Here is a 57,671-nt window from a genome sequence, read left to right as displayed (position 1 = left end):
TGGGCATCTCCGCTGCAATTTTGATTGACGGAATTACGTTCACCCTTGCGGCCGGCTTCATCCTGCTGATCCGTAACACCAGCCCAAACGCCAACCCAACTTCGCCCGCACCTCACCTCAAAGCTGCACAACCAGATAACTCCTTTGTTCAAGAACTTAAAGCAGGGTTAAAATATCTCGTATCCAATAAGCTACTGATAACCATCGTGATGGCTGCGGCATTCGTGAACTTCTGCTTATCCCCGTTTAACGTCCTAAACGCCGTCTATGTTGATGAAATTTTAGGTTCAGGTCCTGCCGGCCTAAGCTTGATGGGGTTTAGCTTAATCTGCGGGACTATTGTCAGCGGATTATGGATTGGCAAGAAAGGCTCCGCCTACAAAAAAAGCCGGCTCATCCTCACCGGTTACCTGCTGCTTGGAGCCAACTATGCGCTGATGTACCTGCCTGCAGTCATTCCGGTTCAACCGCTTGTTTTGGCTGCGTTATTTTCCTTTGGCATGGGACTTTCCGTCTCATTGTGCAACACCCCATCCACGACCTACTTTATGGAAAGTGTCCCCAAGGAACTGCTTGGCCGCGTCGGAGCGTTATACTCCATGGTCTGCACCTGCGCGATCCCTGCGGGCAGTGCGCTGGCCGGGGTGATAGGGGAATGGATGCCCGTCCATCTCCTGTATGTGAGCTTTGGGTGCCTCCTGCTCATCCCGATACTGCTCTTGTTGAAGCAGCGAAGCTTTATGGAAATTTGACGCCTTCCTCTGCTTTGCGCATTTGATAGACCCAGGCTATACTAAAAACAATGACGACAACCGTTTAAGGTTCGGGTGGGGGGCTTACTGGTGGACAATGTGAAGGAATTAAAAACCCTGGAGGACATTCGGATCTATTCTGACCCGTATCGCCTTCAAATCCTGGATACATTTAAGCAATTAAATCGTCCGGCAACGATGAAGGAAGTGGCAGATAAGATGGGGGAAGTTCCAGCCAAGGTCTATTATCACGCCAAAAAACTGGAGAGCATCGGCCTGCTGCAGCTCGTGGACACGAAGATCATCAACGGCATTACGGCGAAGTACTATGAGCCCTATGAGGGGGCTATTCAGATTAAGAAGAGTTATTTTGATGATTCCATGAGGCAGGTTGCTTTGACAGAAACCGAGAAGCTGCTAAGCAATTTATATGATGAAAGCAAAAAGCGGTTTTTGAAAGCATCCCGCTCGCAAACGTCTTCCGGGCAATTGACCACCGATCACGTGTATCTGACCCCGCAGGAGGCGAAGGAATTTCAGGACTGGGTCACGGCGTTTCTCAAGCAGCACCAGACCAAAACGTCGGAGGAAAGTACGATGTACGAGATCTTTTTAACCGTATCGAAAAGCATAGATTCCGAGGATTAAAATAATAAGAACCATCGTCTCCATACATGGAAGCGTGGTTCTTATATTTTTGCCGATGAAGTTGTTCCTGCTTTGTTTTCGTCTTGCGGGTTCGCAGATCTTGGAACGCAAATGGACTGCGGCTGAGCTCTGGGCTACGTTTGCCTTCTCGGATGAGCTTTTGCCGATGCTTCTTGGCTTGAGATTGGGCCATCTGACATCACTCCTTAGGTTGTTTGATTTAAGTATAGCACACCTTAACCGCCGGATAATGCATAGAGCCGCAGCTTCCCCGCACATCGGCCGCAGCGGTAGCGGCTTGGGTCTACTCGACGTTTACGCAGATACGTCATCCCGCAATCGGCGCATACCAGCTTATAGCGTTGCGGCAAGGTTTTGCGCTGTTTTGCCCCGGGCAAGGCGTTGCAATAGCGGCTGCCGCCAACTTTTTGGAGCAGGGCCTTAAAGTCCGCGTCGCGATGCCGGTATCCTCGTCCCGCCAGATGAAGATGATAGTGACACAATTCATGTTTGATGATACGCTCGACTTCCTCTTCCCCATAGGCGGCCAGTTGGGCGGGATTGATCTCGATATGATGGGTTTTCATAAAATAACGCCCTCCGGTTGTTCTTAACCTGCTGTTAAAACGGGCCCTATGCCGGAAAGGCACGCCGAAGGAACGCAGCGAGATTTGCTCGATCCAGGCTTGCAGCTGCTCATCCGTCATCGTCTCTCCCCTTCCTGTTCGTAGAAGCGCATGAAAATCTGCTAGATTCGTTACTTGAATTTTAACTTCTCCTTACGCTACACTGTCAAGTAGGATGGATAGAAAAGGAGAATCGTTAAGCATGTCCCTAATGAGATACGTCATTTTACAGCAGGACCAGGATCTGATCTTCGTTGAAATGCCCCGTGACTACGCCTACCAGCTTAGCGCTTTGAATTTGCGGCTGAACAAGGAAATCGATAAACTGACGGCTGCCGAGGTTCCGACCTTGCCGCGTGCGATTGCCGAATGCGACCAGCTCGAGCTCTTGCAGGAATCGCTGCAGATCACGAGCGGGCTGGATTATATTAACGGACTGGAGTCCGCTTTCTCCGCGATCCGTGAGGAAAATTATCCCCTGATTTCACTGCTCACCGAAATCCGTGCCCTCCAGGCTCAGCTGGAGCAATGGTACGAAGAAGAAGGCGCGTAACTCTAAGGCTGCTGCCAAGGAAGCAATGAAGCCGGCCAGGATTATCCCTTTCCGTAAGGTAGAGGGAATTGGTCGGCTTTTTCACTTTGGTCGGAGGAGCCTAGTACACCCCGCAGCGGCGCTCTTCCGGGTATAGCTCGTCGTCACACCCCCGCCGTGCTGCTCTAACGGAACGTAGAGACCTTATTTGCCTATTTCCCGGCTATTTCCCGCTGTAACGGAACTGAAAGACCTTATTGCACGGTTTTTGCGGCCATTTCGCTGTCCACGCTCCAAATAAGGTCTCCTGGTTCCGTTAGAAACGGATCATGCCCGTTTTCGAGCAAATAACGTCTCTGAGTTCCGTTAGAATAGACCCAACAGCGCAGAGGCGGCACCAACCTTTTCTGACTTCCATTGGAGTGGCGTCAGCCCCGGCAGACCCCACCCGGTCAGTTAAGGCCAAACCGCACCCCTGCCTCTCCATTCCCCCACCGTGTTCAAAAGCCAGAATTTACCGGCGATTTGCAGGGGACTTGCACGGATTGGGTGAATTCCCCATACCCTAACCATACCAATGGGTTTCCGGAGGAGGGGATACGCTTGCCAAACTGGCTTAGCAATCAGATCATGCATGCCTTTAACAAGAGAGATCGCCGTCAAATTCGGCTGTTAAACGATTGTTGGTTTTTTTATTATAGCCGCCAAAAAAAACAGACCGAAACCACCAACCACATGCAATAGCACTTGATCAAAAAAAGGGGCCGGCTCCACAGCAGCAAATCTGCTTGGAGAACGGCCCTCGCTCTCGTAAAAAAGAGCCGGGTTACACGGCCCACCCGTATCACCGGCTCTCTATGAGTTTTACTGTGCCTTTACCTCAGAAGGCCCCCGCATCGTCAAACCAACCCGGCCTTTCTTCACGTCCACGTTCAGCACCCAGACGGTGACATTGTCGCCGACCGAGACGACGTCCATCGGATGCTTGACGTACCCGTTGCTCAGTTGGGAGATGTGTACGAGCCCGTCGTTTTTGATGCCAATATCAACAAAAGCCCCAAAATCGATGACGTTGCGCACCGTCCCCTGCAGTTCCATGCCGGGCACCAAGTCCTCGATCTTCAGTACATCGGTGCGGAAGATTGGCGGCGGCAGCTCCTCGCGAGGGTCACGCCCCGGGCGCTGCAGACTTTCGAGAATGTCGCGCAGCGTTGGAACGCCCACCTCGAGGCGAGGCGCCAGTTCGTCCGGATTCAACGCAGCCAGCTTCTCATTCAGCTCTTTGGAGCCCAGCTGATCCATCGATACCCCCAGCTCGGCAAACAATCGGTGCACCACGTCATAAGATTCCGGGTGGATCGGCGTCTTGTCCAGCGGATTCTCGCCGCCGTCGATCCGCAGGAAGCCTACGCACTGCTCGAAAGTTTTGGCGCCAAGTCGCGGTACTTTTTGCAGCTGCTTGCGGCTCTTGAAGCGTCCGTTCTCCTCGCGGAACTTAACGATATTCTTCGCAATCGTCGTATTAACCCCAGATACGTAGGACAAGAGCGCCGGCGAAGCGGTATTGACGTCCACACCAACATGGTTTACCGCCGACTCTACCACGTTCTTTAAACTTTCGTCGAGATGCTTCTGCGACACGTCGTGCTGGTATTGACCAACGCCAATCGCCTTCGGCTCGATTTTAACCAGCTCCGCCAACGGGTCCTGCACCCGCCGTGCAATGGATACGGCGCTTCGCTCCGCCACGTCCAAATCCGGAAATTCCTCCTGCGCCAGCTTGGAGGCCGAATACACGCTGGCGCCCGCCTCGTTGACGATCAGATACGCCAGCTCGCGGTCCTTGCCCTTGCGCTCGGCGATGACCTCGGCGACAAATTGCTCCGTCTCCCGCGAGGCCGTACCGTTGCCGATCACGATCAGCTCGATCCCGTATTTGTCGATCAGCTCGTGGAACTTGATTGCCGCTTCCTTTTTCTTGTTGTTTGGCGGCGTCGGGTAGGTGACCGCCACCTCCAGCAGCTTGCCGGTGTCGTCAACAACGGCGAGCTTGCAGCCGGTGCGGTAGGCCGGGTCAACGCCAAGCACCGTTTTGCCGCGTACCGGCGGCTGCAGCAGCAAGCTGCGCAAATTGCCGGCGAAGATCGAAATCGCCTGGGCTTCGGCTTTTTCCGTCAACTCGCCGCGCACCTCCCGCTCGATCGACGGGGCGATCAAGCGTTTATAAGCATCCTCGATCGCCGCGCGCAGCACGTCCTCCGTTGCGGAACGTCCGCGGATCACCTGGCCGGCGATGTGGCGGCAGATCGCCTCGGCGTCCACCTCCAGCGACACCTTCAGCACGTTCTCCCGCTCGCCGCGGTTCATGGCGAGGATGCGGTGGGGCGGCATTTTTTTGGCCGGTTCCCGATAGTTGTAGTACATTTCGTAGACGGATTCCTCTTCCGGTGACTTCGCTTCGGACACCATCATTCCGTGGTCCATCGTATATTTCCGGACCCAAGCCCGGGTCGGCGCTTCATCCGCCACCTGCTCGGCGACGATATCCATCGCCCCTTGCAGCGCCTCCTCGGCCGTTTCTACGCCTCCTTCCATCCCGGCAGCCTGGGTGAACTTCGCGGCTTCCGTGAGTGGATCGCCTTGCTTCGGCTGCGACAACAGCCACTCCGCCAGCGGCTCCAGACCCTTTTCCTTCGCTACGCTCGCGCGGGTTTTGCGTTTTTGCCGGAAGGGTCGATACAAGTCCTCTACTTCCTGCAGCTTCACCGCCTTCGCGATCGCGGCCGCCAACTCGTCCGTCAGCTTGCCCTGCTCGTCGATGATCCGGACGACTTCCCGTTTCCGTTCCTCCAGGTTGCGGAGGTATTGCGTCCGCTCTTCAATATTGCGCAGCTGGTTTTCATCCAGCTCCCCGGTCATTTCCTTCCGGTAACGGGCGATAAACGGAATTGTATTGCCCTCATCCAGCAGCCCGATCGTTGTTCGCACCTGCTTCAGGGAGAGTCCCAGCTCCTTCGCGATCTGGGCGAAGATCCGCTCCTGTTCCCCCGCATCGGCCATACTTTGCACCTCTGTTCCGTTCGTCTCCGTTTGCGTCATGGCCAAATCCCTCTTTCATTCTAAAAATTGCGATTGTTTCTATTATCACAAACTTTGCGCGCCTTTTCCAGCATGTCCAAACCCATCGAAGTCAGAGTTGACGAAAAAAAAACACCGCGCCCAAGGCAACGGTGCTTTCATTCAGTTCTTTAAAACGTGCCGTAGATGTCTGGCGATGAAGCAAAGACCAATACCGCAATAATGGCAATCACAATAATGATACCGTACAGTGCCGTACCGATGATACCGCAAACGAGACCCGCGATGCTAAGTCCCTTGCCCTGCTCGCCCTTCCGTTTGATCTCCTTAAACGACAAGCTGGCGAACACAATCGCAACGATCCCCAAAATAAAGCCGACATACGGAATGACGATCGAGAGAATGCCCAGCACCAACGATGCGATGGATTTGCCGTTTGTTTTGGGCGGCGTCGGCGGTGGTGGCGGCGGAAATTGGTTAAACGTGGAATACGAATAAGATGTTTCAGACGGACGTTGATCCATGAAAAAAAAGTCCTCCCCAAAATATGTTACATCCATTGTACTTGATCGTTGTGAATGGCGCCATGGCTATTTCCCGTGAATTGGTCTTTTTATGAAAAATCATTCAGAAAACTTTCAGCTTCACTTAAGGTTCGCCTCATCTTCATCTTCTAAAATGGTTTTGATTTGCAGAGAACCGGTACAAGCACTGCCGTCTGCCGGTAGAATACATCATCGTTGGAGGGATTCGATGAAGAAGAAATGGTTGTGGATTGGGGGCGGAGCCTTGGTTCTGATCGCCATTGCCCTCATCCTTGTTCTAAAGCTGCCGGACAAGCAGAATCAGACGGCGGCGCCCGTTCAGAATACGACCCGGGTCAGCAAGGGCGACATTACCGTTAGCGTGTCCGGATCAGGTACGATCGTCTCAACCGAGAGCGAAAGCGTACGTACGAAGGACGAGGGGAAAGTAAGCGAAGTTCTTGTAAAGACGGGAGACGTCGTGGAAGAAGGCCAGGTGCTGCTGACATTTGAGGGCACGGATAATACCGACAACATCAAGGAACAGCAATCCTCCCTGGAAATGCAGAAACTGGACCTGGTTGATTTGCAAAATCAGTTTAAACGTCAAGTGCAAGAAGGCGCCGACGAGCAAACACTAAACGCCACGAAAAAATCAATTGCCAAGCAAGAGCTAAACATCAGCAATACGGAAGCGGAAATCGCTAAGCTGCAGGAGGCAATGGTTCCTCCCGATCCGTTAACCTCCCCGATTGACGGCACGGTCACCGCAGTCAACATCACCGCCGGGGAACAGGCCAAAAGCGGTAGCGAGCTGTTTGTCATTAACGATTACCAGAAGCTCAGCGTCAAAATTCAGGTTGACGAGCTGGATATCCCCAGCGTCACAGAGGGCATGAAGGCGAACGTTCAAGTTGACGCTTTTCCGGATCAGACTTTTGAAGGTGTTGTCTCTGACATCGCGAATGAAGGGGTTGCCTCGGGCGGTGTGTCGTTATTTGATGTCACGATCGCCCTGAACAATTCTGAAGGCGTGCGGGTAGGTATGTCAGCGGAAGCAACGATCATCACCGAGGAGAAAAAGGATATCTTAACCCTGCCGATCGAGGCGGTTCAGCAGCGGGCCGGCCGGTATTTCGTCATGCTGCCCGAAACGGGGAGCGACGGAACAAGTGCGGCAGGTGGCGCAGCCAGTCCGCAAGGGTCGGGCAGCGGGCCGGCTACAGGCAGCGCACCGGCCGCTGACAGTGCGCCGACCACGGGCAGCGCACCGGCCGCTGACAGTGCGCCGACCACGGGCAGCGCACCGGCCGCTGACAGTGCGCCGACCACGGGCAGCGCACCGGCCGAAGGCAGCACGCCCAGCACAGGCCGCACTGCACAGCCCGATGCCGCAGCTGGTGCTGCCGGAGGCACCAGCGGCATGAACGGCCGTATCCAGGTCGTTGAGGTTGGCGTGCATAACGAATCATATATCGAGATTGTCAGCGGACTAACCGAAGGCCAGGAGGTTGTGATCCCGACGATCATCAGCAACTCTTCGAGTTCCTCCACCCAACAGCAAATGAGAATGCAGGGAGGGTTCGGCGGAGGCAGTGCCGGATTTGGCGGAGCCGGAGGCGCCGCTCCTGGCGGGGGCGGTGCGGCTCCATCCGGAAGAGGCGGGTTCAGCGGCGGAGGTGGCCGATAATGGCGGCAATATCTCCCCCACTGATCGACGTGCAGAACCTCGGACACGGCTACCGTATGGCCGGAGAGATGATGACCGTGCTCAGCGATATCAGCTTTCAGGTCCGGCATGGCGAATTCGTCGCCATCATCGGCCCGTCCGGCTCCGGGAAGTCGACGCTGATGAACATGCTGGGCTGTCTGGACGTCGCCAACGAAGGGACGTATTTGCTTGCCGGGCAGGACATACGCAAGCTGTCCGATAACAAGCTGGCCACGATTCGCAATGAGAAGATTGGGTTTATTTTTCAACAGTTTAATCTGTTGCCCAAATTAACCGCCTACGAAAATGTTGAGCTGCCGCTCATCTACCGCAACGTCCCGCACAAGGAGCGAAAAAAATCAGTCGAAGAGTCGCTCCGTCTCGTTGGTTTGGAAGACCGGATGCACCATCGTCCTTCCGAGTTGTCAGGCGGGCAGCAGCAGCGGGTGGCCATCGCCCGTGCAATCGCCGGCTCCCCGCCGCTCCTGCTCGCGGACGAACCGACCGGCGCGCTGGACAGCAAGACCGGCATCGAAGTGATGGATAAGATGAAGGAACTGAATGCACTCGGCCACACGATCATTATTATCACCCACGATCTGTCCATCGCTGAGCAAGCCAAACGGGTCATCCGAATCCAGGACGGACGAATTGTTGAAGATCGGGGGAACCGGGCATGAATCTTCTGCAAAGCATCAAAATGGCCTGGAAAAGCATCGCCGGAGCGAAGATCCGCTCTTTTCTTACGATGCTAGGCATCATTATCGGCGTCTCCTCGGTGATTACGCTCGTATCTGTGGGGCAAGGCACCACATCGCAGATTACGGACCAACTCGAAGGCTTGGGAACCGACCTGCTTACGGTGAACATCATGGGCCGGGGCAGCTCCACCTCACTCTCCTTTGAGGAAGCGATGGCTCTGGGGAAGATCGAAGGGGTGAAGGCCGTATCCCCCGTGATCAACGGCTCTGTAACGGCCAAGAAAGGAACGGTAAATGACAGTCTTTCGGTAGAAGGCATCGCGCCTTCCTACGAGGAGGTCCAGGATTTCCACGTCCAAGCCGGACGTTACATCATCGACATGGACAATGAGTTCCGCATGAAGGTGGCGTTGATCGGGACCGAAGCTGCCGAGACTTTTTTTGGCACAGATAACCCGATTGGACAAACGATTCAGCTTAACGGCAGCAGCTTCAAAATCGTTGGCTTGTTGGAATCGAAAGGTTCCAGCCTGACCGCCTCCAACGATAATAAGCTGCTGATCCCAATCGCTACGGCCGAGCGCTTTCTGCAAAGCCGCGGCGTGCGTTCGATTACGGTACAGGTTGAGGACACCAAGCAGATTGAAACCGTCAAAGCGTTGCTGGAAGCTACCTTGGATAAAAAGTTCCAAAATGCCGACAACGCCTACAGTATCTTTAACTCCCAGGAGATGCTGGACACGCTAAATTCGACAACCCAAATACTGTCGCTGGCGCTCGGCGGCATTGCCGGCATTTCGCTGCTCGTCGGCGGCATTGGGATCATGAACATCATGCTCGTCTCCGTCAGCGAGCGCACCCGGGAAATCGGCGTTCGCAAAGCGATCGGGGCCAAAAAGCGTGACATCCTGATGCAATTCATGGTCGAATCGACGGCACTTAGCGGCTTCGGCGGCTTGATTGGCATCGGGCTGGGCTACGGCGCCAGCGCGTTGATCGGCCACTATTCGTCGCTAACGACCACCGTATCGCTCCTGATCGTCCTGATCGCCTTTGGCTTCTCCTTGTTCATCGGCATCATCTTTGGGATGATTCCAGCGAACAAGGCAGCCAAGCTACGCCCGATTTACGCGCTGCGGACCGATTAAGTCAACCATTGTGTTCGAAAAATCGAATACAATTCACCAGATTCACCGGTTTTAGCGAATTATATATGAAATTTCATACAGAATGTGCCCTGCGGGTGCCGGAATCCGTTTTTTTATATGAAAAATCGAATAGAATCCGCCCTAATCCCCAAAATCAACACAATTCTATATGAAAAATCGAATACATTCCGCCGAGCCGAGCCGCACCACCGTACCAGACTGCCCCCTACCACCCAACCGTCCAAGCAACAATAAAAAAGTGCAAGCCGCCAAGGAACTCCCTTGCGCTTGCACTTTTGCTCGTTTCGCTAGCCTAGCTCACTCCGTAAACCGATGCCATGCAATCGACGAACATCCGGTTGTATTCCTGGCGGGTCAGATCCTTATTGCAATGGATATCGCGTCCAAGGAACTGGTACCAGGTGATCTCGACCTGATCTTTTTTGTACAGGAACCGGCCGTTCGTCAGTGAAAATTTGTCGTTCTCGAAGGGCACGATGTTCTCGTAATCCAGCTCGCTGCCTTGCTGCTCGGCCACGAACGTCGCCAGCAAAATCAACATTTTGAAGGGATCGTCATAGATTTCATATTGAGCGCTCAAACGGCAACCTCTCCTTTATCCGTGATTACTCTCATCGTACTCGAATTGCCCTCGCGACAAATAGGAAAATTATAAGATCCTTTATGAATTTTATCGCATAATAAACAACGCCCCGGAACAACGTCCGGAGCGTAAAAAGTCATTCTAAAAACGCACACATGAGTGATAAATGTTCAAAAATCAATTAAACCGAGACTGATGAGCAGCGAATCGTTCACTTTCTTCATCGTCTCCTCATCCAAATGCGTAATTTTATCCGTTAGTCTTTGTTTATCGATCGTTCGAATTTGCTCCAGCAAGATGACGGAATCCCGGTCAAATCCGTGAGTTGCCGCGTCAATCTCAACATGGGTCGGCAATTTCGCCTTTTGGATTTGTGCCGTAATAGCAGCAACAATGGCCGTTGGGCTAAATCGGTTTCCGATATCATTCTGGATGATAAGCACCGGTCTGACCCCGCCCTGCTCAGAACCTACCACAGGGGAGAGATCTGCAAAAAAAACGTCGCCGCGCTTTACGATCAATGTTTACACCCCGCTTACTAGGCGGTCCAGAGTGATGTCTGCATCTTCTTCCGCATGGAACGCTTCGGAGGCCATGGACAAATTAATTTTGGCCATCTCCATATAGCCGCGCTGCATCGATTCGCGGATGAAACGTTTCTTCCGCTCGTTCAGATACAGCTTCATGGCCTGCCTGATCAACTCGCTGCGATTGGAGTTCTCCATCGCCACGATTCCATCAACTTCCTGCAATAGCTGATCCGGCAAACTGATCATGATTCTTTTGGTGTTGTGCATATTAGCCATCTTAAAACTTCCACCCCCAAAACCTACTCGCCCCTGTTTCCTGATAATCAGTATAGCATTATTCAAGGAAATTTATACAAAAGAAATATATGCCGAGCGTATATCAAGTATGCTGCATTTCATTATAAACAAAAACAGTGGTGCCGTACATACCTGATCATTTCCATGTTTAGTATTCGATAGACCTGGCATAAATTCCTTCACGCAGGGACAGTTTTGTTGAATTTTGTCTGCTGCGCCAATTCCGTCACAGCAGCGGGTTCAGCAATAAGACCGATTCGCCCTTTCGTTTGTATACCCGGGGCACTCGGTGGGCCAGCATGCAAATCAACTCGTAATGGATCGTTCCCATGGCGGAAGCCAGCTCCCCGGCGGTAATTTCCTCGCCGGCTTGCCGGCCGATGAGCACAACCTCTTCGCCGGCTTGAATTTCTTCGGCTTCCTCAGCCAAAGCTTGAAGCGATACCATACATTGGTCCATGCATATGACGCCTGTTACAGGGACACGGCGGCCGCGTATTAGTACCTGCGCCTTGCCGTTTAACATCCGTGAATATCCGTCGGCATACCCGATCGGAAGCGTGGCAATCCGCTCTTCCTGCTCGGTGATGTATCTCGCTCCATAACTAATGGCGGAATGGGCAGGCAACGTCTTCACCCGTACCGTTTCCGTTTTCAGCGAGAGAACCGGGGTGAGCTTCACTTGATCGCGTCTCACCTCGTCGGATGGATACAAGCCGTACAGTGCGATGCCAATGCGGACCATTTGCACCGACAGTTCCGGCATATCAATGGCGATTGCGCTATTTCCCGTATGTATGATCGGGATGCGAATATTATGCTCCCGCAGCGCTTCCACCACGCCCTGAAACCGGCGATATTGTTCCAATGTATAGCTTTTGTCTTCCTCGTCCGCCGTGGCATAGTGGGTGAACAAGCCTTCTACTTCCACATGCGGCACTTGCATAGCCTTGCGTACGAAGGCGACCGCCTCATCTCCAGGCAGCAGTCCGACGCGGCCCATGCCGGAATCGATCTTGATATGGACTTTCAGCTTATGCGGGAATTCAGCAGGATTCAGCGCTTCAATCGCCTCCAGCACTTCGTTGCTGAAGACATTTAGCGTGACATCATGCTCCCAAGCGGTGCGAACCCCGTGTGGCGGCGTATATCCTAGCACGAGAATCGGCAGCTGAATGCCGGCTTTCCGAAGCTCCAGCGCTTCGTCCAGAAAGGCGACGCTGAGATAATCCGCGCCGATCTGTTCCAACTCCTTCGCCACAGGTACAGCACCATGCCCATACGCGTTAGCTTTTACACATGCCAGCATTTTCATGTCCTTCGGTTGTCTTCTCCGCAATTCTTCGAAATTGCTGCGCAGCGCGTCCAAATCAATTTCCGCATGGGTTGGTCGATACATCACTTGCACTTTCGGGTCACCTTCTCCAAAGATTGAGAGTTCAAATATCTGAGCAATATCCTAATGGTAATGTTCATGAATGCGGCTGTCAATTCTGCAAAAGAACCCAATTCCTGAGGAGGCGCTTAATACACCCTTATAGAAGAAAGAGGCGAATCCACGGGGCCTGGGGAACGCTCCTCCCCTCCGGCACAGCCGCAATCCGCCTGTTCCTTGTGTTACTTACCGGTTTGGTCCTGCATCGAAGCGGCAATTTTGACCATTTCGGTCACCGGCAGATTCTCGCTCGTAATCCGGAATTCCAATCCGTCCACTGTCCAGGTGAGTGTCCGCAGAGTATCGCCGGTCAGCAGCCCCCACGTAAAGCCCATATCGATGAATTCACCCGGTACGAGCGATGCAGTGCGGTCCGGCGAACGCGTCTCCGTCAGCGTAAATTGATATGTACCGTCATACCGCAGCAGTACAGTCGTACGATCGGTACCTTCCACGGCTTTGTCATCCTGGTACAAGACCCCATCCGGCAAATATGTTGGGATAATTACGCCAAAGGGTTCCGTCAACGCCGGTGCAGCCGAAGATGTGTTGCCACTGGCTTCATCGGTTGCTGCATCGCCGTTTGCGCCCGCTGCCTCATCGGTTGGCGTCTTCTCCACAAGCATGCCGTTCTCGTCAACTTCCAGCAACGTGCCTTGGGAATTCTGGGCAGCTGTATCGAGGTTATGCTGCATGTCAAACGAGTTCTTGTCGAACTTGGTGCCAAAGTCGAATTTATCGAATTTCACTTCGACAACAACTTTCGCTTCGGCATCGGATACCTGAACTTGCTTCGGCGCATAGTTGTCCTTGGCCAGCCAGATTTTTTGCCGGACTAAGGCATGGGTGTTGTAATTAGCCGCAACATCGAAGATGTAGCTATCCTTGTCGCTTTCAAATTGCCGCGAGCTGTCGCTTAAGATACTGCGAGCCAGCGTTTGATACAGATACACTTGACCTTGGTTCTCCGGCCAGTCGCTTTGGAAGCGGAAGCTCTTGTTCAGGCTTGGCGTCAGTACGAATACGCCTTGTTCGTTGCGGAGCACGATTTGCGTAACGTCCTTTTGAGCATTGGTGAGCGCGATCCGGTAGAACGACGGATTTTGGTACCAGACCTCCACCTTGTACTCCTGAGGCTTGTCACCCGTATAAAGCGTCATCGTGCCGGAGCCCTGATAACTCTCCAACTGGGCAACCAATTTGTCCAAATCCTTGACGACGCCGTCGGCGTCCTTTTTCCCGCATGCAGCCAGCACGAAGCTTAAGGCTATCACGATGGTCAGCATCCACGTGAAACGGCGCATGAGATCATCCCCTCTGCAGTTTGATTTCCTAAACTGATACATGTCTATGAGGGAACTTGGCCGATTATGCAGACAGGTTTGACGAGCCCAAGCATAGCGAACAGCCGCTTAAAATCGCGTTCAACGGCTCTCGGAAGTTATCGAATCCAAATGATGTTGAAGCGCGCGCGTGATCTTTGCCTTATCCAGCAGACGAAAAAATAAACCGGGTCAAGCATAAAACCGCTCGGCCCGGTTTCCTCCATTATTTCACTTCCGATCCGTCGAGATCCCCGATCTGCTGACGCTATCGTTTCATGCGATGACCAAATCGTTCATTAAAGTGCATGCCCTGCTCGATTACATCCATGAAAACTATGCCAGCAAAATTACGAGCGCGGACATCGAGCAGGAATTCGACTGCAATTACGACTATATCAACCGGGTGTTCAGCAAACTGACCGGCTACAGTATCATGCGGTACGTCAATCTGGTGCGGATCAGCCATGCTAAGGAACTGATCGAGGCGACCCACCTCAGCTTCAGCGAAATCGGCTATTTGACGGGACTGGACGATCCCTATTATTTCAGCAAAGTGTTCAAGAAGTACGTCGGCATTCCGCCAACCGAGTATTACAAAAGAATACGGGAATAAGATCAGCGGTCCTCCGCGCGCCGTCCCAAGAAAAAAGTTTTCCGGTACTCGCGGGGAGTCTGGCCGGTCGTTTTCTTGAACACGCGGCTAAAATATTTCTCATCCTGAAATCCGACCAATTCGGCGATCTGCGTTAATCTCATATCCGAATTCGCCAGCAAGGCCTTGGCTTTATCAATTCTTAATCTCGTCAAATAGTCGGACAAGTTCTCATTGGCGATCTGCTTGAATTTTCTCGAAATATTTTCCCGGCTGATAAAGAACCGTTCGGCGATATGCTGCAGGGTGATCTCCTGGTGATAATGGTCGTTAATGTACCGCTTAATATCATTCACCAGTTGGCAATCGAGCTTCTGATTGAGTATGCGTTCCTGCGAGAAGTTTTGCAAAGCGTCCGCGATCGTTTGCTTCCAGCGGTCCAGCGAAATATACCCTTCCTCGTCCAAAAACTGTTCAAGGTCCAGGTTCACGGTTGCTCCGGGCTCCCCTCCCCATATTTCCTGCCTCCAGCGCAGCATGGCCGATTCAAGCTCTTTCTGCCATTTCTCCAATTGCTCCTGCCTGATCGCCGGCATCGCCGCAACTTGTTCATACCACTTCTCCAGCACTTCGGCGATCCGATCCGGCTGCCCCGACAGAGCGGCCAGTTTAAAAGGCTCGATATAGTGTTGAAAAGGGGATTCTTCTTTAAACCCGTTAGCGGCGCCTTGATAGAAATGAATATGGCCGCTGCCGGGAAGCAAACTCCGTTGTCTTATCGCCTGCTTCGCCTGCTCGAACGATACGGTCAAGCCTTCCGGGAAGCGGCTAACCTCCCCGGCCCCGATATGGAACTGAACCTGATACGCTTGCCGCATCGACTCGTTGATTCTGCTCAGGCATTCCTCCACACCGCCGGCGTCTCCCCAAAACGCAATCACGATATCCATCCCTGTATTCCAGTAACGAAACGCATATCCGCGCTTGCCGCAGCAATCCGCTATAATCTCGTTGCACACATTGACGGCCACAAACGCGCTTAGCTGCGCGTCCTGGTTAAACCGCTGCAGCAGCCTCCGGTTCATCAAGGAGAAGACGGCGATCCGGCAGCTTTGCACTTCAGGGCTTAAGCCGAACTGTTCCTCCAGCGGCCGCTTGAGTTCTCTGTAAGGCCTGCTGCCGGAGACAAGCTCCGAGAACACCTTGTCCCAATAGAGCGGCTGCAGCATGTTCAGCTGAATGTTCTGATGAAGCGCCCTGAAGCGTTCCTGTTCTTCCGACTTCCACTTTTGCACCGCACGTTCCGCTGCCAGCACCAATTGCTTGCTGTTGAGCGGTTTTAGCAAATAATCCATCCCGCCGTAGACGATGGCAGGCTGAACGTAGCTGTAATCCTGGTAGCCGCTGATTACAATCACTTTGGAGCGCGGCGAATGCTCATGAATCCATTCCAGCAGTTCGGCCCCATCCATCAGGGGCATACGCATATCGGTAAAAATAATCGCCGGAGACTCGGCCTTAATCAGTTCGACGGCTTCCTTGCCGTTCGCCGCTTCATATACGGCTTCAATTCCGTATTCTTCCCAGGGAACAAAATAGCGCACCGCCTCCCGCACATGCTTCTCGTCATCGACGATCAACGCTTTCATCTGCCTTCCTCCTCTTCGTTCAATCCGGACGTTCCGGCGGGAAGAGTTAACGTCACCGTCAGCCCTCTTTCATGTCCTGACATCGTAAGATTTGCTTCCTCGCCGAAATACAGGCGCAGCCTTGCAAGCACATTGCGAAGCCCGATCTGCTCCTCGCCTTCCCAATGCTTAGCGTTGATCTTCGCGATCATCCGGTTCATTTGCTCCTTGGGGATGCCGGTGCCGTTGTCCGACACCTCGATCACGAGAAGATCCGGCTCTTCCAGCCTGCTGGCGATCACGATGCGCCCGTCTTCGATCCCGTCCTTGAAAGCATGTTTAAATATATTTTCCACCAGCGGCTGGAGAATCATCTTCGGCACAAATTTCGTCTGCACCGCTTCCTCGATGCGAAATTCGACGTGCAGATGCTCTTCGCCAAACCGCTCTTTTTGCATCATGAGATAGTTCTGGACATGTTCGATTTCTTCCTGCAAGGAGACGACCGACTTGTCCGTCGTCATCGTGTAGCGCATCATGCTCCCGAGCGAGTATATGAGTTCATACACCTTGGGCGCATGATAGTGCAGGGACAGCGAGGCGATCGACTGCAGCGCATTATACAAAAAATGCGGGTTGATCTGAGCTTGAAGCGCCTTAAGCTGATTCGTCTTGTTGGCGATTTCCAGCCGGTATTCCTTCAGAATCAGATTGTTGATCGTCTGCGTCATCCCGTTGATTTTCCGGGTCAGAATGCCGAACTCGTCCTCGGTCGTCGCTTCGATCCGGGCGTCAAGCTGCCCGGTCTGAATCTTTTGCGTAAAGGAAATCAGCCGCTTGATCGGCGTCGTAAAACGGATGGAGATTAGCACGGCGGCAATCATCGCGATAATCAGAAACATCAGGCCGATACCCGTATTGATGCCGGTGATCGATCTGGCGTCGGCGTACAAATCGTCATAGGGTACGAGCTTCATAATGTAACCGTCAAAGGGCGGGCTATCCGCCCGTTTGTAAAAGACGATCCCCTCAATGTCCGCACCCTTCCACGAAAAATAGCCGCTGTCTTCCCCTGCCGGCGGGCGGCTCCACCCTTCCGCGATCCGCTGTCCTAGCCGCTTAGGATCGGAAGAATACAGAACTTCGCCCTCCCGGCTTACAAGATAGAGCTGTTCCGTGCCCGGTCTATACATCGACCTTGTGATTTCCTCAAGCTCGCTCAAACGCAAATCCATCGAGAGATAGGCCATCACTTCATCGCTTGGCGCCCGGTAAATCGGAAAATGCGCGCTGAACACCTCGGTTGTACCCGCTTTCAAATTAGGGATGGCCGTTTTCGTGCCGTACCGGTGATCGAGGTGCGTCGCTTCGATGAAGGGGCGCATCTCGCCGGAAGGCGGCGCAGGCGGCACAAAGCTATCGTTGATTTCCCTGCGAAAGAAACCTTTAAGCAGCGTGTTGGACTGGCGATTTGCGCAAATATACAAATGAATCTGATAAATGTCCTTGTTTGATTGGAACAAATTGCGCAGTTGGCTGGATATTACATCCCGGTGATTGCTTATATCGAGGCCCGATTCCGCATCATCCCGCGCTTTCACCGATAAAATCGCGGTATATAACGTGTCGGGGATATTGATTCCGCTGTAGATCGATAAGGCAAGCTGGTTGATTCCCGTAAAATAATTTTTAAGATTCGATGCCCCCAGTGTGAGCAAATTGGTATTCTCTTGAATGGACTTTTCGGTCACGGAATTTTTCGTGTAGAAATAAGAGACGGTAATGGAGATCCCCGTCGGCAGCAGAGTCGTAAGCACGAGCAGCGCCATCAATTTCGCCCGTATGCTTTTCCGAAACAGCATCCAAATTCCCCCTCCCATTCCCCCACATCTTAACAAAGCGCTGCAAAATATTCCACTTTTATCGACATGAATGTGAGTGTTGCAAGCCAAAGCTTCCTCCTAAAATGAACTTATAAACTTACAGATACAGAAAGGAGAGCCGTTATGAAAAAAACGCTTCGCTTCCGCAGAGGATGGGGCCAGCAAATCGTGTTTCTCGGGCCATGCCTGCTTTTTTTCACAACCATCGTCATCATTCCGTTCGCGCTCGGCTTCTATTACTCCTGCACGGATTGGAACGGTCTGGATCTGGATAAAGCGGTCTGGACCGGCGCGGCCAACTGGAAGCGGATTTTTCTAAGTGACGACAAGTTCTGGGAATCCATGCTGTTTACCCTCAAATTTACGGCGATATCCGTCCTGATTACCAATGTATTGGCCTTATTTCTCGCGCTGCTGCTGATGAAACCGCTGAAGAGCCAAAAAATACTGCGCACGGTCTTCTTCATGCCCAACATCATCGGCGGCATATTACTCGGGTACATTTGGCAATTCATCTTCACGAAAGGCTTCGCCACCATCGGAGAATGGACCGGCATTCCGTTCTTTGAACTGCCTTGGCTCGGGACGCCTTCCACCGGATTTTGGGGCCTCGTTATCGTCTTTGTCTGGCAGACCTCCGGATATATGATGGTCATTTATATCGCCGCCCTGGCCGGCACGCCAAAAGACCTGATCGAGGCGGCCCAAATCGACGGCGCCCGTCCGAACCAACTGCTGCGGAAGATCTATATTCCGCTCATCATGCCGGCGATTACGATCTGCCTCTTCTTGACGACATCGAATGCGTTCAAAATGTTCGACCTGAACCTGTCGCTTACGAAAGGAGGCCCGGGAACGTCAACGCAATCCCTCGCCTACAACATCTATGCCGAAGCCCTGGTCAACAACCGCTACGGCCTAGGGACAGCCAAAGCGCTGCTGTTCTTCCTCGCCGTGTCGATCATTACGATCACACAAGTGTGGATTACGAAACGCAAGGAGGTTTCCGCCTGATGCGCAAAAATAGCGAAAAATACCGGGGGCGCACACTGATTCTTGAAATTGCGGCGGTGGTGCTCGGACTAATTTTTATATCGCCTTTTTATCTCGTTCTGATCAATTCGCTGAAAAGCTTAAAGGAAATTTTGGTCGACGCGGCCTCTTTCCCGCGCCTGTTCCACTTGGAAAATTACCGGAACGTCTGGAGCGCCATCAACTTCCCCGGGGCGTTCTGGAATTCGTTTCTGATCACCGTGCTGAGCGTCGTTCTGATCGTGCTGTTCAGCTCCATGGCCGCCTATCAGATCGTGCGCCGGCCGACGCGCTTTAACTCGTTTGTGTTCCTGCTGCTCATTTCGGCCATGATCATACCCTTTCAGTCCTTGATGCTGCAGCTCGTGCGTGTCACAAGCCTGCTGGAGCTGCGCGGCGAATTGTACGGGGTGATCGCCTGCTATCTCGGATTCGGCATGCCGCTGTCCGTGTTCCTGTTCCACGGATTTATTAAGACCGTCCCCATTGAACTGGAGGAAGCGGCCAAGGTGGACGGCTCGAACCCTTACGGCATCTACTTCCGCATCGTCTTCCCGCTGCTGATGCCGATCGTCGTGACGGTCATTATTTTGAACACGCTGTGGATTTGGAACGACTACCTGCTGCCGGTGCTCGTCATTGGCGGCAACAAGGAGCTGACAACCATTCCTCTGGCGGTGACCAAGTTTTTCGGCCAATATACGAAAAAATGGGATATGGCTTTGGCCGGCCTCGTCATGGCGGTCACGCCGATTCTCATCTTCTTCCTCACCTTGCAGAAATATATTGTGGAAGGAGTTACGGCTGGCTCTGTCAAAGGATAGAAGCAACAATATCCACTTTTTCAAGCAACATATTAAGTGTAAACCCTTCCTCGTTTTTACTAGAATGGGTTTGTAACACAAATTAATAAGGAGGTTCATTGCATGAAAAACTGGAAGGCCATTCTCATTTTTGTAATCGTTTGCACACTGATGATTGCAGGCTGTGGCAATGGGGGCAATGCAGCGACGGGGGCGGAAAACAAGCAGACAGAGAATAGCTCAGCGGCGCAAGAGACGGCAAAAAAAGACGTCACGATCAAAATGTTCAACTTCAAGGTGGAGATCGCCGAAGCGCTTGACAAGCTGACCGAAGCGTATGAACAAGAGACCGGCGTCAAATTGGAAGTGGAAACGCACGGCGGCGGTGAAGACTACGGCGCGCTTCTGAAAGCCGAGCTGGCCTCCGGCTCCGAGCCGGAAATTTTCAATAACGGCGGCTATGTCGCACTGGAGCCTTATATGGACCGGGCGACCGAACTGACCGGCGAAGCTTGGGTCAAAGATTTGATCGAAACGTCCAAAATGCCGATGACGGTGGACGGCAAGCTGTACGGCATGCCGATGAATATCGAAGGTTACGGCCTTGTGTACAACAAGAAACTGTTTGAACAAGCGGGCATTACCGAAGAACCAAAAACGCTTCCGCAATTGAAGGAAGCCGTAGAAAAATTGAAGGCGGCCGGCATCACGCCGTTTATGGCCACCAATGAATGGTGGTCGCTCGGCATCCATTTGGTCAACGTAGGGCTGGCTAACCAGCCGGACCCGCGGCAATTTATCGAGGATGTCAAAGCAGGCAAAGCCTCCTTCAAGGACAACGAAGTGTTTAAACAATGGCTCGATCTGGTCGACCTGATTTTCAACAACGCGCAAAAGGACAAAATGACGACCGACTACGCTTCCCAGATCGCCAACTTCGCGGCCGGCAAAGCGGCGATGATGCTGCAGGGCAACTGGACGCAAGGCGACATCGACAAAATCGATCCCGATTTACAGCTCGGCGTGCTCCCGGTGCCGATCAACGATCAAGAGGGCAAAGTGTTGATTGGCGTTCCGAACAACTATGTCGTGAACAGCAAATCCGCACATCCGGAAGAAGCAAAGGCTTTCTTGAACTGGCTCGTGACTTCCGAGACCGGCAAGAAGTTTGTGACCAAGGAGTTTAAATTTATTCCGGCCTTGTCGAGTATAGAAGCTACTTCGGAAGACATCGGGCAAATCGCGGTGGCCGTTCAGGAAAAATCGGATACTGCCGTCGGCTGGTTTTGGGATTTGTTCCCGGACGGTGTAACCCAAGGCTTCGGAGCGGCCATGCAAGAATATTTAGGGGCGCAAATTTCCCGCGATCAGCTCTTGGAGAAACTGGATAAATCCGTACAGGATATCGTGCAGCAATAGCATCACGAACTTTAGCTTCCAATCAAAAGGAGATGCCTTGGCTCTTGCAGCCGGCATCTCCTTTTTGCTGCGCTTTTATGAGGTTAACTCTAACTCAGCTTTGCCTCTGCTCCATTCGCAAGCTCGGCCGGCTGCGCGGCCGACAAATGGCGGTTTGCGATGAGCAGGAACGGGACGCCGAAGGCGGTCGTCAGCGCGATGATCGCAAAAATAAGCAACGCCGAGCCGGCGCCCAAAGCGTCCAGCAAAAAGCCGCCGAGCAGCGGCGCGAGTACGTTGCCCAAATTGATGAAGCCGAAGACGCCGAAATAAGTTCCGCGCAGTTCCGGCTTCGCGATCCGGTCAACCAGCACGTCCGTCATCGTAAACATCAGCACTTCGCCGATCGTAAAGATCACTACGCCCACCAGGAACGCCCAGACCGCATGCACCGAGCCGAACAGCAGCAGGCTGCCGGACACGAAGAGATTGCCCGCAACCAGCGGCACAATCGGCGAGAAGCGACCGGCAAACTTGACGATCGGGAACTGCACCGCCAACACAACAATGGCGTTCAGCGACAGCATGTAACCAAACAGCGTGGCCCCGTCCTGGATGCCCGGCGTCATCTCCAGGTACTGTGCCAGCGTTGAGCTGAAATGGCCGTACCCGAGCACGCAGAAAATCATGCCTATCAGCACGTACAAAAAGGTGCGGTCCCTGCCGGTCACCTGCATGGCGCCCTTCAACGTCAAACGCTCGCCTGCTCCATGACCCGCGATCCCGATTTCCTTGTGCAGCATAAACTGGAAGACCAGAACCAACCCGTACACCAAATACACGAGACCCGCGAAATAGAAGGCCAGTCCCGTCTCGGAAGCACCCACTTGCAATCCAAGGATCGGCCCAATTACAACGCCGAGATTGATCGCGGCGTAACGCAAATTAAATACCAGCATTTTGCTTTCCTGCGGGGTGATATCGGCCAGCAGCGCCCGGGAGGTTGGCTCGAACAGCGCCCGGCATAATCCGTTTAGGGCGTTCATGATAAAGAAAAGCCACACTTGGTTCGCCAGCCCAAAGCCGATAAACACCAGCACCCAACCGAAGATCGAAATGTACAGTACCCGCTTGCGTCCGATGACGTCCGAGATGTAGCCGCCATAGAAGCTGGCGAACACCCCAATCAGCGAACTGACCGCAATGACGATCCCGGTTTCGGAGGGAGATGCTCCCAGCGATTTGATCAAGTAAATAGATAAGAACGGAATACTCATGGACGAAGCCATACGTCCAAAAATCGTCCCAATAATAATGGTCCACGACAAGGGATGAATGCTCTTGAGTTGTGCGTTCATTTGGTTTCGCCTTCTTTGTTCACAAGATGTTCAAAACTATCTCCCTATTAAAACCGCGAATCCAATAGTTGTCAAGACTTGTCAGAAGGACTAATGCTTGACGTTTTGGCAGAGGTTCGGGAGGAGCCCGGCGTTTCTCCACCGGCAGGGACGGCCGGGAACCGGATCAGCACCGTCGTGCCGATGCCGGGGCGGCTATACAGCTTCACCCCGTACTCCGACCCAAAATGCAGTTGAATGCGGCTATGGACATTCCGAATGCCAAAGCCGCCATCTGCTCCGGGGGCCGGGTTGAACACTTGCCGCTGCCGTTCCTGCGTCATGCCAATCCCGTCGTCGATAATCTTGAAGCACACCTCCCGCCCTTCCGTATATCCTTGAATCCGAACGTGGATCGGGTCGCCAAACCAGGCATGCTCCAGCGCATTCTCGATAAACGGCTGCAACACAAGCTTCACCGTAGCCAAAGACAGGATGGCAGGATCAACCTCAAAGTCGAAGGACACCGCCTCTCCGAACTTCGTACGCTGAATGTTAATATAAGCTTCGGCCTGCGCCAGCTCGCTATGGATCGGGATGATCGTGCGTCCATCGCTGAGCGACAAGCGGTAAAACTTCGCCAAATCCAGCACCATGCGCTGCAGCTTGTCAATCTCCCCGAATTTGGCCAGCCGGCTGATCGAGGACAACGTATTATAGAGGAAATGCGGATTAATCTGCGCCTGCAGCGTCTCCAGCTCGGCCTCTTTTTTCTCAAGCCGGGTCAGATAGACCTGCTCAATCAACTGCTTGATATTGTGCCCCATCTCATTCAGGGCGGAAGCGATCTGCGAGAACTCGTCTTTCCCCCGATAGCGCATCCGTTTATGCAAATCCCCCTCACGGAAGGCGTTTAAGACCGAGACGATTTTCGTCACCCGGATCGAGAAATAACGGGAGATAAACATGCCGGCAAACGTAAACACAATCAGGCACAACAGGCAGATCAAGATCACAAACCAGCGCACCTTCGCCGAGTCCCGTTCCATGATCGTAAGCGGAACCCGGGCCGTCAGCACCCATCCTGGGCCTTCAAGCTCCTCTTGGATCGTCAAATACTCGGTTGTTCCAGAGGATGCTGCAAACCCACCGGACTCGTATAACGTCTCCCCCGTCCCATCCTGGATGAGCAACTGGCTGCCTTCGCCGATTTTGCGGTAATCCAGCGCCCCGAACAGCTCGCCGATCCGAACGCTGAGCCGCAAGAAGCCGATTTCCCGCAAATCCAGCGGCTTGTTGCTGTCGACCAACCGGCGCAGCAGCGAGATTCTGCCCTGTTCCCGGTCCTTCTCCACCTGCTGCCAAACGAGCGTCTCTCCGTATCGCTCCTCAGGAAAATCTATGTACCACGCTTTATCCTGAAGCCTGCTTAAATGATAGATATTATAGTTGCCTTCAAGCGCATCCGGATTCTCATTCACAAAGGAACCGTGATAAATCTCGGGCAGCGTATCATTCTCCAGAAAAACGTACATGGCGAGCTTCAGACCGGTCGCATTCATCGCAATATGCAGCTTGGGCTGAAGCACCATCGTCGTCCGTTCATAACTGCTCCAGCCCTCCTCATAGCTGCGCAGCTGCGTGATCAACATGTAATCGTGATAGAGCATCGAGGAGACGCGCTCGACATCCGCCAGTTTGTATTCGACGTTGTCCCGGATTTGCAGCAGCGTCCCCTGGATATTACTGCGGGTTTGATTGCGTATGGATTCCTGATAGAGAGAATGGGAAAAATAGCCGATCGCCAGCACCGGAATCAAAATAAATACGAGGTAGGTCAACATCAGCTTGTAGCCAAACGGAAGGTAACGCAGCGCTCGGGGCGGCGTCACGCGGTGGATTTTCATCAAGTCGGCCTCACTCCCGTTTGCGGAATTCCATCGGCGTCATCCCGAAGGTCTCCTTAAATTGCCGGCTAAAGTAAGGGATATAGCGGTAACCTACTTGACCGGCGACCTCGTAAATTTTCACCTTCGGGTCTTTGAGCAGCTTACGTGCCCGTTCCATTCGCAGTTCAGTCAGCATTTCGCTGAAGCCTTGGCCGGTTTCCTCCTTAAAAAGATGCCCTAGATAGTTCGGCGAAAAGGCGAATTGCTGAGCGATGTTCTTTAAGGTGAGATTCTCGTGGAGGCGCGCCTGCATCGTCGCGATGATTTCCCGGATCAGCCGGCTGCAACCCGGCGCAGGGCGCGCCTCGGTCAACCGCGCCGCAGCTTGCCGCTCCTGCTCGTCCTCCAGCTTCTCAACGCCTTGCGCTTGCAACGCCTGCATCATTTTCAGATACTGCTCCTCCGTCCGCTTCCGATTCGCTTCATGTTCCAGCTCCAGCGTAATTTGCCGGAGCGAGGCGACCAACTCGTCGTCGTCCATCGGCTTCAGCACATAGCTGCAGGCTTTGAGCGAGAGCGCCTGCTTCACATAATGAAAATCCTGGTGTCCGCTGACAAACACGACGCGGACGTCCGGCTTCCGGTCCATCGCCCGGCGTGCCAGCTCCAGCCCGGACATATGCGGCATATTGACGTCCGTGACCAGAATGTCGATCGCCTGCCGTTCCATCAGCTCGCAGGCCGAGAAGCCGTTGCTAACGGCGCCCACCACCTCCATCCCCAGCTCGGACCAGGGAATAAACGTCCTCATGCCCTCCAGGTCAAGATGCTCGTCATCAGCAAGCAGTACCTTGTACACGATCGTGTCAGCCCCCTTTTTTCCTTGCGGAAGTTCGGTTTCAGCTCCGTTTCCCCTAAGTATACCCGGCCTCCCTGTTCGTTGAGAACGGAGAAAATCCTCTAATCCTCCCCGCCCTGCGCTACAGGAAAAGGGAGCCTAATGAATCGGGCCCCCTTGCCAAGTAGCTTGCCTGTCTCGGTTAATTGCCTTGGATCATCTTCAAATTCTCATGCCAGCGCTGAGTATAGTAATCCAGCAGCTTCTCGAACCCAATGGCCATCGTGTCCTCATGCGCTTTGTCGAGGATCGCCAACGCTTCCTCGTCCGTCTTCGCATACAGCGCTTGCGCTCTCGCTTTCTGCCAAATGTCCTTGCCGCTTTGGAAGGTGATGCCCTCCTCGGTATCCGGCAGCGGGAACAAATTGATGAATTCCGTAGCGTCGCCCTGCGTTTTCCATGTAATTTCGTACTGCCAATAGGTTGACCAGTTCCGTTCGCTCTCCGGCAGCGTTGCTTCGAATCTCCCTTTAATATCGTCAACGTACACGGTATTACCAACCCACATCAACGGGTCCATCTTCGCTTGATAATCGGCGAGCTTTTCTTTTTCCTTCGTATATTTCTCCGTGAACTTCGGCGTGATGCCGTCCGCTTCCCGTCCTTGCCAGAACTCGCCTTCAACCCCCCACATCTGCAGGGTCATCCCCTCAGGACCGGTCCACCAATCCAAGAAAGCGAAGACTGCTTCCGGATTCTTGGCGCTGGTCGTAATGACCGCTGCGTTCCAACCGAGCATGTTATAAGTGCCGGGATAAATTTTGTTTTTGTCCAGCCCTTCCTTGTGAATCGGCCAGATCATGAAATATCCGGCGTCCGGATCCTTTTGGGTCAAGGCTGCGTGGGCCTGCATCGCATACAAGGTCGGATTGGAGGAAGTGTACACCGCCACCCGGCCGTTCATCAGCTTTTCCTGCACCTGGTCTCTGGTCTGCGTCATGGCGTCCTGCGTCATCAACTTCTCGCGGAACAGCTTCGCCGCGTAGACCACCGATTCCCGGAACGGTTCGTCCTTGTAAATCGAAGTCATTTTATCCCCGTTGGGTACGGCAAAATAACGCGGAAAACTTAAATTGTTCTCCTTAAACGCGGAGTAAATCTGATCAAGACCGTGACCTTCGCTGGCCAAATCCGTCTCCAGCGGGATGACGTCCGGATATTTCTCCTTCACCAGCTTCAGGTAAGCATACAAATCATCGGTTGTTTCCAGTTTAGGCGAACCGAGCTCTTTATAAATCTTCTTGTTGACCACCCATCCGGCATTGCCGTTCGGACGGTTCGTGTACCAGTTCGGGAATTGATACAGCTTGCCGTCAGGGGATCGCAGCATGTTCATTGCCTTCGGATCCAGCCATTTTTTCAAATTCGGATACTTCTCGATATAATCGTCCAATGGCACCAGCAAGCCTGCTTCGCGCAGCCGTTCGACGTCCGCACCCCGCTCCCCCCAAATGACGTCCGGCAGATCGCCGGAGGCAATCATCGTGTTTAGCTTTTGCACCGTATTTCCGCCGTTTGGAATTTCTGTGATGTTCACCTTCTTGTTCTCTTTCACCCAAGCTGTCGTTTCGTCGGCGCCCCATTTGGGCATGGTGTACCAGTCATAGTTGCCGTAAAGCGTGAATTCCAGCGGCTCCTTCCCCAGCTCGAAAAGCTGCGGTTCCGCAGACTCCGCCTGGTTCGTCTCCGCATTGCTGCCGTTCTCCTTCGGCGCTTCGGCAGGATTACCGCCACTCGCGCTGTTGCCCCCGCCGCCGGAGCATCCGGCCAGGATGACGGCAATCGCCATGATGATGATCAACAGTTGGCTTAACCGTGTTCCCCGCTTTTTCATACGACTGTTATCCCCTTTCGCCTTTCATTTTTATGTTCAAAGCAGAACGATCTGCCTTAAACGCCGCCAGTTGTTCCTTCAACTACTCCTTCAAGGACCCGACCAGCACCCCTTTGACAAAATACTTCTGCACAAACGGATACACCAGGACGATCGGGATCGTTGCGACCATCATGGTGGCCATCGACAGCGATTTGCTGGTGACGGTTTTGGCCTGCGCCATATGGGCTTGCGCCGCTGCATCCAGGTTAGCCGTCTGCTCGGAGACGATATTGGACGCGAGAATCTGCTTCAGAATGGTCTGAATCGGCAGCAGCTCCTCCTTCGAAATGTAGATGCTGGCGATGAACCACTCGTTCCAGTGCCCAACCGCGGTAAACAGCGACAACGTTGCGATAACCGGTCCCGACAGCGGCAGCACGATGCGGAACAAGGTGCCCCAATTGCCGCAGCCGTCGATTTTGGCCGATTCCTCCAGCCCTTGGGGCAGCCCCTGGAAGAAGGTACGGAAGATGATCATGTTCCAGACCCCGATAAGCGAAGGAATGATATAAACCCAGAAGGAGTTAAACATCCCCAGATTACGGATCAGCAGAAACGTTGGAATCAATCCGCCGGAAAAATACATCGTAAAAATACACATCAGCATGTAAACCTTACGCCCCATCAGCTCGCGCTTGGTCATCCCATAAGCGAAGATCGCCGTGGCCAAGATGGCGCTGACCGTTCCGACGACGGTCCGAAGGACGGAGATGATGAAGCCCGACATCAGCCGTTCATCCTGGAAGACGACCTCGTAATTTTCCAGGGTGAAGGCGCGCGGCCAGAGGGTAATTCCGCCTTTTGCGGTATCCAGCCCCTCGTTTAGCGAGATCGCAATGGCATTCAGGAACGGATATAACGTGGAGAGGGAAAAAACGGTTAAGAAGACGTAGATGAAAGCAACCATGACCCGGTCGCCTCTGCTGCTATACATCGCGAGCACCTCCTCCTGATTACCATAAGCTGTTGCCGGATCGGCGGGCTACATAGTTAGCGAGGGTCAACAGTCCGACACTTACAACCGCTTTAAACAACCCGACGGAGGTAGCGTAGGAATAGCGGTAATTGTTGATCCCGACCCGGATCACGTACGTATCGATGACGTCGGATACATCGCGCAGCGCCGGGTTCACGGCCAACACGAGGATATCCTCGAAGCCGGCGCTCAGCAAATTGCCGATGGCCAGAATCATAAAAATCGAAATCACCGGCATAATTGATGGAAGCGTTATCAAATAAATCTGCTTAAAACGGCTGGCCCCGTCAATCGAAGCGGCCTCATACGTATGGGGATCCACCCCGGCGATCGCCGCCAGGTAGACGATCGAGCCAAAGCCGATTTCCTTCCAGACGTTGGTCGTGATCAGAATGGTCCAGAAGTATTCCGGGAGCGACAGAAAATTAATCGGCTCCTGAATCAGATTCAGCCGTTCCAGCAGCATGTTTAAGCTGCCGTTATCCGTGGCGAGCAGCGAAGCGACCAAGCCGCCGAGAATGACCCAGGACATAAAATGCGGTAAATACGTAATCGTCTGAACGACTCGCTTGAACACCATTTTCCGCACTTCGTTGAGCATTAAAGCCAGCAGAATCGGCGCCGGAAACCCGATGACAAACTTCAGCAGGCTGATGACGATCGTATTACGCATAACCGTGTAAAAATCCGGGGAGTTAAAGAAGTAAGCAAAATGCTTCCAGCCCACCCACGGACTTCCCGTAAAGCTGTGCCCGATCTTGTAGTCCTGAAAGGCGATCAAGACACCATACATCGGGATATAACTAAACACGAAGATGAGGGCAAGCGCCGGGAGAACCATCAACTGCAGGTCGATTTGCCGAAAAAAACGCTCGATCCCGCTCTTCCTTCTTTTATAAGGCATGTGCGGCATGGAGGGTTCGGGTTGCATTTCCCGATCCGTGGATAATCGGGCCATAAACGCTTCTCCCCTTTACGCTTTTTTGATCTTGAAAGTTATTGTATATTGGCCGCCGGGCCCTTGCCTATCTGACCAATCAACGAAATGTGATACTAATCAACCGGGTATGATTTCATTTCCTCCCGCGGGCGAATTAGTGTAAGATAAAGTCCGTATTGCTTATCCAACTTCCAATGGATACAACTCAGATTTAGGGGGCTTTATTTACGTGAAATCCGATTCCTCAACTTTGCAGAAAAAATTGCTGCCCCGCCACATCAGCTTCATGGCCATGGGCGGCGTTATCGGCACCGGGATCTTCAAAGGGAGCTCCGAGACCGTCAGCCTGGCCGGGCCTGGCGTGATTTTTTCTTATGCCTTTGCCGGATTGCTGCTGCTGGTCGTCATGGGCGCTATTGCCGAGATGGCGACAGTGTATCCTGGCCGCAACATGAAGGACTTCATCCGGGAGGCGTTTGGCGAGCGCATCTCCTTCATTCTGGGGTGGATGTACTGCTTCATGTGGCTGGCCGTATGCGTCATTGAGGTGATTGCAGCCGGCAGTTTCCTGCAGTTCTGGTTGCCGGACGTGCCGCTCTGGGTGCTTAGCCTAGCCAGTGCCGCCTTTATCTTGGCCATCAATCGAATGAGCGTAGCCGGTTACGGCGAGTTTGAGTTTTGGCTGGCCGGGATTAAAATCGCGATGATCATTGTCTTTATTCTCCTGGGCGCGGCCATGCTGTTTGGCCTGATCCCTGGGGCGAGCGCTCCGTTCCCGCACAATTACCGGGATTACGGCGGCTTGTTCCCGAACGGATGGACGGCAATCTTCTCGGCGCTGCTGGTCGTCATGTTCTCCTACGGCGGCTCCGAGCTGATCGGACTGACCTTGTCGGAGGCCAAGGATGCGGAAAAAGTGTTGCCTCGGGTGGTCAAAAGCTTTATTTTGCGCGTGGTGCTGTTTTACACGTTACCGATTCTGATCATTTGCGGGCTGATACCGTGGAACAGTCTCAATGAGCAGACCAGCCCGTTCGTGCAGGTGCTGTCCTCGGTTGGTTTGCAGGGGGCGGCGCATCTGATGAACTTCATTCTGATTACGGCGGTCTTGTCCGCTGCCAATTCCGGCATCTATGGCGCGACCCGGATGCTCCACTCGATGGCCGCCGGCGGGGAAGCCCCAGCGAAGCTGGCGCGGATCTCCGCCAAGGGCGTTCCGGTCAACAGCTTAATTCTTTGCGGGGTTGTTCTGATCCTCGGCTCCATGTTGGCCGTCTTTAATCAGGCAGGCTTGTTCCGTCTATTGATGGCGGTACCCGGCTTTGTCGTGCTGCTCGTCTGGATCACCATCTGCTTGTCCCAGTTAAAGCTGCGCCAGCGTTATCCGGCGGCACCTAGCTTTAAAGTCTGGGGCTTCCCGTATATTACGGTGCTGACCGTGATCAGCCTCGTTGTCATTGCGCTGCTGTTCTTGTTCGACGCGCAGAACCGCATCAGTATCGGGACCTGCCTGGCCGTGCTGCTCCTGCTGATCGTCTGGTCGTGGGTCCGTTTCCGCCCGCGCCCCGGCCAGAGTCGGTAGAGGTGTTGGAGCTGGCTTTTACGGGATTATCCCGCTGACTCAGCCGGCTGATGGTGCTGCAGCAGACGCTTTTACATGATTATCCCGTTCGGTCAGCTGGGTCGGCCCCTGTATTCCCCTGTTTCTCCCGGTCCTTGGCCCATGTTACAATAAGGGAAGAGGAGAGACTACGATTTTGGGGGAAGCCATGGAACTTCAGGTGGTTACTGAACTTTTGATGAGCAAGCCGACGCTGCGTTACCGGATCGCTCGCCGCATCCGGAATGCTTACCGATACGATACCGCCTTTTGGCGATCCGCCATTGCCGGCCCCTGGGGGGCCGGCATGTTCGCGTTTGGCCTGCTGGCGCTGGGCATGCCGACCGGGCTGGGGAGACCGGTCGACCTGCTGCTGTTCCTGCTCGCGGGAACGCTGGGCCTGTACCTGACCGCCCACACCGCCGCGCTGCTGCTGGCTTTGATCGGCGTGCCGATCCCCCGCCTGTTTACGGGGGCGGTCTTGTTCGATTTTGCCGCAGCCTTCGTTATTTTCTACTATAACGAAGTAGCGATGCCCGCGGCTGCGGTCGTGGCCGCGGTGATCAGCCTGGCGGGAATCGCCGCCGGGCTGCTTTATGGGGCGCTCGCCAGCCGGAGGCTGCGGCTGCGCCATAAAGCGGCAGCCGCCCTGATGACGGCGCTGCTGGTGGCCGCCGCCGCGATCTGGCCGTTCGCGGCGGGACCAGGGGGCGGCTCCGCCGTACCGGCCTATCAAGGCGTGCAAAGCGCCGGGATATGGAAAGCCGGCGAAGCCGAAGATGACAAGGCGCGCGATGGCGCAAGCAGCGACGCCGCCGTCGGTTCAGCGGCCGTGCCAAGCTTGGCCGATCTGCTGGACAGCCCCGCCGAACCCGGGCCGTATGAGGTGTCGACCTTCACCTACGGCAGCGGGAACGACGCTTGGCAGCCCGAATACGGGGAAGCGGTCGACATCACCTCCGAAACGGTGGATGCCTCCGCCTATATTAAAAAGTGGTCCGTCTACCGGACCGCCTATTGGGGATTTAATCAGCGGGCACTTCCGCTGAACGGAAGAGTCTGGATGCCCGTCGCAGCGGAGGAGGTTAGTGCTGCCCCGGGGGACAGCACTAACGAAAGCCAAACCCGCTACCCGCTCGTGCTGATCGTTCACGGCAACCACCTGATGGAGGATTTCTCCGATGACGGATACGCTTATCTTGGAGAGCTGCTGGCCAGCCGTGGATTCACCGCCGTATCCGTCGATGAGAATTTCTTGAATTACTCTCTATGGACGGGAATTCCCGATAACGATATGAAGGTTCGAGCCTGGATTTTGCTGAAGCATTTGCAACAGATCGGCACATTTGCCGCAGAACCGGATAATCCGTTATACGAAAAAATCGACTTTACCCGCATCGGACTGGTTGGTCATTCCCGCGGCGGGCAAGCAGTAGCGATGGCCGCGGGTTACAAGGATTGGTTCGCGGACGACGCGGAGCTCATGTCGAGCTTAGAAGACTACAAGATCCAAGCCGTTGCCGCCATCGCCCCCACCGACAAAAAGGTGGACGGAAAATACACACAGCTTAAGGATGTCAGCTATTTGACACTGCAAGGCGCGCGGGATGGCGACGTCAGCGACTTCGAAGGCGACCGCCAGTACATGCGCACAAGTTTTTCGTCAGGCAAAGATCGGTTCAAAGCCTCGCTGTACATCGGAGACGCCAACCATAGCCAGTTCAATAGCAGCTGGGGCGGTCGGGACGTCAGTTATCCGAAGGGCATCCTGCTCAGCCGGAACGGGATGCTGTCGCCTTCCGAACAACGGAGCATCGCGAAGGTGTACATCTCGGCTTTCTTTGAGGAAACGCTGCATGGTGCGGGAGCGGGGAATAACGGAGCAACAACCACTCTCCACGCTGTGTCCGGCTCCGCTTCGGTAACGAACACCAGCGCCAAGCTCGGCCGCTATCTCCCGCTGCTGCAGGATTACCGCACCGGCTTAGCCTGGCTCCCGGACACCGCATATTACAACCGGTTCGAGCGCAGCACATTTACCGCTTGGGCCCGCTACGATGAAGATTTGAACCGGTTGAGTCTCCCCGGGGGAGGGAAAGCAGCGGGCAGCAACCTCACCTGGAAGGAGGAAGAGGCAAAGAACCGGCAAAACGGCACCAAGCCGTCCCGGGGAATCGTGCTGGAGCGTAAGCCTAGCGGCAATGAGCCGTCCACTTATACGTTAAGCTGGGAGCAAGGTGCTCCCCTCCCGTCCAGCGGCCAGCTGGAGGAGCTCGCCTTTTCGCTCACGGACCGCAGCTTCGAGCTGCAGGATGACAATACGCCCGATGCGGCTTTGGCTGCGGGTTCCGTCACAGTTGAGGTAGAGCTTACCGACGGCAACGGTACCTCCGTCCGTCTGCCGCTCACGAGGTTTATGGAGGTCGAACCGCTGCCCGTCACCTCGTTTACGATCCACCCCTGGCTGGAACGCCACCTGTCGGGCGGCAAATACAAGCATCCGACGGAAGCGGTATATCAGACGTATCGTCTAGCTTTGGCAGACTTTGCGACCGCCAACCCCAGCTTCAATTCGGACACCGGAATCCAGCGGCTGACCTTCCTTCTCAGCGGCGGCGCCGCCAAGCTGATGCTGGATGACATCGGAGTCTATTGATACGCCAAAAAAAAAAACGCTTATTCCCCGCGCTGCGCAATGACAGTGTGATCGGGAATAAGCGTTATATTATTTATACAAGAAAGTCAGGATTCGGTTTCCTTGGGGACCAGCTTATAGATCTCTCCGCTTTCCATCGCGTCGATCAGGCGGTCCAGCCATTCGTAATATTTCACCGATTCTTTCATCTTACGTACGTCTTCTTCCAATACCTTACGGAGCGGTCCTTCCTCCTCTACCACCATCGCTTTGGTTAATTCATCAATGGAGCGACGCAGCACCAGGATGTTGCTCTCCACCGCTTTTCTCCATTTAATTGCGAAGAAGTCCGTAAACGTCTGGTACCAGTCATATTCCACTTCATATAAGTCCTTGCGGGAGCCTTTCTCCCACACTTTATTGACCATTTTGAGATCCAGCAGGGTGCGGACGCCCGTACTCATGCTGGTTTTGCTCATCTTCATTTCCTTGCCCATCTCGTCCAAAGTCATCGGCTTGTCGGCAAAGAACAAAAGACCGTATAAGTGCCCTGTTGATAACGAGACCCCATACAAGTCCATATTTCTGCCAATGGCCTCGATCACGCGTTTACGTACCTTCATTAATAAAGCCTGTTGCTCATCGGTGAGCTGGTCCAAGCTCATGCTTGCAACCTCCTATTCATATGCAAAAAAACCTCCGCTGTAACGCATCCACCCGCACGGCTTAAATCCCCATACGGCTCAACGCTTATTCTATCTTAAGTAAGTCAAGCCCAAAAGTAAAGACGCAGCCTAGGGAGCATTTGGGAGGATATCGGAGTTATCCGCCGATTCATTACGTTCAGTTTTTTCTGTACGTTCCTTACGTACAGTTTTCATCTTTGCGTTATTTTCATTCCATTTGTTACACTTACCTCACGGATTGATGCGATACTGCCTCGCTGGGCAATTTTGTTAGCGAAGCCGAGATCGAAGGGGGAACTTCAAGCTATAGAAAAGGAGTGAATCTATGAATCAACCAATATTACAAGTCCGAGATGTTAGCAAGTTATTTGGTCCCCACGCTGAGCAGGCCATTCCATTGCTGAAGCAGGGCTATACCAAAGAACGTCTGCTCAAGGAAAAAGGCGTAACTGTCGGCGTTGGCCAAGTCAGCTTGGACATCCATGAAGGTGAAATTTTCGTCATTATGGGTTTGTCGGGGAGCGGTAAATCGACACTGGTTCGGATGTTGAATCGTTTGATCGAACCTACTGCGGGGGAAATTCTGCTGCATGGACGGGATCTCCGCAAAATGAACAAAGCTGAACTGCGCGAAGTGCGGCGTAAATCGATCAGCATGGTGTTCCAGAAGTTTGCTTTATTCCCGCATCGCACGGTCCTGCAAAATGTGGAATACGGACTGGAAATTCAGAAAGTTGCCAAAAAAGAACGCCGCGACAAAGCGATGCAGGCCCTCGAGCTCGTCGGCTTACAAGGCTGGGAGCAGAAGATGCCGGATCAGCTGAGCGGCGGTATGCAGCAGCGGGTTGGCCTGGCCCGGGCGTTGGCCAATGACCCGGAAATCCTGTTGATGGACGAAGCGTTCAGTGCGCTCGACCCGCTCATTCGTCGTGACATGCAAGATGAGCTGCTTGAGCTGCAGGAGAAGATGAAGAAGACGATCGTCTTCATTACGCATGATTTGGATGAGGCCCTGCGTCTTGGTGACCGGATCGCCCTGATGAAGGATGGCGCGCTCGTCCAAATTGGCACGCCGGAAGAAATGCTGATGAACCCGGCTAACCAATATGTGGAACGTTTCATTGAGGACGTCGACCTGTCCAAGGTGCTGACCGCAGCCCGCGTCATGCGTCGACCGGAAACCGTTACGTTGGATAAAGGGCCCCGCGTCGCGCTTGAACTGATGCGTGAACGAGGCATCTCCAACCTGTTCGTCATCGGCCGGGGCAAACGCCTGCTCGGCGTCATTACAGCCGAAGACGCCTCCCGTGCTGCTAAGTCCGGGATTGGCCTGGAAGAAATTCTGATTTCAGACGCCCCTCGCGTGGCTCCGGATACCGTGCTAAGTGACCTATTTGAAGTTACAAGCTCTTCCAAGGTACCGCTGGCCGTCGTTGACGAACAGGATCGTTTGCTGGGCGTTATCGTACGCGGTGCCGTGCTCGGTGCCCTCGCCGGAGAACATCATGAACTGAAGGAGGAGGTGAGCCCAGATGGAATTCATCCCGAAATTGCCGCTGGCCGAATGGATTGAATCGCTGGTGGATGCCATGGAGCGGACGCTTGGAGGATTTTTCGACGGATTGTCCACAACGATCGAAACGATCGTTAACTTTTTCGCCGGATTGTTCCTGCTGCCGCATCCGCTGCTGTTTATTGCCATCGTTGGAATCATCGCTTATTTCATCGGAAAATGGCAGTTGGCCTTGTTCACCGTGATCGGGTTCCTGCTAATCGACAACCTTGGCTATTGGACCGAGACCATGAACACCTTAGGCCTGGTGATCACTTCCGGCTTGATCTCGATTCTGTTTGGCATTCCGATCGGGATCTGGTGCGCCTATAGCAAAATGGTCCATCGGATCATCTCACCGTTGTTGGATTTTATGCAGACGATGCCGGCGTTCGTTTATCTGCTGCCAGCGGTAACCTTCTTTAGCCTCGGGGTTGTCCCTGGGGTTATCGCATCGGTGATCTTCGCGATCCCGCCGACGATCCGGCTCACCTATCTTGGGATCAAGCAGGTGAACGGCGAGTTGACGGAAGCGGCGAACGCCTTTGGCTCCACGGTCTGGCAGAAGCTGTTTAAAGTCGAGCTTCCGCTCGCCATGCCAACGTTGATGGCCGGGGTTAACCAAACGATCATGCTGTCGCTCTCGATGGTCGTCATCGCCTCCATGATCGGCGCGCAGGGCATCGGGGCCACCGTCTACCGGGCGGTCACCCAACTGAAGATCGGGCAAGGCTTTGAAGCCGGTTTGGCCGTGGTTGTCCTAGCCATCGTGCTCGACCGCTTTACGCAAAACCTGTTTAAATCCAAAACACAAAGGGGAGATTGAGATGAAATTGAAGAAGACGAGGAAGTTGATGGTACTGGCAGGATTAGTGAGCATGTTGGCGTTGTCCGCCTGCGGGCAAGCGAACAATCCTTCGGCCGGCGGTGCCAACAACACGCCGGATGCTTCGGCGAACGGGGGCAACACCTCAGCCGGAGCCGTCGGCGAGCAAGTCAACTACGAAATCATCGGGATTGACCCTGGTGCTGGAATTATGAAGGCGACAAGTCAAGCGATCGAAACCTACGGCTTGGACGGCTGGAAGCTGATTGAGGGCTCCGGCGCAGCCATGACGGCGATGCTGGACAAAGCGGTGAAATCCGAAAAACCGATCATTGTTACCGGCTGGACCCCGCACTGGATGTTCTCCAAATACGATCTGAAATATTTGGAGGATCCGCAGAAGGTTTACGGGGAAGCCGAAGAAATTCACACGCTGGCGCGGAAAGGCTTGAAGGAAGACCATCCGACCGCCTATGAGTTCCTCAACCGCTTCGAGTGGACTTCGGATGAAATGGGCGAGATTATGACAGCGATTCAGGAAGGTCAGGACCCGGCGGAAGCCGCCAAAGCCTGGGCAGACAGCCATGCCGACCGCGTGGACAGCTGGACCGAAGGCTTGACACCGGTGAACGGCGACAAACTCAAGCTGAGCTATGTGGCATGGGATTCGGAAATCGCCAGCACCAACCTGCTGGAATATGTACTCGAAAGCAAGCTGGGTTATGACGTCGAGTCCCTCCAAGTCGAAGCGGGTCCAATGTGGACCGGTGTCGCCAGCGGTGACGTTGATGCAACTGCAGCCGCATGGCTGCCGCTCACCCATGCGGATTATTGGGATAAATACGGCGAACAAGTTGAGGATCTCGGCGCGAACATGACTGGGGTCAAAACCGGCCTGGTCGTTCCAGTTTACATGGACATTAACTCGATCGAGGATTTGAAGTAATCACCTTTACCCGTAACGGAACTTAGAGACCTTATTGTACTATTTCCCGGTGATTTCCCGCTGTAACGGAACTTAAAGACCTTATTTGATGCTAATACCAGCGAATTCGCTGCCTATAGCCCAAATAAGGTCATCTGGTTCCGTTACATCTGTTTTAAGCCTGGTAGGAATAGAAATAAGGTCTCCTCGTTCCGTTAGCTTTTTTACGCCTAAGGAAATGGAAGAAGCCACCCCTGGTACGGAGTGGCTTCTTCATATCTATATCAATTAAAGAAGAGGGAGTATCTAAAGAATAGCATCGGTTTCTTAAAGGAACATTACAGAAACCTGAAGATCAGCTTAAAAATTCTCCAGCTCCTCGTTTCCAACCGTTTGGCCCCAATCGCAATCAGCGTCGCCCATGGTTGTCGTATCGGATGCAGCGCATGGAACTCCCCCATTTTTGTTCTTCTAAATCGGTCAAAACAAATATTCGGAATTCACCAGCTTCCTTCAGAGGAAATCCGGCTTCACCCGCTTTACCTCTGCCTTGAGCTCATCCATCATGCCCTCGGCCGCTTCTTCTCCTGCCTTGATGCAATCGGCCATTTTGGAAAAATCAAACGCGGACACATGACCGACATCCGGTCGGATGACGATATCCGCTAACCGCAGGCTGGTATGCTTCCGTTCGGCGGTCATCAAACTGTAAGAGCGGTAAACGACCTCAATCATATTGCGGGGCGGCTTCTTCTCATGCTCGCGCGTCACATCCACCGCAATTATCAGTCCCACATCCTTCCGCTTCAGCTCCTGGACGGGCAAGTTGTTTAGCACCCCGCCGTCGACCAGCACCTGATCGTCCCGTACCAGCGGAGCAAATACCCCCGGAAACGCCGTCGTTGCCCGCAGCGCCGTTCCCAAATCGCCCTTATCCAAAATCACCTGTTTGCCTTGCATCAAATCCACGGCAACCGCCTTAAACCGAATGGGGAAATCCTCAATCTTCAGCCCATCCTTCCCATGTTGCCTCAAGAGATCGTTGACGGTTTGGTAGATTTTGTTCCCGCCGATCAGCCCGCGTTGGCGAATTCCTAGATCCATCAGCCGGTATTTTGGCGTGTGATACAGCAAGTCCTCGATGTCCTCTGCCGGAATGCCTGCAGCATACAAGCCTCCGATCGCACCGCCCATGCTTGTACCAACGATCGCGTCCACCGGGATTCCGTGCCGTTCGAACGCCTTCAACACGCCCAAATGAGCGAGTCCCCGTACGGCCCCGCCGCCTAACACCAAACCTACTTGTTCCATGGATGATCTCCCCGCTTGTCGTCTTTTTACTAAAAATACATATTCTTTAGCTTAGGCGGAAGTTCCTTCCGGCTAAACAAAGCAGCCCCGAATCGATAGAGACATCGACCCGGGGCTGGCAGGCCTGTAAGCAAATCGATTACAATGGATACAACAAAATGTGAATCCACGAATCACGAATACCACGAATAGATCCATACAATGGAGGTCTCCCCATGTGCGGCCGTTTTACGATTACGCTTCCTCTGGACGAACTGATAGTCCGGTATCTCATCATGGAAAACCGGCTGGCGAAATTCGCCCCGAACTATAATGTAGCGCCGATGCAATTCATCCCCGCCGTCATTGCGGGCAAGCAGGGCAATCGGCTGGGCGAGCTGCGCTGGGGCCTGGTGCCGTTCTGGGCGAAGGAGGATAAGATCGGCGCCAGCATGATCAACGCCCGCGCCGAGTCGCTCCCGGACAAACCGGCGTTTCGGAAGCTGCTGACAACCCGGCGCTGCCTCATCCCCGCTGACGGATTCTACGAATGGCAACAGCGGGCCGGAGGCAAGCAGCCCTATCGGATCGTCATGAAGGACGGGAGCCCCTTCGCCTTTGCCGGCCTGTACGACATCTGGAGCGATCCGCAAGGAAACAAGCTGGCAACCTGCACGATCATCACCACGGAGCCCAACTCGCTGATGGCTGAGATCCATAACCGGATGCCCGTGATCCTGCAACCTGAACATGAAGCCGAGTGGCTGGCCCGGGACAACACGGATACGGGATCGCTGCTAAAGCTGCTTCAACCTTACGATGCCGCAAAAATGCGGGCTTACCCCGTATCCCCAGCCGTTGGGAACGTGCGCAACAATACGAAGGAACTGTTGGAGGAGGCGAAATAGCCTGACCTGAACTCCCCCATACCGAAATCTCTCCATCCGAAAAAAGGGCTTCGCCTTTGCGCGCAAGCAAGGTTCTACCCTGCTGCCATAAAGTCGAAGCCTCTTTCATGTTATGCCTCGATGCTCGCCCACAATCCGCCGCCCGGCAGCGGGCAATGCCGCTCCTTCAGCCAGGCGACCACCGGGATGATACAACCGCAGACCGTGCAGGTCATCCCGTCCATCAGCTTTGGACACGCTTCGCAAACGCGCAGCCTATCCTGATACTGCTCCTCGCTTACCCTGCGCTCGGGCGCAAACGCCGTCGTCTTCAACAAACGTTGGATCTGCTCCTCCGTCACCCGGAAATCGTCCCGGCACACTCTGCATGACGTATCCGCCATCCGACGTTAATCCCTCGCCGCCAGTTCTAGCGTCGTCACCGATTTAGCCGGCAAATCAACCGTCAGCTTGCCGCCATCCAGTTGAAACGACTCAAACGGCTGCGGCTTTACGGCCTCCGGCTGCGCAAACGTATTATGGGCATCGATCGAATCGCCGGTCAACGTGGTGCCGGTCACCGCCAAGCTGCTGCCTGCCAAGCCCCGAATGTCGATCGTCACCTGTGTATTCGCATGAGGCTGCAGGTTACAGAAGCTGAGATGGATCTTCCCTTCGGCATCCCGCGACGCAGTGGCGGTCACCGCCGGAATCTCGCTGCCCTCCAGCTTGTAGCTGCCTGTTTCCAGCGACAGATCCAGCAGCTCGGCGTCCTGGTGAACCTTATACATATCGAATACATGGTACGTTGGGGTCAAGATCATTTTCTCGCCTTCCGTCAGGATGACGGCCTGAAGCACGTTGACGGTCTGGGCGATATTTGCCATCCGCACGCGCTCGTTATGTTTGTGGAAAATGTTCAGCGTAAGCCCGGCGACAAGCGCATCACGCATCGTATTTTGCTGATACAAAAATCCCGGATTGGTCCCCGGCTCCACATTGTACCAGGTGCCCCATTCATCCACAATCAATCCGACCCGGCCTTCCGGATCGTATTTATCCATGATCGTGCGGTGGCGGGTAATCAGCTCATCCATGCGAAGCGCTTTTTGCAGCGTGGCAAACCAGGCGGACTCGTCGAACCCGGTCGCCGGCCCTTTATCCTGCCAATTATCGGTTGGCAGCGTATAGTAGTGCAGCGTGATGGAATCCATAAACCGTCCGGCTTCCCGCATCAGCACGTCCATCCAGTTATAATCGTCTGAGTTTGGACCGCAAGCGATCCGGTGAATCCGGTTATCCCCATAGTTGCGGACGTACGTCTGATACCGGCGATACTCGTCAGCATAATATTCCGGGCGCATATTGCCGCCGCAGCCCCAGTTCTCGTTGCCAACGCCAAAATAAGTCACCTTCCACGGCTCCTTGCGTCCGTTTTGCGCCCGCAGCTCCGCCATCGGCGATACGCCGTCAAAGGTCAGATATTCTACCCACTCCGACATTTCCTGGACCGTTCCGCTGCCAAGGTTGCCGTTGATGTAGGGCTCGCAGCCCAGCTGCCGGCAGAGCTCCATAAACTCGTGGGTCCCGAAATGGTTATTTTCCACCACACCGCCCCAATGGGTATTGACCATCCGCTTACGTGCTTCCTTCGGACCGATGCCGTCCTTCCAGTGATATTCATCGGCAAAGCAGCCGCCCGGCCAGCGCAACACCGGAATCCGGATTTGCTTAAGCGCTTCCACAACATCGTTGCGAATGCCATGGGTATTTGGAATCGGGGAATCCTCGCCAACCCAAATCCCCTCGTAAATACAGCGGCCTAAATGTTCAGAGAAATGACCGTAAATATTGCGGTTAATCGTTCCTTTGCCGGAATCGGCGTTTAACACTCCTTGCAGTGGCATCCGTCATTTCACTCCTTAGTTAATATAAATATTAATTAAATAACTATTCGACTAATATTATAGGCGTCTGACCGCAAACTCGTCAATGAAACTTCCAAATTAATCAAGGACATGGAAGATGCTTGTCAAACTTATAACTTTTCGTTAATATAATGATTAACTAGGGCTTGCTGAACGAACAAAAAATCCTTATTCCACAAGGGATTTGAGCTACTTTTGTCGAATTTATCTGCAAGGAAAACATAGAAAATTGGCAAAAAACCTTGCAGATGGAGTGAGCGAACGTGTTCGTGCCGAATCGGGATATGGCAGATCTGTTGGAAAATTTCTACTTACCCTTTGGCGGGAAGCTTAATCCTGGGAATCGCTGGGTACAGCTTGCCGCACTCATCCCTTGGGATAAAGTGGAAGAGAAATACTTCCAATCCTTCTCATCGATCGGCATCGGTCAAAAAGCATATTCGGTTCGCATTGCACTCGGTGCCCTCATCATCAAGGAGCGCCTTGGTTTAAGTGATCGGGAGACCACGCTGCAGATCCAGGAAAATCCGTATTTGCAGTTTTTTCTCGGCTACAAGGAGTACGTGGACGCAGAGCCGTTTCATCATTCGCTTATGACGCATTTTCGGGAACGACTCAGCATCGAGATCCTTGCGGAGGTCAATGATTGGATTGCACAAGCGGCATTGAAAGCGGAACAAGAAGAAGCTGCAACATCTAAATCCAAGAAACCATCGAGACGAGACAACGATGACGACGACACCGGCGGTTCTCAGTTGACCATGATGGAGTCAGAGAAAGCTCTCACCATTCCCGAGGAAGTTCATGCCCCGGCTAAGAATCACCGCAACGCGACAAAACGGTTCCATGATTTGCCGCCCGCGTGCGAGCCGACAGCAAACGCCATGAATAAGGGAACCCTCATGCTGGACGCTACATGCGCACCTGCGGACATCAAATATCCAACGGATCTGGGGCTCTTGAATCATGCCCGAGAAATCCTCGAAGATATCATCGATGTGTTGCACCATCCCCATATCGGACAGATGGAAAAACCGCGAACCTACCGCAAGCAAGCCCGAAAAGCGTTCCTGGGCGTCTCCAAACAACGCAAAGCGTCAGGCAAAGTGATTCGAAAAGCCGTTAAGAAGCAACTCGGCTATGTGGGCAGAGATTTGCGAATCATTGAAGAACTCATAAAGCACACGCCGCTTGCGGTACTGTGCAAAAGACAATATCGCTTGCTTCTCGTGATCTCGGAGCTATACCGGCAGCAGCGTGACATGATGGAGAACAAGACGCATACCGTACCGGATCGCATTGTGAGCATCGAACAGCCGCATGTTCGTCCGATCGTCCGCGGCAAAGCCGGCGCTAACGTGGAATTCGGCGCTAAAATCGCCGCCAGTCTGGTTGATGGCTACGCCTGGATCGAAACGGCTGGGTGGGACAGCTTCAACGAGGCGACCACGCTGCAGGATTCGGTGGAAGCGTACAAACAGCGGTTCGGATATTTTCCCGCCGTCATTCTGGCCGACAAGATCTACCGCAATCGCGATAACCTGAACTACTGCAAGGAACGTGGGATTCGTCTTAGCGGACCGAAGCTTGGCAGGCCATCCAAAGAACAACGTGACGCCGATGATCGAAAGCAAGAGAAGCAAGACGCTGCACAGCGCAATGCGATCGAAGGAAAGTTCGGCGAAGGCAAACGCAAGTTGGGTTTGGGCCGAATTTGCGCCCGCGGTGCTCATACAAGTTTAACTGTCATCGCTATCCAGTTTCTGGTTATGAACCTGGAACGGCGACTGCGGGTTCTTTTTTTCTCTTTTTTCAGATTCATTGCGTTCCGTCCGATTTTTTGCATGAAAACTGCAAAGAAAATCACGGTCTAGGCTCATGCGTTGCGAGCAGCTTAAATTGATCTTGTTCAGCAAGCCCTAACTAAAATTCGGGTGAGGTGAAGGCATCTTGAAGCTTGATTTATCTGAACAATCGCTGCCCGTGTATGAGGCACTGGCAAGTCCAGTTCGTCTGCATATTCTGCGTCTGTTAGCCAACCGCCCGATGAACATTAAGGAGTTAGCCGCAGCCGTAGGGCTATCCAGCGCGATTATGACCATGCATGTGCGCAAGCTGTCTGAATGCGGACTAGTCGCCACCCATATGGCACCCGGCAAGAGCGGCCTGCAGAAGATTTGCTCGCTTGCTGTCTCCGGCGCAGAAATCCAGTTTCCGGCGCAGGCGGCAGCCGAGCGCAAGAGCTACCGGGTTGAAATTCCGGTAGGCCATTACTCCGATTTTCACATCGAGCCAACCTGTGGCATCGCAACGACCGACAAGATCATCGGAAGCTTTGACGATCCCCGGTACTTCTGGGACCCGGAACGGATTCATGCTGCGATTCTATGGTTTGGTACGGGATATATCGAATACAAAACCCCCAATTACTTGCTGTCCTCCCAGAAGCCCGAGGAGCTGGTCTTTACGATGGAAATCGCGTCCGAAGCCCCGGGAACGAAGGACGATTATCCATCGGATATTACGTTTACCTTAAACGGCAAGGTTTTGGGCATCTGGACGAGCCCTGGCGATTACGGAGAGCTGCCTGGAAAATATACCCCTGAGTGGTGGCCAAGACAGGCGAATCAATATGGCCTGCTGAAACGTCTACGAATTACGTTGGACGGGACGTATATGGACGGCTTGAAGATGTCCGACGTCACCCTTCACGACATTGACATTCGGCAGAAGCAATGGACGCTGCGTCTATCCGTGGAGCCGGACGCCCGTTATCCAGGCGGTTTGACGTTATTCGGCAAGGGCTTCGGGAACTATGGTGAGCATCCAAGCGCGGAAGTGTTTTATGTGGAGAAATAGGCATAGAAAAAATAAACAGGGTTGCTCCAATCGCTATCAGATGCGATTGTATAGCAACCCTGTTTTCATATCTGCGTCCGCCTCATTCCCAATACGTCGACCCGCCGCTCTTCAGCCGGGCGAGCCCTTCCACAAAGAAATAATCGCCGTAGATCAGCGGAACATCGATGTTTGTCCCTTGCGGATAGTTGCTCGTCCCGTGCAGGATCAACCCTTCTTCCCCCGGGTCGTCCCATGCGCCGTAATTTTCGTACAGCGACTTCAGGATGCGTTCACCGGCTTCACGATACTTTGCGGCAGCTGTTCCTTCACCGCCAAGCTTCTCTGCCAGCAGCAACAGCCCGCTGGCCGCACAAGCACCGGCTGACGAGTCCCGCAGCTCACGCAGCTCTTCCGGTGCGCGGAAATCCCAAGCCGGCACCTGATCATCCGGCAGTTGATCAAGGAAGAAATCCGCGACCCGCTGCGCAGCGGACAGATACTCCGGCTTGCCGGTATGGTGGAAGCCCAGCGTCAAGCCGTAAATCGCCCAGGCAGCCCCGCGCGACCAGGCCGACTCCGGCGCGTAGCCTTGGCCGCCTTGCGGCCCAACCCGCTCGCCTGTGACCGGGTCAAAGACCACGATATGATAGACCGAGCCGTCGTCGCGAACAAAATGATGGAGCACGGTGTCCAAATGCGCTTCAGCGACATGCGCGAATCGGGGATCGCCGCTCTCCCGGGACGCCCAGAACAACAGCGGCAGGTTCATGCAGCAATCGATGATCGCCCAGCCTTCATTCCGCTCCCCTTCCTTCCACGGATTCCAGGCCCGAATATAGCGCCCCTTCAGATTAAAGCGGGCCGCCAAATAGTTCGCAGCCTTCAGCGCCCGAATGCGCGAGATTTCACTCCCCGTCAGCTTATAGGAAGCGATGCTGGTCAGCGTCCACATAAACCCCAGATCGTGATCAAGCCGCACGTAGCCGTCCAGCACCTCATCCAGCTTGGTCTCGCATTCTTGTGCCAGCGCTTTCAATTCCTCCCGGCCGCTTCCCTCATACAGCAGCCACAGCAAACCCGGCCAGAAGCCCGCTGTCCACCAGGCCGGCTCAGCCAGATCATAAACCCCGCCTTTGCTGGCGTGCGGAAACCCGGAGCCAATTCTCGCCGTGTTCCGCAGCGTTTTGTCCAGCGACTTCGTCCAGGCCTCTTCCACCCATGCCCTTTCGTTTCCCATATGCATATGACCTCGTTCCTCCATTCTCCTTATTGCCGGGCGAATTGAAAAAGAAAGTTAACGCCAAATCCCGCTTCCGGCTGCTTAACCCGAAAATCCAACGCGTACCATATCGAATCCTTCCCATAATGATCCCGGTAGGTTCGTGCCTTAATCTCCGCCTCCAGCTGATTCGGGTCGTAATACAGCTCCAGCGCCAGCCGGCCTCGAACGAAACGAAGCAGCCCCGGGCTGGCCATCTCCGGCTGAATCGGGCTCACAAACCGCTCTGTCAGACTGTCCGGCGCTTCCGTAAACCGGAAGTCATCCCGAAGCGCCAAGCTAGGCAGCTCCGTCTTGTTCCAAACCCAACTTCGGTTGAAGGACTGCAGATTTTCGTCCTCATAGGCGCCGGACAGCTCCAAGGTGAACTCGCACGCTTCCGCAGACGTGTCGCAGCGAATCATCGAAGCTGCTCTTTCCCGTCCCTCCTGCTGCATACGACCGTTGATGATCGGGACGGAATGCCCTTGCGAGCCGTTACAGTCATATTCATACCGGGCCTCGCCAAAATAATCCCACGTATATTCCCCGCACCCGAGATCGGACAGAAAAAACGCGCCTCCGCCCGCCAACATGAAATGGCCCAAGTCGTTGTGATTATGCGATTCCCCGTTGTGCCCGCCTTTTGCGGCAAAACCAAACGTATCCCCTGCGGTTGTAAAGCGCGAGATCAACCAGCCGGCGTCCTCAAACACAAAGTCGCCGTCTCTCCACTCCGCCGTGCCTGCCGCCTTGCAGTCCCGCCAAATCAGGTTGCGCAGCGCCGGCGCCCAGCGGCTGCAGTGATCCTCGCGGTAATCCGCATGGAGCAAGGCAGGCGGAGCTTCCACCTCCGCGTACCGCTTCGCAAGGTAATGCGACAGCCCGGGCTGGACGCTCCCATATGGCTGCGCGTCGGAGAAGTTAGCGACCAGCCGGCCGCCCAGAAAGCATTTTTGCTGGAACTCGGCAATTCGCCGTACCTTGTCCTCGTTGAACCAATCCCGTTGCCCCCGGCTTCGCTTAAGCAGCAGGTCGGCATAATACACAAAGTAGCCAAACCCGTAGTTCCAGTATCCCAGCCCTTCCGGACAACCGCCATCCTCGCCGAAGCCTTGCAAATAGAAGCCCATGCTGCGCTCGGTTTTCTCCAAAATCTGAGCCAGCCGGGCGTAGTCGCGCTGTTCTGTCATCAGCAGCAGCGCAGCCGAACCAATCGAGCCAGCGCAAACCGCCGACCAGTTGTTCGTCAGCTCCTCCCAATGGTAAGGGCCTTTCTCAAGGAATGGCCGGAACAACCGTTCATCCACCAGTTCGGCGATCCGCACCCGCAGCAGCTCCGGTAGACGCGTGCCTAGCAGCAAAGATAACTCGGCTAGCGCAAACCCCGTCTCCGCCGAGAACAGGTCGATGGTCTCCGAGACCGGACGCTTCGCATCCACATGCGCGGGCAAGCACCAGGTAAACTCGCTGCAGATCGCCCAGATGGCATCCCGCAGCGCCGCTTCGTACGCCGCCGACTCCGGTTCAAGCAGCGACAGAAAGGCGAAGGTGTTCAGCCGCCGCCGCTTCTCAAAATACACCCGCTCATACTCCAGCCGCGAACCCTGAACGGCAAATAAAGAAAACAACGAATAGGTCAGCTCTTCCGCTGGGGACTTCAGCAGCCGCTCCCCCTCGCTCCGGATCACTTCAAGCTCGGCCCGGGCCTCCGGCGCCTCGCGCAGCGATTCCCAAAACGCCAGCCCGCTGCCGTGCGGATAGTAATCATCAGCCTTCAAAGGGATCAGGCTTTCAGCCAGCTGCTCCCAGCCCTCGCGAACGTTCATCAGCATTCCTCCTTCCACCGCAGCCCAAAACAGCGGCGTTGACTAAGCCAGCTCAATATGGATTTCGTTCCCCGAGCAGGTCGTTATCACGATCTCCCGCTCTCCTATCGCGAGGTTTAACGCATCAAGCGTAATTGGTTGCCATGAGGCTCCCGGCGACGGATCGCCGTAAACCGCCGACGCGAGCAGGTGTACCCCCGGTTCCAGGGAAGCGAGGAGCGTGGGAAGAACGGTGCGAGGATACAGAACATTGGTATTGGCGTTCGGGCGAATCAGCTCGACCGATTCGAAGCCAAGCAAGCTTTGCACCCCGCTGGCTCCAAAGGGGCTTGCTGCTCCCGCAGCGATCCGGCCCTCTCCACTCTTCTCTTTTAGCTCCACCAGCCCTGTCCGTTCCGTCCCCTCGATCCACTCCGTCAACTCCGTTTCCACCCCCAGCGCGAATCCTCCCTCCGCGATGTCGAGCGGTCGTTTCGTCTCGATGTGATGAATCCGCACATGCCAGGGGAGTCCGGCAACGATCCAGGAGCGCACCTCTACGTCAGACCAAGGTTTCCATAACGCATACAGCACGTTATCCTGAATTGACGTGTCCAAGTTCCGGCGTCTTACCCGGTACAGGTTATCTCCCTTTTCGCTGAGCGCCAGTATGGAGTCAAACGCGCCTTGGGACAAGCCCCACTCCGCGCGCGGCACACTAAACCCGAACCCGGTGGAATACACAAGTTTCTCGTATTTGGCCGAGGTATGGGTGTGCTCGTTCGTGCCGCGATGGCCGGTGTTGAAGGCCGCTACATGACCGGTCGCAGGATCGCGGGCCAGCACAAGATGCGCCGGGCGCTGGACCTTCAGCGCCGGCAGCTCCGGCAGCGGCAGCTCCTCCGCCGTCCAGAACGGATGGTCCTCCGGCAATGCCAGCGGCAGAAACGCTTTCAGCGCCCAATACGGCGAACCGGGCGAATTGTAGTTCTCCGCCATCACCAGGTTTGGATAAGCGTAACCCACCGTAAGCAGCCCCTCGGAACTGCGAATGGGCCGGCTTAACCACCAGCGCAAATTGCGCAGCACCAGCCCCTTTAATACCCCCATTGGCAACACGTCCACACCGGCATAAGCCAGTGCGCTCCAGAAGGCGGATTGGGCGAAACGGTAGGTTAAGCTGCGTCCGTACGGCAGCGCTGCCCCGTCTGGGGCGAACCAAGCGAGAAAATCGTCTGCGAACAACGCGGCCCGCTCTTTATACACTTGCGAACGCTGCGGATCTTCCTCTTCCATGATACGCGCATAGAGCAGCCCGTAATAGTGAAAGGCAAACGGGACGTAATAGTCGCTGTGTCCCCCGACACCGTCGCTGTACCAGCCGTCCTCCAGATAAAACGCGTCCAGCCGGTCCAAATTCCGCTCCAGCTGCTCCGTATCGTAAGGCAAGCCGGCTTTGCGGAAGCCCACATTCACCAGTACGTTAAAGAACAACCAATTGCAATCGTAACAAGGATGCTGGTTCATCTGATTCAGCCAGCTGTACAGCCGGTCACGCTCTTCCGGGCGAAGCGGTTCCCAGAAGTGTTCCGGGATCAACGCCAGTGCAAATCCAAAAACCGCCATCTCCACGAGCCGTTGATCATAATCGCCAACCTCGCCCCAATACTCCTGATGCTCCGGGTTCGTGCCGCAGCGAATGCCGTCCAGGACGACGTCCCATAACTCACTGCTGCCGCCGCCGGCAAGCAGCGGCACCAATCCCCACAGCACCCGGGAGAACCCTTCCATCTCCGCTACAGCCGCCGGGTAGGACACCCCGCTCTTGCCAAGCACAAGCCGGGCGCCGCCTTCGCTATAGAACGGCCGAAGGGGACGCACCAGCTCTTCCAAAACGTTCACCATATCGCTGCGCGTTTGGAGCGGAGCATTAACCGTTACTTTCATTTCCTCAACTCCTTTTTATCCGGGACCATGATCTATTACCCCTTAATACCGGACGAGGCCACGCCCTGCACGAAATATTTTTGCAGCGCCAGGAAGACGATCAGCACCGGAATGATAGAAATGACGCTGGCGGCCATAATTAAGCCATATTCAGCGGAATACTGCGTAATGAACATCCGCAGCCCGATTTGGATCGTTTTGAGTTCCGTCTTGGTCAGGTAAATCATCGGCCCGAGGAAATCGTTCCACGTATTGACGAACGTGAAGATCGTCAGCGTGGACAGCGCCGGCTTCGAGAGCGGAAGCATGATTTTCGCCCAGATCCCGTATTCGTTTAATCCGTCAATGCGCGCCGCTTCGCAGAGCTCATCCGGGATGCCTTGATAGAACTGGCGCATCAAGAACACGCCAAAGGCCGAGAACGCCTGCAGAAAAATAATCGCAAGATGGGTGTTGTTTAACCCCATGGAGCGCATCATGATAAACTGCGGAACCATGTAGGCCTGCCACGGAATGGCGATGGTGGCAATATAGCCAAGAAACAGCGCATGTCTCCCTTTGAACCGCAGCTTCGAGAAAGCATACGCCGCAAAGCTGGAAGTCAGCAGCTGAAGCAAAGTGACGATCACCGACAGCTTCGCCGTGTTGTATATAAACCGGCCGAGCGGGATCCGCGTCCAGATTTCCACGTAGTTCTGCCACCTTGGAGCATCCGGGATCCACTGCATCGGGAACGAGAACACATCCTTATTTAATTTAAGCGAGGAAGACAGCATCCACGCATAGGGAACAAGCATGCACAGCACAACGACCGCGAGCACCAGGTACGCAAAAATCTTGGCAACGACTTTGACTTGTTTGTTAGCTCCTGTCATTTTTGCATCCTCCTATTGTCCGTACTTCTTCTCGCCCTGAAATTGAATCAAGGTGATCCCCAGAACGAGCAGGAACAGCACGATCGCCATAGCGCTGGCGTACCCGTAATCCAGCGAGCGGAACGCGGTATTATAGATTTGATAGACAAGTACCCGGGTCGAGTTGTTCAGCTGATTATCAGCACCGGCAAACAGGTTGATAAAGATGTCGTACACTTTAAACGAATTGATGATCAGGATCATCAGTACAAAGAACGTGGTAGGTGCCAGCTGCGGGATCGTCACGTTGACGAATCTTTTCCATGGCCCCGCCCCGTCCAGCTCGGCAGCTTCATACAGCTCGGGATTTACTCCCTGCAAACCTGCCAAATAAATGACCATGTAATAACCCATATTTTTCCATACTGTAAAAAGAATGACCGTAAACATTGCCCAATCTTTATCTGCCGCCCAGCGAGGCAAATCCTCAATGGGGATGCCGGTAATCGAGTGCAGCAGATTGTTCACCGGCCCCATCGTGGGGCTGAACACGAAATTCCAAACGGCTGCCACGGCAACCAGTGAAGCGACATAGGGGAAGAAGAACACGGTCCGCATAAAGTTGCGGCCAAACAGCTTCTGATTGAGCAGGATCGCCAGCGCCAGCGCACAAACCATCGTTAACGGCACCACGCCAATCGTATAAATAATGGTGTTCCAGAACGCTTTGTGAAAGGTGCTGTCCTGCAACAGACGAGAGAAGTTACGCAATCCCACGTACTCCATCGGGTTAGCCCCGTCCCATTTCACAAAAGCGAGTACAAACGCATAAACCATCGGCACCAGCGTAAACACGGCAAAGCCGATGAAGTTGGGGGCAATGAAGCTGTACGCCACCAAATGATCTTTAACGTTCTTAGACAACGCGCTTCTTTTAACTGCTTTGGTTCCTAACACGGGTTCATTCTGCATGATTTCTCCTCCAAACCAACTTGTGCTAGAGCATTGGGAAAAAAAGACGGGCTCATAAGGCCCGCCCCTGGCAGCATCGAAATCTCATGCGAGATCAGATTAGTTATTAAGTACCTCTTGCACCCGTTTCTCCATATCTGCCAATCCTTCGTCGATGGTCGCATTTTTCGTCATGATGTTGTCGTGTGCTTCGTTCAGGACGACATCGATGTCCGCACTCTTCTCATGCAGCGGCATTTCCAGATAGGTTCTTTCGGTCGTCAAAGCTTCTTTGCTGTTCTCGTCCGTCGGGAAGCCGTCCATGGAAGCGATGGAGTTGACCACTTCATCGTTTTTGATCGCCGGAATCGTACCCGTGGATGCGATCACCGCTGCGCCTTCTTCACCGGTGACGAATTTCAGGAATTCTAAAGCCGCTTCTTTGTTGGCGGACTTTTGGTTCACGGCCAGGGAAGTAATCGTTCCCAGCGTTGTCCCGGCGGGTACGCCGTCCGGATGCGGATATTTCACGATCCCCCAGTTTGTAGCCTGGGATTCACCGCTCTTCACCTTGTCGATTTGCGTAGCGATAAACCAGCTGCCCATGTTCATCATCGCAACGGAATTATTGTAGAATACGCCGGAATAGTGAGTGCTGGAGGTCTTTAACGTAGCGTAGTCCATCACGATGCCGTCGTCTTGCTGTTTCAGAATCCGTTCGTAAATCGGTTTCAAGAATTGATAGTTGCCATCCACGATGGTGTTCTTTCCGTCCAGGATGCCAAACAACTGAACTGCACTGCGCCAAGTGTGGTAATGCGCGCCGTATACTTTTTCCGAGCCGCTGCCGGACGTCAATTTACGGGCCAACTCGTCGTATTGATCCAGCGTCATATCGTTGGTTGGATAAGGAACTCCGGCTTTATCAAACAGGTCCTTGTTATAATAAACGACCCAGAAGTCACTGCGGAAAGGCAGCGCGTACACATCGCCGTTCATTTGAATTTGCTCAACCGTTCCGCCGTAGAGGGAAGTATCAATGCCTTGGGTGTCAATGAAGCTCTTGAGCGGCTCTAGGTGGTTCTGCTTCACCAGGTTGACGTAGCCCGGTATGTCCTTGATGGTCAGAATATCCAGGGCTGCACCGCCAGAGAGCTGTGTGCTGAGCATCGTCATGTAGTCGGTAGAGCCAAGGTCAACATATTCGATCGTTACGTTCGGATGGTCTTTCTTATAAGCGTCGATCAAAGGCTGGTAGTAAGCGGTTGCCTCCCAGTCCCACAGCGCCCATTTCAGCGTGACCGGCTTATCGCCCGTCTCATTGGAAACGCTTGCAGAATTGTTCGTTTGAGGCTCTGTGGTATTCGCTTTGCCCGAGTTTCCGTTGTTGCCGGAACAGCCTGCCAGCAGACCCATAAGGAGAACGGCCGCCAAGGTAATACCGAATACTTTCTTTCGTCTCATCTTCAAACCCCTTTTCCTCCTGTTTTCCAGATCGGCAACGCCGAATCCTTAGGTACATGGTATCGAAATCCGAAATGTAAGGGCATACATTTTTGCGTTCATTTCCTACACTTTTCTATTCGCTTCTTCAAGAAACGGATGAAAAGCTGTAAAATCATACTCAAAAGATGTAAAAATGGTTGTTTATGAACCTTACCGCTACCGATGATGTCAACTCATGTTATTGTTATCTATATCGGTTAAAACTCGCATTGATCTTACACCGGATGAGGTGATCGACACGCGCGCAAGAAAAGCCACTATCAAAAGCCGGATTATCCTGATCATGACCGTGTTTGCCTTGCTGATCGCAGGAATTCTGTCTTTTTTCAGCTACGAGCTGATCTCGTATTTTCAACGCAAAACCACCATTCAGGCGACAGAATTTAACCTGCAGCTCGTCTCTCATATCATCGATCAAGATTTAAATAACTTGTATACTTTGGCTTTGACCAGCAGTACGAACTCGCCTACCAATCAGCTGATTCAGGACTATTTTATCTCACCGGAAGCCAGCGCCAAAGATCGGCTGAATGCCTTCTTGTCAATGCAGGAGGACTTCCGGGTGAACCGGTCCAACAGCTACGTGCGACGCCTGATCATCACGGATCACCAAGATAAGTTCATTCAGGTCGACAATTCTGGAAGCGCTTCAGTTCCGTTGAATATTCATAATATAACCCAGCTTCCCGGTCTGGTCCCAGATGCGAAGGAAGCTTGGGAGCGCGTGATCCAGGACCCGTTCTCCCGCTCCAGCGGCATCCCCATCGTTCTGCCAATTTACGGTGAACGGGCTGCACGCATTGGGACGGTCTATCTTCTGGCGAACACCTCCGTGATCACCGATAAGCTTAAAGGCTACAGTCTGCCGGAGGGCTCGGAATTGCTGCTCTCCCTTGGCAGCCAAACGTACCGGATCGAAGGGGACAAAGTGCAGGAAATCGAAAGCCCTTACACATTGTTGCCGTATGATCAAAGTGAAGCCACCGGGGCGCTCACCAAGCTCGAATGGATGGAGCAGGACGGGGAACGCCTCATCTCGGTGTCCTATCCGGTGCGGGAAGGCGTCAGACTCGCCCAGACGCTGGACAAGAAGCAATTTGCTCCACAGCTCAACGCTTGGCTGCTGCTAATGATTGGCGTTTCTGTGCTGGTGCTGGCATTAAGCGGATTTATTATGTTGTATTTAACCCGCACCATCAGCCTGCCCGTAGAGAAGCTGCGCAAACGGATCGATAAGATCGCGCAAGGTAATTTCTTTATCGACCGGAATATTGAATGGAACAGCGAGCTCGGGGATGTGGGACGCGGCATCAATCGGTTGTCCCAGGATATTTTGACGCTGATGGAATCTCGTGTCGCGGACGAGAAGCAGAAGCAGGAACTGGAATATCGCATGCTGCAAAGCCAGATCAGTCCTCATTTTCTCTATAATACCCTGAACTCGATAAGATGGATGGCTACGATTCAGAACGCTACGGGTATCGCAGATATGGTCACCTCCTTATCGCGGCTGCTGCGCAGCATCGCCAAAGATCAACGCAAGTTGGTTCCGCTGCAGGAAGAGCTTAGCCTGATGAATGACTATTTCCTCATTCAGAAATATCGCTACGGCGGCACGATTACGATGGATCAAATCATTGATAACGAGGAGCTCCTTTCCAGTCTGGTTCCCCGCTTTACACTGCAGCCGCTGGTGGAGAATGCGATTTTTCATGGAATCGAACCGAAGGGGCGCGGCAACATCACGGTGTCTGTGGCCAAGAGCGGGTATGACATGCGGATTACGATTGAGGATAACGGCGTGGGAATGAGTGAAGCCCAAATTGAGGCGATTTTGTCCAAGCAAGAAGAACCCGGCTCCAAAGGCCTGTTCGAAAATATCGGGCTCCGCAGCGTACACGATCGGCTGCGTCTGACCTTTGGGGATCGATACGGCCTCTCGATCGAAAGCAAGTTGAACGAATTTACGAGAATGCATTTGCTGTTGCCCTGCCGGAAGTCTTGACCTCCAACTTTGACAACTTGTCGCTATCGTAAACCACGGGAGGAAGTGATCGTATGATTAAAATGCTGATTGCCGATGATGAGGCACTCGTCTGTATCGGCCTGCAGTCCATGCTCAAATGGGAAGATTATCAGATCGAAATCGTGGGCATCGCCCACAACGGTGCTCAGGCAGAGGAAATGATCGAATCGTTGCGTCCTGACCTGGTCATTTCCGACATTAAGATGCCGGTCAAAACCGGTCTGCAGGTCGCTGAATCCGTACGCGACAAATATGGCCGGATACCGCTCTTCATCTTCTTAACGAGCTATGAGGAATTTGAATACGCACGTCGCGCCATTCATCTTCAGGCAGCGGATTATTTAGTCAAGCTGGAGCTAACCCCGCAGATCCTGGCCGAATCCGTCCAGAAGGCCGTTGCCATGTTGGGGGAATACCAAACCGTGGAGAGTTACCCGAGTATGCTGTACCGCAGCAATTTACATGCGCTGCGCGATAAATTTTTTATCCGGCTGTTTAATCAGCTGTTCGAGAACAAAAATCAGTTCCTGTTGCAACGAGACGATCTTGAGCTGGATTTATCCGCTCCTGCCCACCTCGTCTGCTCCTGCCGGATTCAGGGACCGGAGAGCGTCCCTCCGCGCGGGGATAAGCTGGTCGCTTTGTGCTCCAGCACGGTGCAGATGGCTAAGGATACACTCGCCTCGTCGCGCCCCTGCTTCGTAACCAGCCTGGATTTGCGGAACTTTGCAATTGTGCTGCCCCTGTCAGATCCAGATCCGACCCACTGGATGCCGGAAGTGGAGGAGCTCCTGCACCATATGGCGGAGGTGCTCCATTCCTATTTCAATGTAAAAATCATCGGCGCGGTTGGGAAAGCCGTGGAGGACCCGTACCTGCTGCATGAAAGCTACCTGGCTGCCCGGCGGGCGTTGCCGTTTGCCCTCGATCAGCAATCGTTTGTCTTCTTCACCCAGAGCGAAGCGGAGAATCTCGCTTCCCCAGGAGTCGATGCCATCGTCTCCCGTTCGGAGATCCGCCGCGCCTTTGAAGAACTGGATACCCACGCATTGCACACCATGATCACGAATCTCATTGATCGGTTTAATGGCCGGCCGGAGTTAGTTGTACCCGCTACCGATGCGGCTTGCAATATTTTATATATGGCCACCTCTTTGCTGGCAGACGGCGAGAACGTGGTTGAGCAAATTTTCGAGAATGAGCCGGAGGGGTATCGCGCGATCTATAAAAAGCAAACAACCCAAGGCGTGATCGATTGGCTCGTGCAATTCCGGGACGGTTGCTGCGAAATCCTGTCTTCCCGCAAGCAAAGTTACAAGGAGCAAATCGTGCGGAACGTGCAGGACTATGTGAAGCGGAACTTGAACAGTAAGCTGTCCTTAAATCAGGTGGCGGATGTTTTTAACTTCAGCCCCAATTACTTAAGCCATCTCTTCTCCAAAACGGCCAAAATCAATTTCGTGGAATACGTCACGGAGACTAAAATCGCAGCCGCTAAGGAAATGATGGTTCGCGGTGAAGGCCGCATTTATGAAATTTCGCAGAAGCTGGGGTATGAAAGTGCGTTTTATTTCAGCAAAGTGTTCAAAAAAGTAGAAGGCATATCGCCGCGGGAATTTATTCAGCGCATGAACAGCTCGCTGCCTTCCAGCTGATCAACGCCGCAGAACGCTTTTTCGATGAATCTTCACCCGAGGATCGACAATTGTATAGAGCAGGTCAGCCAGAAAGTTGGCAACCACCACAAATGCAGAGATGATTAAGATGATCATGAGCAACACGGGATAGTTCCGGGATTGCGCGGAAAATACCGCCAAGCTTCCTATACCTCCCCAGTTAAAAACATTCTCGACCACCGCGGCACCCGATATCAGGGTCGGCAAATCCAGCATGATGATGGTAATGACGGGGATTAAACCAACTCTTAACGCATGTCGATAGGTGACTCTTCGTTCCGAAGCCCCTTTGGCGCGAGCCAGATTCAGAAATTCAGAAGGCAGCACCTCGATCAGGCTGGTGCGGACCATTTTCATATAATAAGCAATCAATCCGATCGTGACTGTAGCAACCGGGAGTACCATGTGGTGATGAGGTCGTCCAGCTCTCCTTTTTTGTTCGGGGTATGCATACTGCTTGGCGGGAACCAAAACAATTTGAAGGCAAAAATCTCCTGCAGCCAATGCCCCAGCACAAACGCGGGAATGCTGTACCCAACCAGGCTTAGGATCAGGCCAAGTTTATCCGATAGCCCATCCTGCCGTCTGCTGTTATAGATTCCCCACGGAATAGCGATCATCAAAGCAATGATCATGGACGTGCCTAACAAGGTGAAGCTGTTCCAGACATATCTCCAGATGTACAGATTAATTGGGATCTGGTTATAATCCAGACCAAAGTTCCCATGCAGCAGGTCATTGATCCACCGGAGATATTGCTGGTAAATGGGCAAGTCCAGACCATAGAGAGCTTTCTGTTCGTTTGCGAATTGGAGCTGCTCTTCGGTCATCCCAATGCTTAGGGACCAGATGTTCCCTGGCATAAAACGCATCGCACAAAAACATACGCTCATGACGATAAATAACACAATCACCGAATAAATGGCACGGCGAATCAGATAAGTCCACATCCGCATCCTCCTGAACCCCTAATTTGTCACTTATTCTAACATAGATGAAATGAAAGATGGCTTATATCATTGTAAATCGAATGTTAAATTTTCATAGTTTTCACGATATGTTAGATAAAAGATCGATTTGCAATCATATATATCCCTCCTTTTCCATAAAATCCCTTATATAGTTCTATAGTTCGACAAGAAGTCTCTTGAATCCTGCCTCCCCCTCATTTCTGGGACATAACATAAACAGCCCCTGCCAAGAAGCGCAGGGACTGTTGAGATATGCTTTATATCGATGATAGATTAATCATTTCGCGGCAGTTCTACAGACACCTCGCGGCCCAATTCAGCGGAACGCAGCACGCCGTCGA

The 57,671-nt window shown here is 53.6% G+C and carries 49 protein-coding genes and 1 pseudogene (2 of these 50 only partly in view); 21 read left to right on the top strand and 29 right to left on the bottom strand.

Annotated elements, in window-relative coordinates; genetic code table 11:
• Together ACL02P_RS23670 and ACL02P_RS23665 are read left to right on the top strand one after the other, a co-directional pair.
• Nucleotides 1–752 carry the 3' portion of an MFS transporter gene (locus tag ACL02P_RS23670; protein ID WP_009226476.1) on the top strand. The gene continues 532 nt to the left of window position 1, outside the view, so the window shows 752 of its 1,284 coding nt (coding positions 533–1,284); its start codon lies off the left edge, out of view; it ends in the stop codon at nucleotides 750–752.
• Nucleotides 753–842: 90 nt separating this feature from the next.
• Complete coding sequence (locus ACL02P_RS23665) at nucleotides 843–1,400, top strand: ArsR/SmtB family transcription factor (RefSeq protein WP_036646271.1); 558 nt, start codon at nucleotides 843–845, stop codon at nucleotides 1,398–1,400.
• A 236-nt stretch (nucleotides 1,401–1,636) separates the two neighbouring features.
• Here the strand turns inward: ACL02P_RS23665 and ACL02P_RS23660 are convergent, their stop codons facing one another.
• A complete protein-coding gene (locus tag ACL02P_RS23660; protein WP_260069867.1) occupies nucleotides 1,637–2,107 on the bottom strand; it encodes a SprT family protein in 471 nt (156 codons plus the stop codon).
• A gap of 121 nt (nucleotides 2,108–2,228) precedes the next feature.
• On the opposite strand from ACL02P_RS23660, the gene ACL02P_RS23655 reads away from it, so the two are divergent.
• A complete protein-coding gene (locus ACL02P_RS23655) occupies nucleotides 2,229–2,579 on the top strand; it encodes a hypothetical protein (protein ID WP_009226473.1) in 351 nt (116 codons plus the stop codon).
• A gap of 582 nt (nucleotides 2,580–3,161) precedes the next feature.
• The gene (gene cmpA, locus ACL02P_RS23650) at nucleotides 3,162–3,302 is read left to right on the top strand and encodes a cortex morphogenetic protein CmpA (protein ID WP_260069868.1); all 141 of its coding nucleotides are present in this window, start codon (nucleotides 3,162–3,164) and stop codon (nucleotides 3,300–3,302) included.
• A 120-nt stretch (nucleotides 3,303–3,422) separates the two neighbouring features.
• Here cmpA and ACL02P_RS23645 read toward each other — a convergent pair whose 3' ends face one another.
• Together ACL02P_RS23645 and ACL02P_RS23640 are read right to left on the bottom strand one after the other, a co-directional pair.
• Nucleotides 3,423–5,657 carry a Tex family protein gene (locus ACL02P_RS23645; protein WP_412838206.1) on the bottom strand — a complete coding sequence of 745 codons (2,235 nt, stop codon included), beginning with the start codon at nucleotides 5,655–5,657 and terminating at the stop codon, nucleotides 3,423–3,425.
• Nucleotides 5,658–5,806: 149 nt separating this feature from the next.
• A complete protein-coding gene (locus tag ACL02P_RS23640) occupies nucleotides 5,807–6,160 on the bottom strand; it encodes a DUF4190 domain-containing protein (protein WP_036646263.1) in 354 nt (117 codons plus the stop codon).
• 229 nt (nucleotides 6,161–6,389) lie between these two features.
• On the opposite strand from ACL02P_RS23640, the gene ACL02P_RS23635 reads away from it, so the two are divergent.
• Genes ACL02P_RS23635 through ACL02P_RS23625 form a run of 3 tightly spaced genes read left to right on the top strand, consistent with a single transcriptional unit; the run spans nucleotide 6,390 to nucleotide 9,720 of the window.
• Entirely contained in the window at nucleotides 6,390–7,850 is a 1,461-nt protein-coding gene (locus tag ACL02P_RS23635) for an efflux RND transporter periplasmic adaptor subunit (protein ID WP_412838205.1), read from the top strand.
• Nucleotides 7,850–8,551, top strand: a complete 702-nt coding sequence (locus tag ACL02P_RS23630; protein ID WP_412838204.1) for an ABC transporter ATP-binding protein — start codon at nucleotides 7,850–7,852, stop codon at nucleotides 8,549–8,551. Before ACL02P_RS23635 ends, ACL02P_RS23630 begins: the two co-directional genes overlap by 1 nt.
• A complete protein-coding gene (locus ACL02P_RS23625) occupies nucleotides 8,548–9,720 on the top strand; it encodes an ABC transporter permease (RefSeq protein ID WP_009226463.1) in 1,173 nt (390 codons plus the stop codon). The genes ACL02P_RS23630 and ACL02P_RS23625 overlap by 4 nt, the downstream gene beginning before the upstream one ends.
• A 313-nt stretch (nucleotides 9,721–10,033) precedes the next feature.
• On the opposite strand, the gene ACL02P_RS23620 is transcribed toward ACL02P_RS23625, so the two are convergent.
• The 5 genes from ACL02P_RS23620 to ACL02P_RS23600 all read right to left on the bottom strand — a co-directional run bounded on the left by ACL02P_RS23620 (nucleotide 10,034) and on the right by ACL02P_RS23600 (nucleotide 13,890).
• A complete protein-coding gene (locus ACL02P_RS23620) occupies nucleotides 10,034–10,321 on the bottom strand; it encodes a hypothetical protein (RefSeq protein WP_009226462.1) in 288 nt (95 codons plus the stop codon).
• A 173-nt stretch (nucleotides 10,322–10,494) separates the two neighbouring features.
• Nucleotides 10,495–10,845, bottom strand: a complete 351-nt coding sequence (locus ACL02P_RS23615) for a type II toxin-antitoxin system PemK/MazF family toxin (protein WP_009226461.1) — start codon at nucleotides 10,843–10,845, stop codon at nucleotides 10,495–10,497.
• A gap of 3 nt (nucleotides 10,846–10,848) precedes the next feature.
• Nucleotides 10,849–11,130, bottom strand: a complete 282-nt coding sequence (locus ACL02P_RS23610) for a CopG family ribbon-helix-helix protein (RefSeq protein ID WP_016313120.1) — start codon at nucleotides 11,128–11,130, stop codon at nucleotides 10,849–10,851.
• Between the two features lie 247 nt (nucleotides 11,131–11,377).
• Entirely contained in the window at nucleotides 11,378–12,559 is a 1,182-nt protein-coding gene (gene alr, locus ACL02P_RS23605) for an alanine racemase (protein WP_323075988.1), read from the bottom strand.
• 209 nt (nucleotides 12,560–12,768) lie between these two features.
• Nucleotides 12,769–13,890 (bottom strand): LolA family protein, encoded by a 1,122-nt coding sequence (locus ACL02P_RS23600; protein WP_036646261.1) that lies wholly within the window; start codon nucleotides 13,888–13,890, stop codon nucleotides 12,769–12,771.
• Nucleotides 13,891–14,191: 301 nt separating this feature from the next.
• Between ACL02P_RS23600 and ACL02P_RS23595 the strand changes: the two genes are divergently transcribed.
• Complete coding sequence (locus tag ACL02P_RS23595; RefSeq protein ID WP_412838203.1) at nucleotides 14,192–14,524, top strand: helix-turn-helix transcriptional regulator; 333 nt, start codon at nucleotides 14,192–14,194, stop codon at nucleotides 14,522–14,524.
• 2 nt (nucleotides 14,525–14,526) lie between these two features.
• Here the strand turns inward: ACL02P_RS23595 and ACL02P_RS23590 are convergent, their stop codons facing one another.
• Nucleotides 14,527–16,152 carry a response regulator transcription factor gene (locus tag ACL02P_RS23590; protein WP_412838202.1) on the bottom strand — a complete coding sequence of 542 codons (1,626 nt, stop codon included), beginning with the start codon at nucleotides 16,150–16,152 and terminating at the stop codon, nucleotides 14,527–14,529.
• Nucleotides 16,149–17,993, bottom strand: coding sequence for a cache domain-containing sensor histidine kinase (locus ACL02P_RS23585; RefSeq protein ID WP_412838201.1), 1,845 nt, complete (start codon nucleotides 17,991–17,993; stop codon nucleotides 16,149–16,151). The genes ACL02P_RS23590 and ACL02P_RS23585 overlap by 4 nt, the downstream gene beginning before the upstream one ends.
• Before the next feature lie 144 nt (nucleotides 17,994–18,137).
• Between ACL02P_RS23585 and ACL02P_RS23580 the strand changes: the two genes are divergently transcribed.
• From ACL02P_RS23580 to ACL02P_RS23570, 3 genes are all read left to right on the top strand, one after another.
• Entirely contained in the window at nucleotides 18,138–19,028 is an 891-nt protein-coding gene (locus ACL02P_RS23580) for a carbohydrate ABC transporter permease (protein WP_412838200.1), read from the top strand.
• Entirely contained in the window at nucleotides 19,028–19,870 is an 843-nt protein-coding gene (locus tag ACL02P_RS23575; protein WP_412838199.1) for a carbohydrate ABC transporter permease, read from the top strand. The genes ACL02P_RS23580 and ACL02P_RS23575 overlap by 1 nt, the downstream gene beginning before the upstream one ends.
• A 102-nt stretch (nucleotides 19,871–19,972) precedes the next feature.
• Nucleotides 19,973–21,268: an ABC transporter substrate-binding protein gene (locus tag ACL02P_RS23570; RefSeq protein WP_412838198.1), complete on the top strand. Its 1,296-nt coding sequence runs from the start codon at nucleotides 19,973–19,975 to the stop codon at nucleotides 21,266–21,268.
• An 89-nt stretch (nucleotides 21,269–21,357) separates the two neighbouring features.
• Here the strand turns inward: ACL02P_RS23570 and ACL02P_RS23565 are convergent, their stop codons facing one another.
• From ACL02P_RS23565 to ACL02P_RS23540, 6 genes are all read right to left on the bottom strand, one after another.
• Entirely contained in the window at nucleotides 21,358–22,605 is a 1,248-nt protein-coding gene (locus ACL02P_RS23565; RefSeq protein WP_412838197.1) for an MDR family MFS transporter, read from the bottom strand.
• A 71-nt stretch (nucleotides 22,606–22,676) separates the two neighbouring features.
• Complete coding sequence (locus ACL02P_RS23560; RefSeq protein WP_009226454.1) at nucleotides 22,677–24,491, bottom strand: sensor histidine kinase; 1,815 nt, start codon at nucleotides 24,489–24,491, stop codon at nucleotides 22,677–22,679.
• 10 nt (nucleotides 24,492–24,501) lie between these two features.
• Complete coding sequence (locus ACL02P_RS23555; RefSeq protein ID WP_260069877.1) at nucleotides 24,502–25,332, bottom strand: response regulator transcription factor; 831 nt, start codon at nucleotides 25,330–25,332, stop codon at nucleotides 24,502–24,504.
• A 181-nt stretch (nucleotides 25,333–25,513) separates the two neighbouring features.
• Nucleotides 25,514–27,205 carry an extracellular solute-binding protein gene (locus ACL02P_RS23550; protein ID WP_412838196.1) on the bottom strand — a complete coding sequence of 564 codons (1,692 nt, stop codon included), beginning with the start codon at nucleotides 27,203–27,205 and terminating at the stop codon, nucleotides 25,514–25,516.
• A gap of 82 nt (nucleotides 27,206–27,287) precedes the next feature.
• Nucleotides 27,288–28,181, bottom strand: coding sequence for a carbohydrate ABC transporter permease (locus ACL02P_RS23545; protein WP_412838195.1), 894 nt, complete (start codon nucleotides 28,179–28,181; stop codon nucleotides 27,288–27,290).
• 19 nt (nucleotides 28,182–28,200) lie between these two features.
• A complete protein-coding gene (locus ACL02P_RS23540; protein ID WP_412838194.1) occupies nucleotides 28,201–29,181 on the bottom strand; it encodes an ABC transporter permease in 981 nt (326 codons plus the stop codon).
• A 211-nt stretch (nucleotides 29,182–29,392) separates the two neighbouring features.
• Here ACL02P_RS23540 and ACL02P_RS23535 point away from each other — a divergent pair, with 211 nt between their 5' ends.
• Nucleotides 29,393–30,745 (top strand): amino acid permease, encoded by a 1,353-nt coding sequence (locus ACL02P_RS23535; RefSeq protein WP_412838193.1) that lies wholly within the window; start codon nucleotides 29,393–29,395, stop codon nucleotides 30,743–30,745.
• Nucleotides 30,746–30,920: 175 nt separating this feature from the next.
• Nucleotides 30,921–33,419, top strand: coding sequence for an alpha/beta hydrolase family protein (locus tag ACL02P_RS23530; RefSeq protein ID WP_412838192.1), 2,499 nt, complete (start codon nucleotides 30,921–30,923; stop codon nucleotides 33,417–33,419).
• 86 nt (nucleotides 33,420–33,505) lie between these two features.
• On the opposite strand, the gene ACL02P_RS23525 is transcribed toward ACL02P_RS23530, so the two are convergent.
• Nucleotides 33,506–34,063 (bottom strand): GbsR/MarR family transcriptional regulator, encoded by a 558-nt coding sequence (locus ACL02P_RS23525; RefSeq protein WP_009226447.1) that lies wholly within the window; start codon nucleotides 34,061–34,063, stop codon nucleotides 33,506–33,508.
• Between the two features lie 346 nt (nucleotides 34,064–34,409).
• On the opposite strand from ACL02P_RS23525, the gene ACL02P_RS23520 reads away from it, so the two are divergent.
• The 3 genes and pseudogenes from ACL02P_RS23520 (at nucleotide 34,410) to ACL02P_RS23510 (ending at nucleotide 37,408) form a co-directional block, all read left to right on the top strand.
• On the top strand, nucleotides 34,410–35,657 hold the full coding sequence (locus ACL02P_RS23520) for a quaternary amine ABC transporter ATP-binding protein (protein ID WP_412838191.1): 1,248 nt from the start codon (nucleotides 34,410–34,412) through the stop codon (nucleotides 35,655–35,657).
• Nucleotides 35,617–36,448 (top strand): annotated as a pseudogene (locus ACL02P_RS23515) (ABC transporter permease); the annotation flags it as partial. The gene ACL02P_RS23520 and the pseudogene ACL02P_RS23515, both read left to right, overlap by 41 nt.
• A 15-nt stretch (nucleotides 36,449–36,463) precedes the next feature.
• On the top strand, nucleotides 36,464–37,408 hold the full coding sequence (locus tag ACL02P_RS23510) for a glycine betaine ABC transporter substrate-binding protein (protein ID WP_009226444.1): 945 nt from the start codon (nucleotides 36,464–36,466) through the stop codon (nucleotides 37,406–37,408).
• A 492-nt stretch (nucleotides 37,409–37,900) separates the two neighbouring features.
• Here ACL02P_RS23510 and ACL02P_RS23505 read toward each other — a convergent pair whose 3' ends face one another.
• Nucleotides 37,901–38,698 (bottom strand): patatin-like phospholipase family protein, encoded by a 798-nt coding sequence (locus ACL02P_RS23505; protein WP_009226443.1) that lies wholly within the window; start codon nucleotides 38,696–38,698, stop codon nucleotides 37,901–37,903.
• 215 nt (nucleotides 38,699–38,913) lie between these two features.
• Here ACL02P_RS23505 and ACL02P_RS23500 point away from each other — a divergent pair, with 215 nt between their 5' ends.
• Nucleotides 38,914–39,585, top strand: coding sequence for an SOS response-associated peptidase (locus ACL02P_RS23500; RefSeq protein WP_009226442.1), 672 nt, complete (start codon nucleotides 38,914–38,916; stop codon nucleotides 39,583–39,585).
• A gap of 110 nt (nucleotides 39,586–39,695) precedes the next feature.
• Here the strand turns inward: ACL02P_RS23500 and ACL02P_RS23495 are convergent, their stop codons facing one another.
• Together ACL02P_RS23495 and ACL02P_RS23490 are read right to left on the bottom strand one after the other, a co-directional pair.
• Nucleotides 39,696–39,968, bottom strand: a complete 273-nt coding sequence (locus ACL02P_RS23495; RefSeq protein ID WP_260069883.1) for a DUF6171 family protein — start codon at nucleotides 39,966–39,968, stop codon at nucleotides 39,696–39,698.
• Nucleotides 39,969–39,974: 6 nt separating this feature from the next.
• Nucleotides 39,975–41,471, bottom strand: a complete 1,497-nt coding sequence (locus ACL02P_RS23490) for an alpha-N-arabinofuranosidase (RefSeq protein WP_412838190.1) — start codon at nucleotides 41,469–41,471, stop codon at nucleotides 39,975–39,977.
• Nucleotides 41,472–41,776: 305 nt separating this feature from the next.
• Here ACL02P_RS23490 and ACL02P_RS23485 point away from each other — a divergent pair, with 305 nt between their 5' ends.
• The gene (locus ACL02P_RS23485) at nucleotides 41,777–43,366 is read left to right on the top strand and encodes an IS5 family transposase (protein ID WP_051425225.1); all 1,590 of its coding nucleotides are present in this window, start codon (nucleotides 41,777–41,779) and stop codon (nucleotides 43,364–43,366) included.
• Nucleotides 43,367–43,442: 76 nt separating this feature from the next.
• Complete coding sequence (locus ACL02P_RS23480) at nucleotides 43,443–44,351, top strand: ArsR/SmtB family transcription factor (protein WP_412838189.1); 909 nt, start codon at nucleotides 43,443–43,445, stop codon at nucleotides 44,349–44,351.
• Nucleotides 44,352–44,433: 82 nt separating this feature from the next.
• Here the strand turns inward: ACL02P_RS23480 and ACL02P_RS23475 are convergent, their stop codons facing one another.
• The 6 genes from ACL02P_RS23475 to ACL02P_RS23450 form a co-directional block, all read right to left on the bottom strand.
• A complete protein-coding gene (locus ACL02P_RS23475) occupies nucleotides 44,434–45,570 on the bottom strand; it encodes a glycoside hydrolase family 88 protein (protein ID WP_412838188.1) in 1,137 nt (378 codons plus the stop codon).
• A gap of 29 nt (nucleotides 45,571–45,599) precedes the next feature.
• Nucleotides 45,600–47,420 carry a hypothetical protein gene (locus ACL02P_RS23470; protein ID WP_412838187.1) on the bottom strand — a complete coding sequence of 607 codons (1,821 nt, stop codon included), beginning with the start codon at nucleotides 47,418–47,420 and terminating at the stop codon, nucleotides 45,600–45,602.
• A 42-nt stretch (nucleotides 47,421–47,462) separates the two neighbouring features.
• Nucleotides 47,463–49,346: a DUF2264 domain-containing protein gene (locus tag ACL02P_RS23465; RefSeq protein WP_412838186.1), complete on the bottom strand. Its 1,884-nt coding sequence runs from the start codon at nucleotides 49,344–49,346 to the stop codon at nucleotides 47,463–47,465.
• A 35-nt stretch (nucleotides 49,347–49,381) separates the two neighbouring features.
• Nucleotides 49,382–50,221, bottom strand: coding sequence for a carbohydrate ABC transporter permease (locus tag ACL02P_RS23460; protein WP_009226435.1), 840 nt, complete (start codon nucleotides 50,219–50,221; stop codon nucleotides 49,382–49,384).
• A gap of 12 nt (nucleotides 50,222–50,233) precedes the next feature.
• Nucleotides 50,234–51,172 (bottom strand): carbohydrate ABC transporter permease, encoded by a 939-nt coding sequence (locus ACL02P_RS23455; RefSeq protein WP_009226434.1) that lies wholly within the window; start codon nucleotides 51,170–51,172, stop codon nucleotides 50,234–50,236.
• A gap of 99 nt (nucleotides 51,173–51,271) precedes the next feature.
• Nucleotides 51,272–52,615 carry an ABC transporter substrate-binding protein gene (locus tag ACL02P_RS23450; protein ID WP_412838281.1) on the bottom strand — a complete coding sequence of 448 codons (1,344 nt, stop codon included), beginning with the start codon at nucleotides 52,613–52,615 and terminating at the stop codon, nucleotides 51,272–51,274.
• A gap of 217 nt (nucleotides 52,616–52,832) precedes the next feature.
• Here ACL02P_RS23450 and ACL02P_RS23445 point away from each other — a divergent pair, with 217 nt between their 5' ends.
• Nucleotides 52,833–54,662 (top strand): sensor histidine kinase, encoded by a 1,830-nt coding sequence (locus tag ACL02P_RS23445; RefSeq protein ID WP_016313163.1) that lies wholly within the window; start codon nucleotides 52,833–52,835, stop codon nucleotides 54,660–54,662.
• A 53-nt stretch (nucleotides 54,663–54,715) separates the two neighbouring features.
• Nucleotides 54,716–56,338 (top strand): response regulator, encoded by a 1,623-nt coding sequence (locus tag ACL02P_RS23440; protein ID WP_412838185.1) that lies wholly within the window; start codon nucleotides 54,716–54,718, stop codon nucleotides 56,336–56,338.
• Here ACL02P_RS23440 and ACL02P_RS23435 read toward each other — a convergent pair whose 3' ends face one another.
• The 3 genes from ACL02P_RS23435 to ACL02P_RS23425 all read right to left on the bottom strand — a co-directional run.
• Entirely contained in the window at nucleotides 56,339–56,764 is a 426-nt protein-coding gene (locus ACL02P_RS23435; protein ID WP_412838184.1) for an ABC transporter permease, read from the bottom strand.
• Nucleotides 56,728–57,309: an ABC transporter permease gene (locus ACL02P_RS23430; RefSeq protein WP_009226430.1), complete on the bottom strand. Its 582-nt coding sequence runs from the start codon at nucleotides 57,307–57,309 to the stop codon at nucleotides 56,728–56,730. The genes ACL02P_RS23435 and ACL02P_RS23430 overlap by 37 nt, the downstream gene beginning before the upstream one ends.
• Before the next feature lie 294 nt (nucleotides 57,310–57,603).
• Nucleotides 57,604–57,671, bottom strand: partial view of a Gfo/Idh/MocA family protein gene (locus ACL02P_RS23425; protein ID WP_009226295.1) — the final stretch only. The gene runs 1,021 nt beyond the window's last position; only the last 68 of its 1,089 coding nucleotides appear in the window; its start codon lies off the right edge, out of view; it ends in the stop codon at nucleotides 57,604–57,606.

The organism is Paenibacillus sp. MB22_1, assembly GCF_047200555.1.
In the GTDB taxonomy this organism is placed as follows: domain Bacteria; phylum Bacillota; class Bacilli; order Paenibacillales; family Paenibacillaceae; genus Fontibacillus; species Fontibacillus phoenicis.
This window is presented reverse-complemented; position numbering and strand designations above follow the sequence as displayed.

Excerpts from the sequence above, each read along its gene's own strand:
- ACL02P_RS23660 (WP_260069867.1), bottom strand. The coding sequence starts at position 2,107 with ATGACGGATGAGCAGCTGCAAGCCTGGATCGAGCAAATCTCGCTGCGT.
- ACL02P_RS23655 (WP_009226473.1), top strand. The coding sequence starts at position 2,229 with ATGTCCCTAATGAGATACGTCATTTTACAGCAGGACCAGGATCTGATC.
- ACL02P_RS23645 (WP_412838206.1), bottom strand. The coding sequence starts at position 5,657 with ATGACGCAAACGGAGACGAACGGAACAGAGGTGCAAAGTATGGCCGAT.
- ACL02P_RS23640 (WP_036646263.1), bottom strand. The coding sequence starts at position 6,160 with ATGGATCAACGTCCGTCTGAAACATCTTATTCGTATTCCACGTTTAAC.
- ACL02P_RS23635 (WP_412838205.1), top strand. The coding sequence starts at position 6,390 with ATGAAGAAGAAATGGTTGTGGATTGGGGGCGGAGCCTTGGTTCTGATC.
- ACL02P_RS23630 (WP_412838204.1), top strand. The coding sequence starts at position 7,850 with ATGGCGGCAATATCTCCCCCACTGATCGACGTGCAGAACCTCGGACAC.
- ACL02P_RS23625 (WP_009226463.1), top strand. The coding sequence starts at position 8,548 with ATGAATCTTCTGCAAAGCATCAAAATGGCCTGGAAAAGCATCGCCGGA.
- ACL02P_RS23610 (WP_016313120.1), bottom strand. The coding sequence starts at position 11,130 with ATGGCTAATATGCACAACACCAAAAGAATCATGATCAGTTTGCCGGAT.
- ACL02P_RS23600 (WP_036646261.1), bottom strand. The coding sequence starts at position 13,890 with ATGCGCCGTTTCACGTGGATGCTGACCATCGTGATAGCCTTAAGCTTC.
- ACL02P_RS23595 (WP_412838203.1), top strand. The coding sequence starts at position 14,192 with ATGACCAAATCGTTCATTAAAGTGCATGCCCTGCTCGATTACATCCAT.
- ACL02P_RS23590 (WP_412838202.1), bottom strand. The coding sequence starts at position 16,152 with ATGAAAGCGTTGATCGTCGATGACGAGAAGCATGTGCGGGAGGCGGTG.
- ACL02P_RS23585 (WP_412838201.1), bottom strand. The coding sequence starts at position 17,993 with ATGCTGTTTCGGAAAAGCATACGGGCGAAATTGATGGCGCTGCTCGTG.
- ACL02P_RS23580 (WP_412838200.1), top strand. The coding sequence starts at position 18,138 with ATGAAAAAAACGCTTCGCTTCCGCAGAGGATGGGGCCAGCAAATCGTG.
- ACL02P_RS23575 (WP_412838199.1), top strand. The coding sequence starts at position 19,028 with ATGCGCAAAAATAGCGAAAAATACCGGGGGCGCACACTGATTCTTGAA.
- ACL02P_RS23570 (WP_412838198.1), top strand. The coding sequence starts at position 19,973 with ATGAAAAACTGGAAGGCCATTCTCATTTTTGTAATCGTTTGCACACTG.
- ACL02P_RS23565 (WP_412838197.1), bottom strand. The coding sequence starts at position 22,605 with ATGAACGCACAACTCAAGAGCATTCATCCCTTGTCGTGGACCATTATT.
- ACL02P_RS23560 (WP_009226454.1), bottom strand. The coding sequence starts at position 24,491 with ATGAAAATCCACCGCGTGACGCCGCCCCGAGCGCTGCGTTACCTTCCG.
- ACL02P_RS23550 (WP_412838196.1), bottom strand. The coding sequence starts at position 27,205 with ATGAAAAAGCGGGGAACACGGTTAAGCCAACTGTTGATCATCATCATG.
- ACL02P_RS23545 (WP_412838195.1), bottom strand. The coding sequence starts at position 28,181 with ATGTATAGCAGCAGAGGCGACCGGGTCATGGTTGCTTTCATCTACGTC.
- ACL02P_RS23540 (WP_412838194.1), bottom strand. The coding sequence starts at position 29,181 with ATGGCCCGATTATCCACGGATCGGGAAATGCAACCCGAACCCTCCATG.
- ACL02P_RS23525 (WP_009226447.1), bottom strand. The coding sequence starts at position 34,063 with ATGAGCTTGGACCAGCTCACCGATGAGCAACAGGCTTTATTAATGAAG.
- ACL02P_RS23520 (WP_412838191.1), top strand. The coding sequence starts at position 34,410 with ATGAATCAACCAATATTACAAGTCCGAGATGTTAGCAAGTTATTTGGT.
- ACL02P_RS23510 (WP_009226444.1), top strand. The coding sequence starts at position 36,464 with ATGAAATTGAAGAAGACGAGGAAGTTGATGGTACTGGCAGGATTAGTG.
- ACL02P_RS23505 (WP_009226443.1), bottom strand. The coding sequence starts at position 38,698 with ATGGAACAAGTAGGTTTGGTGTTAGGCGGCGGGGCCGTACGGGGACTC.
- ACL02P_RS23500 (WP_009226442.1), top strand. The coding sequence starts at position 38,914 with ATGTGCGGCCGTTTTACGATTACGCTTCCTCTGGACGAACTGATAGTC.
- ACL02P_RS23495 (WP_260069883.1), bottom strand. The coding sequence starts at position 39,968 with ATGGCGGATACGTCATGCAGAGTGTGCCGGGACGATTTCCGGGTGACG.
- ACL02P_RS23490 (WP_412838190.1), bottom strand. The coding sequence starts at position 41,471 with ATGCCACTGCAAGGAGTGTTAAACGCCGATTCCGGCAAAGGAACGATT.
- ACL02P_RS23485 (WP_051425225.1), top strand. The coding sequence starts at position 41,777 with ATGGCAGATCTGTTGGAAAATTTCTACTTACCCTTTGGCGGGAAGCTT.
- ACL02P_RS23475 (WP_412838188.1), bottom strand. The coding sequence starts at position 45,570 with ATGGGAAACGAAAGGGCATGGGTGGAAGAGGCCTGGACGAAGTCGCTG.
- ACL02P_RS23470 (WP_412838187.1), bottom strand. The coding sequence starts at position 47,420 with ATGAACGTTCGCGAGGGCTGGGAGCAGCTGGCTGAAAGCCTGATCCCT.
- ACL02P_RS23465 (WP_412838186.1), bottom strand. The coding sequence starts at position 49,346 with ATGAAAGTAACGGTTAATGCTCCGCTCCAAACGCGCAGCGATATGGTG.
- ACL02P_RS23460 (WP_009226435.1), bottom strand. The coding sequence starts at position 50,221 with ATGACAGGAGCTAACAAACAAGTCAAAGTCGTTGCCAAGATTTTTGCG.
- ACL02P_RS23455 (WP_009226434.1), bottom strand. The coding sequence starts at position 51,172 with ATGCAGAATGAACCCGTGTTAGGAACCAAAGCAGTTAAAAGAAGCGCG.
- ACL02P_RS23450 (WP_412838281.1), bottom strand. The coding sequence starts at position 52,615 with ATGAGACGAAAGAAAGTATTCGGTATTACCTTGGCGGCCGTTCTCCTT.
- ACL02P_RS23445 (WP_016313163.1), top strand. The coding sequence starts at position 52,833 with ATGTTATTGTTATCTATATCGGTTAAAACTCGCATTGATCTTACACCG.
- ACL02P_RS23440 (WP_412838185.1), top strand. The coding sequence starts at position 54,716 with ATGATTAAAATGCTGATTGCCGATGATGAGGCACTCGTCTGTATCGGC.
- ACL02P_RS23435 (WP_412838184.1), bottom strand. The coding sequence starts at position 56,764 with ATGGTACTCCCGGTTGCTACAGTCACGATCGGATTGATTGCTTATTAT.
- ACL02P_RS23430 (WP_009226430.1), bottom strand. The coding sequence starts at position 57,309 with ATGTGGACTTATCTGATTCGCCGTGCCATTTATTCGGTGATTGTGTTA.